This is a genomic window from Leucobacter sp. UCD-THU (assembly GCF_000349545.1).
Taxonomy (GTDB): domain Bacteria; phylum Actinomycetota; class Actinomycetes; order Actinomycetales; family Microbacteriaceae; genus Leucobacter; species Leucobacter muris.
In genome coordinates this window covers 268,865-317,853 of sequence record NZ_KB714604.1, presented here as the reverse complement: position 1 = coordinate 317,853, position 48,989 = coordinate 268,865, and the positions used below count along the sequence as shown (strand labels likewise).

Annotated in this window: 44 protein-coding genes, 1 tRNA gene and 1 pseudogene; 12 read left to right on the top strand and 34 right to left on the bottom strand. The window is 71.0% G+C overall.

Annotated elements, in window-relative coordinates:
- The 10 genes from H490_RS31815 to H490_RS28880 form a co-directional block, all read right to left on the bottom strand.
- A partial coding sequence (locus H490_RS31815; protein ID WP_305807419.1) for a DNA-formamidopyrimidine glycosylase family protein occupies positions 1-117 on the bottom strand: 117 nt, incomplete at its 3' end.
- A 6-nt stretch (positions 118-123) separates the two neighbouring features.
- Positions 124-810, bottom strand: a complete 687-nt coding sequence (gene rnc / locus H490_RS28920) for a ribonuclease III (protein WP_017885010.1) — start codon at positions 808-810, stop codon at positions 124-126.
- A gap of 61 nt (positions 811-871) precedes the next feature.
- On the bottom strand, positions 872-1,075 hold the full coding sequence (gene rpmF / locus H490_RS28915) for a 50S ribosomal protein L32 (protein WP_017885009.1): 204 nt from the start codon (positions 1,073-1,075) through the stop codon (positions 872-874).
- Positions 1,076-1,088: 13 nt separating this feature from the next.
- Positions 1,089-1,637 carry a YceD family protein gene (locus H490_RS28910; protein WP_031290237.1) on the bottom strand — a complete coding sequence of 183 codons (549 nt, stop codon included), beginning with the start codon at positions 1,635-1,637 and terminating at the stop codon, positions 1,089-1,091.
- Positions 1,637-2,131: a pantetheine-phosphate adenylyltransferase gene (gene coaD / locus H490_RS28905; protein WP_017885007.1), complete on the bottom strand. Its 495-nt coding sequence runs from the start codon at positions 2,129-2,131 to the stop codon at positions 1,637-1,639. Before coaD ends, H490_RS28910 begins: the two co-directional genes overlap by 1 nt.
- 62 nt (positions 2,132-2,193) lie before the next feature.
- Positions 2,194-2,922 carry a response regulator gene (locus H490_RS28900; RefSeq protein ID WP_017885006.1) on the bottom strand — a complete coding sequence of 243 codons (729 nt, stop codon included), beginning with the start codon at positions 2,920-2,922 and terminating at the stop codon, positions 2,194-2,196.
- A complete protein-coding gene (locus H490_RS28895; RefSeq protein WP_017885005.1) occupies positions 2,919-4,361 on the bottom strand; it encodes a sensor histidine kinase in 1,443 nt (480 codons plus the stop codon). The genes H490_RS28900 and H490_RS28895 overlap by 4 nt, the downstream gene beginning before the upstream one ends.
- A gap of 34 nt (positions 4,362-4,395) precedes the next feature.
- Positions 4,396-5,343 carry an ABC transporter permease subunit gene (locus H490_RS28890; RefSeq protein ID WP_017885004.1) on the bottom strand — a complete coding sequence of 316 codons (948 nt, stop codon included), beginning with the start codon at positions 5,341-5,343 and terminating at the stop codon, positions 4,396-4,398.
- Between the two features lie 118 nt (positions 5,344-5,461).
- Positions 5,462-6,376 carry an ABC transporter ATP-binding protein gene (locus H490_RS28885; protein WP_017885003.1) on the bottom strand — a complete coding sequence of 305 codons (915 nt, stop codon included), beginning with the start codon at positions 6,374-6,376 and terminating at the stop codon, positions 5,462-5,464.
- A gap of 260 nt (positions 6,377-6,636) precedes the next feature.
- Positions 6,637-8,832 carry an ATP-dependent DNA helicase RecG gene (locus tag H490_RS28880; RefSeq protein WP_017885002.1) on the bottom strand — a complete coding sequence of 732 codons (2,196 nt, stop codon included), beginning with the start codon at positions 8,830-8,832 and terminating at the stop codon, positions 6,637-6,639.
- Between the two features lie 62 nt (positions 8,833-8,894).
- On the opposite strand from H490_RS28880, the gene H490_RS28875 reads away from it, so the two are divergent.
- Positions 8,895-9,479, top strand: coding sequence for an RsmD family RNA methyltransferase (locus H490_RS28875; RefSeq protein ID WP_017885001.1), 585 nt, complete (start codon positions 8,895-8,897; stop codon positions 9,477-9,479).
- 100 nt (positions 9,480-9,579) lie between these two features.
- Here the strand turns inward: H490_RS28875 and H490_RS28870 are convergent, their stop codons facing one another.
- Positions 9,580-11,049 carry an NAD-dependent succinate-semialdehyde dehydrogenase gene (locus tag H490_RS28870; protein ID WP_017885000.1) on the bottom strand — a complete coding sequence of 490 codons (1,470 nt, stop codon included), beginning with the start codon at positions 11,047-11,049 and terminating at the stop codon, positions 9,580-9,582.
- 36 nt (positions 11,050-11,085) lie between these two features.
- Complete coding sequence (gene gabT / locus H490_RS28865) at positions 11,086-12,429, bottom strand: 4-aminobutyrate--2-oxoglutarate transaminase (RefSeq protein WP_017884999.1); 1,344 nt, start codon at positions 12,427-12,429, stop codon at positions 11,086-11,088.
- 170 nt (positions 12,430-12,599) lie between these two features.
- On the opposite strand from gabT, the gene H490_RS28860 reads away from it, so the two are divergent.
- Positions 12,600-14,192, top strand: coding sequence for a PucR family transcriptional regulator (locus H490_RS28860; protein WP_017884998.1), 1,593 nt, complete (start codon positions 12,600-12,602; stop codon positions 14,190-14,192).
- A gap of 45 nt (positions 14,193-14,237) precedes the next feature.
- Here the strand turns inward: H490_RS28860 and thiL are convergent, their stop codons facing one another.
- Complete coding sequence (thiL, locus tag H490_RS28855) at positions 14,238-15,257, bottom strand: thiamine-phosphate kinase (RefSeq protein WP_017884997.1); 1,020 nt, start codon at positions 15,255-15,257, stop codon at positions 14,238-14,240.
- A 43-nt stretch (positions 15,258-15,300) separates the two neighbouring features.
- Here thiL and H490_RS28850 point away from each other — a divergent pair, with 43 nt between their 5' ends.
- Positions 15,301-15,783 carry a DUF3515 family protein gene (locus H490_RS28850; protein WP_017884996.1) on the top strand — a complete coding sequence of 161 codons (483 nt, stop codon included), beginning with the start codon at positions 15,301-15,303 and terminating at the stop codon, positions 15,781-15,783.
- A gap of 142 nt (positions 15,784-15,925) precedes the next feature.
- Here H490_RS28850 and H490_RS28845 read toward each other — a convergent pair whose 3' ends face one another.
- The 7 genes from H490_RS28845 to H490_RS28815 form a co-directional block, all read right to left on the bottom strand.
- Positions 15,926-17,086 (bottom strand): D-alanine--D-alanine ligase family protein, encoded by a 1,161-nt coding sequence (locus tag H490_RS28845; RefSeq protein ID WP_017884995.1) that lies wholly within the window; start codon positions 17,084-17,086, stop codon positions 15,926-15,928.
- Complete coding sequence (locus tag H490_RS28840) at positions 17,083-18,207, bottom strand: NAD(P)H-dependent glycerol-3-phosphate dehydrogenase (RefSeq protein WP_017884994.1); 1,125 nt, start codon at positions 18,205-18,207, stop codon at positions 17,083-17,085. The genes H490_RS28845 and H490_RS28840 overlap by 4 nt, the downstream gene beginning before the upstream one ends.
- Complete coding sequence (locus H490_RS28835) at positions 18,204-18,980, bottom strand: lysophospholipid acyltransferase family protein (protein WP_031290231.1); 777 nt, start codon at positions 18,978-18,980, stop codon at positions 18,204-18,206. The genes H490_RS28840 and H490_RS28835 overlap by 4 nt, the downstream gene beginning before the upstream one ends.
- 66 nt (positions 18,981-19,046) lie before the next feature.
- Positions 19,047-20,375 (bottom strand): UDP-N-acetylglucosamine 1-carboxyvinyltransferase, encoded by a 1,329-nt coding sequence (murA, locus tag H490_RS28830; protein WP_031290229.1) that lies wholly within the window; start codon positions 20,373-20,375, stop codon positions 19,047-19,049.
- A 74-nt stretch (positions 20,376-20,449) separates the two neighbouring features.
- On the bottom strand, positions 20,450-21,052 hold the full coding sequence (gene leuD, locus H490_RS28825) for a 3-isopropylmalate dehydratase small subunit (RefSeq protein WP_017884991.1): 603 nt from the start codon (positions 21,050-21,052) through the stop codon (positions 20,450-20,452).
- A 2-nt stretch (positions 21,053-21,054) separates the two neighbouring features.
- Complete coding sequence (leuC, locus tag H490_RS28820) at positions 21,055-22,545, bottom strand: 3-isopropylmalate dehydratase large subunit (protein ID WP_017884990.1); 1,491 nt, start codon at positions 22,543-22,545, stop codon at positions 21,055-21,057.
- A 197-nt stretch (positions 22,546-22,742) separates the two neighbouring features.
- Positions 22,743-23,762, bottom strand: coding sequence for a TerC family protein (locus H490_RS28815; RefSeq protein WP_017884989.1), 1,020 nt, complete (start codon positions 23,760-23,762; stop codon positions 22,743-22,745).
- A 352-nt stretch (positions 23,763-24,114) separates the two neighbouring features.
- On the opposite strand from H490_RS28815, the gene H490_RS28810 reads away from it, so the two are divergent.
- Complete coding sequence (locus tag H490_RS28810) at positions 24,115-24,861, top strand: TIGR00645 family protein (protein ID WP_017884988.1); 747 nt, start codon at positions 24,115-24,117, stop codon at positions 24,859-24,861.
- 104 nt (positions 24,862-24,965) lie between these two features.
- Here the strand turns inward: H490_RS28810 and H490_RS28805 are convergent, their stop codons facing one another.
- Positions 24,966-26,558 carry an isocitrate lyase gene (locus H490_RS28805; RefSeq protein ID WP_017884987.1) on the bottom strand — a complete coding sequence of 531 codons (1,593 nt, stop codon included), beginning with the start codon at positions 26,556-26,558 and terminating at the stop codon, positions 24,966-24,968.
- Between the two features lie 220 nt (positions 26,559-26,778).
- Here H490_RS28805 and H490_RS28800 point away from each other — a divergent pair.
- Positions 26,779-26,860 (top strand) — tRNA-Leu (locus H490_RS28800).
- Between the two features lie 130 nt (positions 26,861-26,990).
- Here the strand turns inward: H490_RS28800 and H490_RS28795 are convergent.
- On the bottom strand, positions 26,991-27,938 hold the full coding sequence (locus H490_RS28795; RefSeq protein ID WP_017884986.1) for an EamA family transporter: 948 nt from the start codon (positions 27,936-27,938) through the stop codon (positions 26,991-26,993).
- Between the two features lie 195 nt (positions 27,939-28,133).
- On the opposite strand from H490_RS28795, the gene H490_RS28790 reads away from it, so the two are divergent.
- The 3 genes from H490_RS28790 to H490_RS28780 are packed head-to-tail and all read left to right on the top strand — an operon-like array spanning position 28,134 to position 30,325.
- The gene (locus tag H490_RS28790) at positions 28,134-29,075 is read left to right on the top strand and encodes a MerR family DNA-binding transcriptional regulator (protein WP_017884985.1); all 942 of its coding nucleotides are present in this window, start codon (positions 28,134-28,136) and stop codon (positions 29,073-29,075) included.
- Positions 29,076-29,084: 9 nt separating this feature from the next.
- Positions 29,085-29,429 carry an antibiotic biosynthesis monooxygenase family protein gene (locus H490_RS28785; RefSeq protein ID WP_017884984.1) on the top strand — a complete coding sequence of 115 codons (345 nt, stop codon included), beginning with the start codon at positions 29,085-29,087 and terminating at the stop codon, positions 29,427-29,429.
- Positions 29,426-30,325, top strand: coding sequence for a dihydrodipicolinate synthase family protein (locus H490_RS28780; protein WP_017884983.1), 900 nt, complete (start codon positions 29,426-29,428; stop codon positions 30,323-30,325). The genes H490_RS28785 and H490_RS28780 overlap by 4 nt, the downstream gene beginning before the upstream one ends.
- A 91-nt stretch (positions 30,326-30,416) precedes the next feature.
- Here H490_RS28780 and H490_RS28775 read toward each other — a convergent pair whose 3' ends face one another.
- From H490_RS28775 to H490_RS28755, 5 genes are all read right to left on the bottom strand, one after another.
- Complete coding sequence (locus H490_RS28775; protein WP_017884982.1) at positions 30,417-31,511, bottom strand: hypothetical protein; 1,095 nt, start codon at positions 31,509-31,511, stop codon at positions 30,417-30,419.
- A 71-nt stretch (positions 31,512-31,582) separates the two neighbouring features.
- On the bottom strand, positions 31,583-33,055 hold the full coding sequence (locus H490_RS28770) for a peptide MFS transporter (RefSeq protein WP_017884981.1): 1,473 nt from the start codon (positions 33,053-33,055) through the stop codon (positions 31,583-31,585).
- Between the two features lie 11 nt (positions 33,056-33,066).
- Positions 33,067-33,423: a cupin domain-containing protein gene (locus H490_RS28765; RefSeq protein ID WP_051066220.1), complete on the bottom strand. Its 357-nt coding sequence runs from the start codon at positions 33,421-33,423 to the stop codon at positions 33,067-33,069.
- A gap of 104 nt (positions 33,424-33,527) precedes the next feature.
- A complete protein-coding gene (locus H490_RS28760; RefSeq protein WP_031290227.1) occupies positions 33,528-34,934 on the bottom strand; it encodes an NAD(P)/FAD-dependent oxidoreductase in 1,407 nt (468 codons plus the stop codon).
- Positions 34,935-35,084: 150 nt separating this feature from the next.
- Entirely contained in the window at positions 35,085-36,506 is a 1,422-nt protein-coding gene (locus tag H490_RS28755) for a PucR family transcriptional regulator (protein WP_017884979.1), read from the bottom strand.
- Positions 36,507-36,716: 210 nt separating this feature from the next.
- On the opposite strand from H490_RS28755, the gene H490_RS28750 reads away from it, so the two are divergent.
- From H490_RS28750 to mgtE, 3 genes are all read left to right on the top strand, one after another.
- Entirely contained in the window at positions 36,717-37,139 is a 423-nt protein-coding gene (locus tag H490_RS28750) for a DUF1801 domain-containing protein (protein WP_017884978.1), read from the top strand.
- Between the two features lie 119 nt (positions 37,140-37,258).
- The gene (locus H490_RS28745) at positions 37,259-37,891 is read left to right on the top strand and encodes a LysE family translocator (RefSeq protein WP_017884977.1); all 633 of its coding nucleotides are present in this window, start codon (positions 37,259-37,261) and stop codon (positions 37,889-37,891) included.
- Positions 37,892-38,274: 383 nt separating this feature from the next.
- Positions 38,275-39,633 (top strand): magnesium transporter, encoded by a 1,359-nt coding sequence (mgtE, locus tag H490_RS28740; protein ID WP_017884976.1) that lies wholly within the window; start codon positions 38,275-38,277, stop codon positions 39,631-39,633.
- A gap of 51 nt (positions 39,634-39,684) precedes the next feature.
- Here mgtE and H490_RS28735 read toward each other — a convergent pair whose 3' ends face one another.
- From H490_RS28735 to rplS, 7 genes are all read right to left on the bottom strand, one after another.
- Complete coding sequence (locus tag H490_RS28735; protein ID WP_017884975.1) at positions 39,685-42,732, bottom strand: aminotransferase; 3,048 nt, start codon at positions 42,730-42,732, stop codon at positions 39,685-39,687.
- 21 nt (positions 42,733-42,753) lie between these two features.
- On the bottom strand, positions 42,754-43,395 hold the full coding sequence (locus tag H490_RS28730) for a non-canonical purine NTP pyrophosphatase (RefSeq protein ID WP_017884974.1): 642 nt from the start codon (positions 43,393-43,395) through the stop codon (positions 42,754-42,756).
- A gap of 2 nt (positions 43,396-43,397) precedes the next feature.
- Positions 43,398-44,138, bottom strand: coding sequence for a ribonuclease PH (gene rph / locus H490_RS28725; RefSeq protein WP_017884973.1), 741 nt, complete (start codon positions 44,136-44,138; stop codon positions 43,398-43,400).
- A gap of 104 nt (positions 44,139-44,242) precedes the next feature.
- Positions 44,243-45,082, bottom strand: a complete 840-nt coding sequence (murI, locus tag H490_RS28720) for a glutamate racemase (RefSeq protein WP_017884972.1) — start codon at positions 45,080-45,082, stop codon at positions 44,243-44,245.
- 56 nt (positions 45,083-45,138) lie between these two features.
- Positions 45,139-45,783 (bottom strand): ribonuclease HII, encoded by a 645-nt coding sequence (locus H490_RS28715; RefSeq protein WP_031290225.1) that lies wholly within the window; start codon positions 45,781-45,783, stop codon positions 45,139-45,141.
- A 146-nt stretch (positions 45,784-45,929) separates the two neighbouring features.
- A complete protein-coding gene (gene lepB, locus H490_RS28710) occupies positions 45,930-46,643 on the bottom strand; it encodes a signal peptidase I (RefSeq protein ID WP_017884970.1) in 714 nt (237 codons plus the stop codon).
- A gap of 119 nt (positions 46,644-46,762) precedes the next feature.
- Positions 46,763-47,110 (bottom strand): 50S ribosomal protein L19, encoded by a 348-nt coding sequence (gene rplS / locus H490_RS28705; RefSeq protein ID WP_017884969.1) that lies wholly within the window; start codon positions 47,108-47,110, stop codon positions 46,763-46,765.
- A gap of 288 nt (positions 47,111-47,398) precedes the next feature.
- Between rplS and H490_RS28700 the strand changes: the two are divergent.
- A pseudogene (locus tag H490_RS28700) lies at positions 47,399-48,989 on the top strand (RecQ family ATP-dependent DNA helicase); the annotation flags it as partial.

Genomic DNA, 48,989 nt, shown 5'->3' with positions numbered 1-48,989 from the left:
TTTTCGAAGCCGTTTTAGCGCGCGGGGGTCACGCACCTCGGCGGCGACGATCCGCGCACCCGTCACGGCGGGGGCGAGGCCGGCGCGCACCACCTCGACTTCGGGCAGTTCGGGCACGCCGCGCTACTTCCCGGCGCCGCGCTCGGCGCGACGGCGACGGGCCTCGAGCAGCTGCTCGACGGCGTCGCGCGCGGCGGCGAGCTCGGCCACCTTCTTGCTGGTGCCCTCGCCGACTCCGGTCGCACCGTCGAGCGTCACGCGCGAGGTGTATCGCCGATCGTGATCCGGGCCGGTGCCGGTGGTCTCGTAGGGCGGGTGCGGCAGGCCGCGCTGGGCGGCCTCCTTCTGCAGCGAGGTCTTCGGATCGACGGCCGCCGTGAACCGTTCGGGGTCGGCGAACAGCGGGGCCACGAGGTCGAGCACGAAACGGTTCGCCGTCTCGCCGTCGGTCGACAGGTAGACGGCGCCGATGATCGCCTCGACGGTGTCGGCGAGGATCGAGTCCTTGTCGCGCCCACCGGTCTGGCGCTCGCCCTTGCCGAGCCGCAGCGAGGCGCCGATGCCGAGACCGCGCGCCACCTCGGCGAGCGCCACGGTCGACACGAGCGCCGAGCGGCGCTTCGCGAGTTCGCCCTCGCTCAGCTCGGGGTAGTCGCGGTAGAGCTTGAGGGTGACGGCCTGACCCAGGATGGAGTCGCCGAGAAACTCAAGGCGTTCGTTGTGGGGCGCCCCGCCGTTCTCATACGCCCAGGAACGGTGCGTGAGGGCGAGCTCGAGCAGCTCGGGATCGACTCGCACCCCGAAGGGCATGAGAAAGCCGCCGGGCTCGCCCTGCGGCGTTCCCGACGGCTCTCGAGCGTTCGATGCCAACTTACGCGTCGGCGACCTTGCGGCCCTTGTACTCGAGGAAGAGGGCGTTGCCCTGCGAGTCCTCGACCACGCGAGCGCGGTGCGGGAGGCTGTACACGGTGCGGCCGTTCTCGACGGTCTTCACCAGCTTCGGGGCCTCGGCCTTCCACGCCGAACGGCGGTGACGGGTGTTCGAACGCGACATCTTGCGCTTGGGAACAGCCATGATGCTCTCTTTCCTAGTTGCCTTCAGGATCGGCGGACCGATCCACGTCTTTTTCCTCGGCCAGATACCCGGCCAGCGCAGCCCAGCGCGGATCAACCGCGTCGGACTCGGCTGCAGCCTCGGCCTCGCGCAACTCACCGGACTCGGGATCGAGCCCCGGGCAGTCCGGGCGACACACTGGCTGGAACGGCAGTGCAAGCACTACCGCGTCTCGGAGCGGGGGTTCAAGATCCACGTGATCACCGTGAACCCCATACTCGTCGGCCTCCGTAGGAGTATACGCGAAAAGCTCCTGAAACTCGACTTGAAACGGCGTGGCGAACTCTTTCAGGCAGCGCCCGCACTCCGCGTGCACGGTGGTGTTCACCTCGACGGTGGCGAGGATGCCCTCGTGCACCGACTCGAGCCGCAGGTCGAGGTCGAGGTTCTCGCCCTCGACCACCCAGGCGAGCCCCTCGCCCAGTCGTTCGGGCGCCGCGACGGTGCGCGTGCGCTCGCGCATCTCACCCGGACGATTGTAGATGTCGCGGATGTTCTCGTGGAACACTCGTGCGCCGCTCATCACGCGGGCCTCGTCTTCGCGAGGAAGCGGGCCACGGCCGGGGGCACGTACTGCGAGACGTCGCCGCCCATCGACGAGACCTGGCGCACCAGCGTGCTCGACACGTGCGCGTGGGCCGGGTCGGGCAGCAGGAACACGGTCTCGACGCCTGCGAGGCTGCGGTTCATGATGACCATGGGAGTCTCGTAGGCCACGTCGATCTGGGAGCGGATGCCCTTGACGAGCACCGAGGCCCCGACCTCCGTGCAGTAGTCGACCAGCAGGCCGACCGACCATGACGCCACGAGGATGTTCTTCGGCATCTGGGGGTCTTCGTCGAGCGCCTTCTGGATCAGGCCGACGCGCTCCGAGATCGGCAGCATCGCGTCTTTGCCGGGGTTGTGCACGACGAGGACGTGCACCTCGTCGAAGATGTCGGCAGCCCGACGGATCACGTCGAGGTGCCCGAGGGTGATCGGGTCGAACGACCCGGGTACGACGGCGATATTGCTCATGCCTTCAACCCTATCTGCCGCAGCTTGGAAGAGCGCTGCGTCGCCGCTGTCAGCGGAATCTCTCAGAGTCCGTGCTGCTTCGCGAAGATGACGGCGTGCACGCGGTCGCGCAGCTGCAGCTTCGCGAGCACGCGCCCGACGTGGGTCTTCACGGTCGACTCCGAGAGGAAGAGCTCGGCGCTGATCTCGGCGTTGTTGAGTCCCTCGGCGATGAGGCGCAGCACGTCGAGCTCGCGCTCGGTGAGCACCTCGAATACCGCGTGCGGGTCGGCCTCGGCGCCGGGAGCGCCGGCGGCGCGCGACACCTCGGGCGAAGCGGAGCTGGACGGCCCCTGAGCCGGATCCGCGAGTCGCAGCTGCTCGATGAGCCGGCGCGTGACGCTCGGCGCCATCGCGGCGTCGCCGCCGGCGACGCGGCGGATCGCATCGACGAGGTCGTCGGGGCGGGCGTCCTTGAGCAGGAAGCCGCTCGCGCCGGCCTGGATCGCTCCCGTCGCGTACTCGTCGAGGTCGAAGGTGGTGAGCACGAGCACGCGCGTCGCCGGGTGCTCGGCGACGATGCGACCGGTGGCCTCGATACCGTTCATGCCGGGCATGCGCACGTCCATGAGCACCACGTCGCACCCGCCGCCGCTCGCCTCCAGACTCGCGAGCTCGGCGAGCGCCGCCTCGCCGTCGGCGGCCTCGGCGACCACGTCGATGCCGGGCTCCCCCAGCAGCACGAGCCGGAAGCCCGTGCGGATCAGTTCCTGGTCGTCGACCAGCATCACCCGGATCTGTGCGTCGCTCATCGTCTCTCCTCGTCGGGTTCGGGATCTCGGTCGTCCGCGCCGCCCTCCTGCTGCGCGGCGGGATCGCCCGGCACGCGTTCGCGCGCCGCCGCGCTGACGGGCAGTTCGGCGTGCAGCAGCCAGCCCGCGCCCGGGCCCGCGACGGGCCCCGCCGAGATCTCGCCGCCGAACACCCGCGCGCGCTCGCGCAGGCCGGCGATGCCGCGCCCCGAACCGACGCCGGATACCGGCGCCGACGATCCGGGCTTCGCGCCGAAGTCGCGCACCTCGATCACGGTGCGGTCGGGCAGGCGCTCGATCCGCACCTCGGCCCGGGCGCCCGTGCCCGCGTAGCGCAGCACGTTCGTGAGCCCCTCCTGCACCACGCGGTACACGGCGAGATCCTGTCCGCGGTCGCCGGAGGCCTCGCCCGAGACCTCGAGGCGCACATCGACGCCCGCGTCGCGGAAGCCGCGCGCGAGCTCCGGCAGATCCTGCACACCCGGCTGCGGCACGAACTCGGCCTGCTCGCCCTGTTCGGTGAGCGCGCCGAGCAGGCGCCGCATCTCGGCGAGCGCCGTGCGCCCGGTCTCGGCACTGCGCGTCATGGCGTCGACCGCCGCGTCGGGGGCGGCCTGCGCGGCTCGCGCCGCACCCTCGGAGAGCGCGATCATGACCGACAGGGAGTGGGCGACGATGTCGTGCATCTCGCGGGCGATGCGCGAGCGCTCCTCGGCGACCGCGAGCTGCGCGAGCTGGTCGCGCTCCCGCGCGAGCTGATGCGCCCGGTCGATGATCGCCTGCAGATACCGGCGGCGGTTGCCGAGGTTGATGCCGAGCATCAGCACTGCGAGATACCAGATCGCGGTCATCACACTCACGACGATGAAGTCCGGGATCGACATCGCGGCCGCGTCACCGGCGCGCACGACCCCGCCCGGAGTGATCTCGCCAGTGGTGCTCCACGTCGAGCCCGAGAGCATCGAGACGAGGCTGCCGCCCACGCTCGCGACGACCACGATCGCGTAGCCGATCCATCCGGCGGCGACGCTGCGGTAGACCGGAACGGCGTAGATCATGAAGAGCAGTGCGACGCCCGACGCGAGCGCCTGGGCGCCGTGGTCGCCGAGCATGGCGACCGTCACCACGATGAGCCCCGCCAGCGGATAGCGGCGTCTGAAGAGCAGCGCGGCGCCGATCACCAGTACCCGCAGCACCGCCAGCGGCCACCACGGCCAGTGCAGGTAGCCGGGCAGCGCGAACCAGTCGGAGACGGCGAGGCCGTCGACCGGGGCCTGGGCGGCCACGAGGTCGATGAACACGCCGAGCAGGCAGCCGAGCACGTACCAGGTCACGATGAACACGTCGACCGCGAGCGGGTGCGCCGCCAGCGCCCGCCGGATCACTCCCGGCGGGCGCGGCAGCCGCACCTCGGCCGCGGTCGACAGTTCTGCGTTCACCCCTTCACCCTACTGACTCGCCCGACCGCGCGGATCAGCGCGCGTCGCGGCGCTTGAAGAGGATCGCGGCGGGCACGAGGGCGGCGACGGCCCAGGCGGTCATCGCCGCGAGCGCCGTCCAGTAGCCGGGCCCGGAGTCGACCGCGAGCGCCTCTCCGTCGACCGTGACGGCCTCGGGGAGCGCGCTGTCGGAGATGCCCGCTGCGAGCGTGCCGCCGAGGTCGGCGGGCAGATAGGCGGAGACGGTGGGCAGCCACTCCCAGCCGGTGAGCATGAGCACCTGCATCGCGATCGGCAGCACGAAGGTGAGGCCCGCGATCACCGCGATGCCGCCCGCGGTCGAGCGCAGCAGCGTCGCGATGCCGAAGGCGAGCAGGGTGATGAGCACGAGGTAGGCCACCGTTCCGAGTCCGCCCGAGATCACCGCGGTGGAGCCGAGCTGCTCGGCGGCCTGGGGCAGGAACGCGACGGCGAGCGCGAGGCCGCCGAGCACGAGCACGAGGGCGGTCGCGGCGGCGACGGCCGCGGTCACGATCGCCTTCGCGATCAGCACCGGGGTGCGACGCGGCACGGCGGTGAGCGTGGAGAGGATCATGCCGCTCGAATACTCGCTCGTGACGGCGAACACGCCCAGCACGCCGAAGACGAGGGCCAGGAACGGCGCGGTGAACGTCGACACGATCAGCAGGTAGGTCTGCAGGCCGGCGGGATCCGACGTCATCATGGCGTCGGCGCCGTCCATCTGGCCGCTCCACAGCAGGGCGATCATCGCGCTGAGCCCGAGGCCGACGAGCGCGGTGATGAGCAGGGTGAGGCGGATGCTGCGCAGCGACGACAGCTTGATGCGCTCGGAGCGCAGCACACCGCCGAAGGTGAGCCGCGGGGCGCCGCCCATGGCGGGCCGGCGTTCTGGAGCGGGCGCGGATCCGCCGGCCTGCTGGCCGGGCACCTGGCTCGCGTCGATGGTGATGGTGGAGGTCATGATCTGCTTCTTTCGCTGGAAGATGTGGTGCGTCTGGGGATCGGAGACGGCCCGTTCCCGAGGCCGCCGGAGGTGGCGGTCGTCCGGCTTCGCGCGGGCGATGCCTCCGCCGGCCGAGTCACGCGGACTGGTACTCGAGCTCGCCGCGGGTGAGCGCGAGGTAGGCGTCCTCGAGCGACGACGAGAGAGGGCTGAGCTCGTGCAGCTCGATGCCGTGCGCGGCGGCGGCGCGGCCGATCTCGGCCGCAGCGATCCCGCGCGCCGTGAAGCCCTGCTCCCCCTCCGGCTCGAGCTCCACGCCCGAGGCGTTCATGAGCAGCGCAGCGAGCCTCGCGGCGTCGGGGCTCTGCACCCGCACGCGTTCGCCCTGCGCGCTCTGGCCCCCGGCTACGAACTCGGCGATGGGGGCGTCGGCCACCACGCGTCCGCGCCCGAGCACGATCACGTGGTCGGCGGTCTGCGCCATCTCGCTCATCAGGTGGCTCGACAGCAGCACGGTGCGCCCCTCGCCCGCGAGGTGGCGCAGCAGCTGACGCACCCACAGCACGCCGTCGGGGTCGAGACCGTTCACGGGCTCGTCGAGGATGAGCGTCTGCGGGTCGCCGAGCAGCGCCGCCGCGATGCCGAGCCGCTGCCCCATGCCCAGCGAGAAGCCGCCGACGCGCTTGTTCGCGACCGCCCCGAGCCCGGTCTGCTCGAGCACCTCGTGCACGCGGCGATCCGGGATGCCGTGCGTCGCGGCGAGGGCGCGCAGGTGGCTGCGGGCGCTGCGGCCCGGATGCACGCCCTTCGCGTCGAGCAGCGCACCCACCTCGGCGAGCGGCGCCGGGGAGTCGGCGTAGCGCCTGCCGTTCACGGTGACGGTGCCCGCCGACGGGCGATCCAGCCCCGCCATGAGACGCATGCTCGTCGACTTGCCCGCACCGTTCGGGCCGAGGAATCCCGTCACCTGCCCCGGCCTGATCGAGAAGCTGACGTCGTCGACGGCGGTCTTCTTGCCGTACTGCTTGCTCAGGCCTCGTGCCTCGATCATGGTGCTCTCCTTCGCGTGGTGCCTGGGGTGATGCGCTCGTGGTGCATCGTTGCTTCCACGCTAGGACCGCGCGAGCGGCGACGGATCGGCCCCCGGTGCCTGGCGGATGGTACCTGGGTACCGCTTCGGGGCCGGCCGAGCGGCGGCGTCGCACGGCGCGGCCGCCGGATCCCCGATCGCGGGTGCGCGACGCGATCCGAGCACGCGCCCTCCGCGGCGCCGAGTCCACGCCGTGCTCGACGGGCGCGCGACCCCGGCAGCTACGACTTCGCGAGGTTGTCGAGCAGACCCGCCTCGTGCTCGCGGGCGATGAGCTCGGCAAGGCCCGGGGCGGTCTCGAGCTCGGGATCGTGCTCGAGCAGCGCCGCCGCCACCTCGCGGGCATGCGCGATCAGTTCGCCGTGCTCGGCGACGCGCAGCAGGCGCAGCGTCGACCGCCCACCCGACTGCGCCGTACCGAGGATGTCGCCCTCGCGACGCAGCTCGAGATCGACCTCGGCGAGCGCGAAACCGTCGGAGGTCGCCGCGACGGCCTCGATGCGCTCTCGCGCCACAGAACCCTGCTCGGCCGTGGTCATGACCAGGCAGAGACCCGGGTGCTCGCCGCGCCCCACCCGGCCGCGCAGCTGGTGCAGCTGCGAGATGCCGAAGCGGTCGGCGTCGCGCACGATCATGATCGTGGCGTTGGGCACGTTGACGCCCACCTCGATGACGGTCGTGGCGACGAGCACGCCGATGCGCCCATCGGCGAAGCCCCGCATCACGCGGTCCTTCTCGTCGGAGGCCATGCCGCCGTCGAGCCCCTCGATCTGCACGCCCGCGAACTCGGGGCGGCGGCGCAACTCGGCGACGGTGTCCTCGACGTTCGCGAGCGGCCGCGGCCGCTCCTCGGCGCCCGCCTCGTCGCCGTCGAGCTCGGGATCGACCTCGCCCGCCGAGATCGCCGGGCAGACGACGTACACCTGTCGGCCTCCCGCGAGGTCTTCCGCAGCGCGCGCCCACACGCGGGCCGCGCGGTTCGGCATCTCGAGTTCGGGCACGGTGAAGGTCTCGATGCCCTGCCGCCCCGGCGGCAGCTCTCGGATCGTGGTCACCTCGAGGTCGCCGAAGGCCGTGAGCGCGACCGTGCGCGGAATGGGGGTGGCGGTCATCGCGAGCACGTGCGGTGAAGCACCCTTGCGCCTCAGCGCCTCGCGCTGCTCGACGCCGAAGCGGTGCTGCTCGTCGACCACGATGAACCCGAGGTCGTAGAACGCGACCCCCTCGCTGATGAGGGCGTGCGTGCCGACCGCGATGCGGCAGGTGCCCGAGGCGAGCGAGAGCAGCGCCCGCTTGCGCTCGGCGGCCGGCATGCGGCCCGTCAGCAGCACGGGGTTCAGCTCGGCCGTGAGGTCGGGGCCGAGCGCCTCCGTGATCGAGCGGAAGTGCTGCGCCGCGAGCACCTCGGTGGGCGCGAGCAGCGCGCTCTGGCCGCCGCTGCCCGCGACCTGCAGCATGGCGCGCAGCGCCACGAGCGTCTTGCCCGAGCCGACCTCGCCCTGCAGCAGACGGTGCATCGGGTGCGGTTGAGCGAGCTCGGCCGAGATCGTGTCGCCCGCGAGGCGCTGGTCGCCGGTGAGGTCGAAGGGCAGGGCGGCGTCGAATCGGTCGAGCGGGCCCGGCTCGCCCGCCGCGCCGCTCGTGAGCGGCCTCGGGGTGCTGGATTCGAGCCCGGCGCGACGCCGGCGGTCGAGCAGCGCGAGTTGCAGCTCGAACGCCTCGCGGAAGCGCAGGCTCTGCTGCGCGCCGCGCCAGTCGGCATCGGTCTGCGGGCGGTGGATCAGCTCGAGCGCCCGCCCGTAGGCCATGACGCCCTCGGCATCGCGGATCTCGGCGGGCAGCGGGTCGGCCACCGGCCCGAGCGCGTCGAGGGCGAGTTCGACGGCCCGCTGGATGGTCCAGCTGGGCATCTGCGCGGTGGCCGGGTAGATCGGCACCGGCGTCTCGGCCCACGCCTTCGCCGCCGCCTCGTCGAGCTGCTCTGCGCCGGGGGCCTCGTCGCGGTTCTCGAACAGCTCGTACTCGGGGTGCTGCAGCTGCAGGTTGCCCCGGTACTCGCTGACCTTGCCCGCGAAGATGCCCCGTCGCCCCGCCACCAGCTCCCGGCTGCGCCACTGCTGGTTGAAGAAGGTGAGCGTGAGCGTTCCCGTGCCGTCGGTGATGCGGGCTTCGAGCAGGCTGCCGTTGCGGCGCTGCATGCGGCGCTCGCGCACGTCGAGCACCTGGGCGACCACCGTGATCTGCTCGCCCGTCGGCAGCCCGCGCAGCGGCGTCAGCTCGCCGCGCCGGGAGTAGCGGCGCGGGAAGTGGTGCAGCAGGTCGCCGACCGTGAGCATCTCGAAGGCCCGCTGCAGCGGCTTCGCCGTGCGCGCCCCCACGACACCGTCGAGGCGGGTGTCGAGCGTGGCCTGGGTCATGTCTCCAGCGTAGCGGCGACCCCCGACAGACGCTCGCGGCGGCGAGGCGGTACCCTCGTGTGATGACCAGAATCATCGCCGGAGCCGCCGGATCGCTGCGCCTCGACGTGCCCCGTTCCGGCACGCGGCCCACGAGCGATCGCGTGCGCGAGGCGATCTTCTCGGCGCTCGAGTCGTGGGGCCTCGTCGACGGCGCACGCGTGCTCGACCTCTACGCGGGATCGGGAGCGCTGGGCCTCGAGGCGGCGAGCCGCGGTGCGGCCGCCGTCACGCTCGTCGAGAAGCACCCCCAGGCGGCGCAGGTCGCGGGTCGCAACGCGCGAACGGTGCTCGGGGCGTTCACACGGTCCGGGTCGGCCCCCGCCGTCGAGGTCGTGCGGCAGTCGGTGCAGGCGTTCCTCGACTCGACCGGGGAGGATCCGTCCGCTCCGCGCTGGGATGTCGCGCTCATCGACCCGCCCTACGATCTCGGAGACGCCGAGCTCGCGGCGAACCTCGCCGCGCTCGTGCCGCTGCTCGCCGACGACGCCGCCGTGCTCGTGGAGCGCAGCACCCGCTCCCCCGAGCCGGAGTGGCCCGCGGGGCTGGCCCCGGTGCGAGAGAAGCGCTACGGCGAGACCGCGCTGTGGTGGGCAGAGCCCGCCTGAACCGCGATCCGCCGCCTGAACCGCGATCCGCCCTCTCCGGACACACCTCGGGCCCGGAACCTCAGAGGTTCCGGGCCCGAGTGCGGACTCCGAGCTCGAACTATGAGCGCGGGATCAGCGTGTACTTCGTCGACAGGAACTCGTGGATGCCGTCGAAGCCGCCCTCCCGGCCGATGCCCGACTGCTTCACGCCGCCGAACGGAGCCGCGGCGTTCGACACGAGGCCCGTGTTCAGGCCCATCATGCCGGTCTCGAGCTTCTCGATCATGCGGTGACCGCGAGCGAGGTTCTCGGTGAACACGTAGCTCACGAGGCCGTACTCGGTGTTGTTGGCGATCTCGACCGCCTCGTCCTCGGTGGAGAAGCGCACGATGCCGAGCACCGGGCCGAAGATCTCCTCGCGCATGATCGCGGCCTGCGGGCCGAGGTTGTCGATCACGGTCGGCTGGAAGAAGTTGCCGGGGCCGTCGATCGTCTCGCCACCGGTGACGATGGTGCCGCCGGTCTCGACGGCGTCGGCCACGAGGCGGGCCGTGTTGGCCACGGCCTTCTCCTCGACCAGCGCGCCGATGTCGTTGCCCTCGTCGGCGCCGCGGCCGATCTTCATCGCCGAGACCTTCTCGCCCACGCGGCGCGCGAACTCGTCGGCCACGCTCTCGTGCACGATGATGCGGTTCGCCGCGGTGCAGGCCTGGCCGATGTTGCGGAACTTCGCGAGCATGGCGCCCTCGACGGCCTTATCGAGATCCGCGTCCTCGAACACGACGAACGGCGCGTTGCCGCCGAGCTCCATCGAGGTGCGCAGCACGTTCTGAGCGGCGGCCTCGAGCAGTTTCACGCCCACCGGGGTGGAGCCCGTGAACGACAGCTTGCGGAGGCGGGGATCCGACAGCAGCGCCGACGACTGAGCGCTCGACTTCGAGGTCGGCACGACGTTCACCACGCCGGCGGGGAGGCCCGCCTCCTCGAGCAGCTGCACGAAGAAGATCGTGGTCAGCGGAGTCAGCGCGGCCGGTTTGATCACCGAGGTGCAGCCCGCGGCGAGTGCCGGAGCGATCTTGCGGGTCGCCATCGCGAGCGGGAAGTTCCACGGCGTGATGAAGTAGCACGGGCCGACGGGGATGTGCGAGACCACCATGTTGCCGGTGCCCTCGGGGTTCTGGCGGTAGTCTCCCTGCACGCGCACGGCCTCCTCCGAGAACCAGCGCAGGAACTCGCCGCCGTACACGACCTCGCCGCGGGCCTCGGCGATGGGCTTGCCCATCTCCATGGCCATGAGCAGCGCGAACTCCTCCTTGCGCTCCATCAGCAGATCGAACGCGCGGCGCAGGATGTTCGAGCGCACGCGGGTGGGGGTGTTGCCCCACTCCTCCTGCGCCTCGACGGCCGCGTCGAGCGCGCGCACCGCGTCCTCGACGGTCGCGTCGGCGATGGTCTTGATGACCTCGCCGGTGGCGGGGTCGGTCACGTCGAAGGTCGCGCCCGAGGTGGACGCCTCCCACTTGCCGCCGATGCCGAGACCGGACTCCACACGATCGAGCAGCTCCTGCTCGTTGGGCTTCAGTGCCATGATGTCTACTTTCTGTTCGTCAGTCTGCTGCGTCGGTCAGTTGGCGGCCAGCGCGTCGGCGACGACCTGCAGGCCCTCGCGCAGCAGCTCGTCCGAGATGGAGAGCGGCGGGAGGAAGCGGATCACGTTGCCGTAGGTGCCACAGGTGAGCAGGATGACGCCCTGGTCGCCGGCCTGCTTCGCGATCGCGCCGGTGAGGGCGGCGGCGGGCTTCTTCGAGCCCGACTCGACGAGCTCGACGGCCTGCATGGCGCCGCGTCCGCGGATGTCGCCGATGCGGTCGTCGTTCTTCTGCAGCTCGGCGAAGAACTCCTCGATGATCGCGCCGATCTCGCGGGCGCGCTGCGAGAGGTTCTCCTGCTCGTAGGTCTCGATGGTGGCGAGGGCCGCTGCGCAGGCGATGGGGCTGCCCGCGTAGGTGCCGCCGAGGCCGCCCGAGTGCGCCGAGTCCATGATCTCGGCGCGGCCGGTGACGGCCGACAGGGGCAGACCGCCGGCGATGCCCTTGGCGGTGGTAACCAGGTCGGGCACGACGCCCTCGTGGTTCGCGGCGAAGAGGTCGCCGGTGCGGGCGAAGCCGGTCTGCACCTCGTCGAGGATGAAGACGACGCCGTTGGCGGTCGCCCACTCCTGCAGGGCGGGGAGGAAGCCCTCGGCGGGGGCGATGAAGCCGCCCTCGCCCTGGATGGGCTCGATGATGATGGCGGCGAGGTTCGACGCGCCGACCTGCTTCTCGATCTGGGTGAGCGCGACCTCGGCGGCCTCGGCGCCGGTCAGGCCGTCGCGGAAGGGGTACGAGGTCGCAACGCGGTAGACCTCGGGGGCGAACGGGCCGAAGCCGTCCTTGTAGGGCATGTTCTTGGCGGTCATGCCCATGGTGAGGTTGGTGCGGCCGTGGTAGGCGTGGTCGAAGACGACGACGCCGTTCTTCTTGGTGTAGTGGCGGGCGATCTTGATCGCGTTCTCGACGGCCTCGGCGCCCGAGTTGAAGAGTGCGGAGCGCTTCTCGTGGTCGCCGGGGGTGAGCTCGTTGAGCTTCTCGGCGACCTGCACGTAGCCCTCGTAGGGGGTGACGGTGAAGCAGGTGTGGGTGAACTGCTGCACCTGCTCGGTGACGGCCTTCACCACGGCGGGGGCCGAGTTGCCGACGCCGGTCACGGCGATGCCGGAGCCGAGGTCGATGAGCGAGTTGCCGTCGACGTCGACCATGACGCCGCCACCGGCTGCGACGATCGACACGGGCAGGGCGGCACCGACGCCGGCCGCGACCGCGGCGCTCTTGCGCGCGATGATCTCCTGCGATTTCGGACCGGGGATGCTGGTGACGAGCTTGCGCTCCTGCGGGAGCGAGGGGCCGCCGATGATGCTGGCATCAGCCATGAGGTTCTCCTTGCCTGGGGGCTCACCGCGCTGCGCTCGGGTGAGCGCCTCGCGGGTTCGAATGTGATTCCGGATCAGCCTAGCCCCGTCCGCCTACCCGCTCCTGTGCCACAATGGACTAAATAGACTCGAACTTTCGCCACTTCGGCAGACACCATTCAGGGAGGGCCATGGCAGCCAGCTCCGCGCCGGATGAGCGGGCCGCGAGGGGCGGGACGCCCGCCACGCACTCCCCCGCCATCGAGCTCGGCGAGCTGCTGCGCCAGTACCAGCTCGGCCTCGTGCTGATCGCCGGGGCGAGCGCCGACGTGCTCGAGCGACCGGTGCAGTGGGTGCACGTCAGCGAGCTCGAGGATCCCGCCCCGTTCCTCACGCCCCGCACCGTGCTGCTCACCACCGGCGCCCGGTTCTCGGCGGTGCACGACCAGCAGGACGCCGACGCGTACGTGCAGCGGCTCGTCGGCGCCGGCGTCACCGCCCTCGGCGTCGCGGTCGGCCTGCACTGGGACCGTGTGCCGGCGCAGATCGTCTCGGCCTGCGACCGGCTCGGCCTGCCGCTCTTCCGCGTGCCCTACGATACGGCGTTCATCGAGATCGTGCAGACCGCGGCGCGGCTGCTCGAGGCCGGCGCGAGGGAGCGCGACGTCTGGGCGCTCGAATCGCAGCGCGCGGTGGCCTCGGCCTCGCTGCAGCGCGACGGGCTGGGGTCGGCCGTGCGCGAGGCCTCCGCCCGTCTCGGGCGATGGGTGTGCATCACCGACAGGTCGGGGCGCATCGTCGAATTCTCCCCGGGCTCCGCCCGCTCCGACGTCCAGGCCGAGTGGATCCGCCGCGAGACCCGCCGCCTTGTGGAGCGGGGCGTGAGCGCGGGCCGCATCGGCGGCGCGGGCGGCGGTGTGCAGATGCAGGCGCTCGGCCGACGCGGCCGGGTGCTCGGGGTGCTGGCGGTCGAAGATCGCGGCGCCCCCGACACCGCCGAGCGCACCCTCATCGGCCTGGTGGCCGCGCTCGCGACCGTGCAGCTCGAGCACCGCGGCGGCATCGACGAGGCGCAGTCGTCGCTGCGCGACGCGATCGTGCAGCTGCTGCTGGACGGCGACCTCGCCCTCGCGGAGAGGATCGCCGCGGGCGCGCTCACCCGGGTGCCGCGCGGATCCGTCGTGGCCGTGCGCTACCGCACGCCGGAGGGGGTCGATCCCGCGATCGTCGAGGATCTGCAGTCCTTCGACGCGGGCAGCCCCGGGCTCATCAGGGCGACCCTCGGCGATGCGCCGCTGATCATCGCCGAGACGCGGCACCTGCCCGCGATCCGCCGCCTGCTGCTCACGCGCCGCATCCTGTCGGGGGTCTCGGAACGCGGAACGCTGCCGCAGCTGGCCGAGTTGATCGACCAGGCCGACCGGGCGGTCGAGTACGCGGTCGCGAGCGGCGCGGAGGGGCCGGTCGACTACCTGCCCGCGCTGCACGACGGCGTACTGCACCTGCTGAGCGGAATGCCCGATGCGCGGCACCGCGCCGAGAGCCTGCTCGCTCCGCTGCGCCAGCACGACCGCAGGCACGACGACACCATCGAGCACAGCCTGCGCGTCTGGCTCGCCCACCACGGCCAGACGAGCCCGGCCGCGACCGAGCTCGGCGTGCACCGCCACACGCTCAAGGCCCGGGTGCAGACGGCCGCGCAACTGCTGCAGGCCGACCTCGACTCCCCCGACACGCGCGCCGATCTGTGGACGGCGCTGCGACTGGCGGAGAAGAGGGCCTGAACCCCCTCCTCCGCCGGGTCGCCGATCCTGCGGGCGTGTCGAGCATCAGGATCCGGGCGGGCGCACCGTGTACGGGTCCCAGCCGGCGGGGTCGAGCGCGCCGCCGTCGAGACGGATCCCGGGCGCGGCCGCGGATCCCGAATCGATATCCCGCACCGCGCCGATCGGCAGGAAGCCGTGCGGCAGCGCCGCCGACGCCGGGAACGTCGCGAGCAGCCCGTGATCCTCACCGCCCGTGAGCATCGCCCCGATCGGCACTGCAGCGCCGTGCTGCACTCCGAAGCCGCGCTCCAGCAGACGCTCGTCGAGGTCGACCGTCACCCCGCTCGCCCGCGCCAGGCGGTCGGCGTCGATCGACAGCGAGTCGGAGACGTCCATCATCGCGGTCGCTCCCGCGTCGGCCGCGGCCGCTCCGAGCGCGATGGGCGGCTCGGGGGCGAGCTGCGCGGCGACGGCCGCGGGGTAGGCCCGCCGCAGGGCGGGCAGCGACCGGGAGTGGGCGGTACCGTCGGGATCGGCGGCCTCGGCGAACAGCAGCGACAGCCCGAGCCCCGCGAGCCCGAGCTGCCCCGCGTACGCGACCCTGTCGCCCGGCCTCGCGCCCGAGCGGGTCACGGGCGGCCGCCCCTCGAGGTCGCCGAGCGCCGTCACCGAGGCGGTCACCACCGGCGCGCGCCCGAGGTCGCCGCCGATCACACCGCAGCCCGGCGCGAGCTGCCGGCAGGCGGCGTCGAGGCCGCGCGCGATCCGCTCGAGCAGATCGACCGGTGTCTCGTGCGGCACGGCGAGCGCCACGGTGAGCGCCGTGGGCCGCGCACCCATGGCCGCGACGTCGGAGAGGTTGGTGGCCGCGAGCTTCCACCCCAGTTCGAATCCGTCGTGCCAGGCCAGACGGAAGTCGGGCCCCTCGATCATCGTGTCGGTCGTCACGACCGCGTCGCCCTCGAAGCCGAGCACCGCGCAGTCGTCGCCCGGACCGAGCCGCGCGCTCGCGGAGGGGCTCAGGCGGGCGAGCACGCGGGCGAGCACCTCGCGCTCCCCCAGTTCCCCCACGGTCGCGTTCACACTCTCAAACTAGCGCACAGGCGGCACTCGCTAGGCTGGCAGCGTGACTTCGCACCGCACCCGCCTGCTCGCGCTCGCCACCGCGGCGCTCGCCTCTGCGACGCTGCTCACCGGCTGCGCCGGCGACGTGCCCATGGAGGCGGCCGAGAACGCCAACGACCCGGCCTGCGCCGACGTGATCGTGCGCCTGCCCGACACGGTCGCCGGCCTCGAGCGGCGCACCACCAACGCCCAGTCGACGGGCGCGTGGGGCGATCCGGCCGGCGTGCAGCTGCAGTGCGGCGTCGAGCCGAGCGGCCCCACCACCGACACCTGCGTGAACGTCGACGGGGTCGACTGGATCATGGACGACTCGCAGGCGCCGCTCTACCGCTTCGAGGCCTACGGGCGCTCGCCCGGCCTCGCCGTGTTCGTGAATTCCGAGTACGCGAGCGGTACCGCGGCGGTGCTCGACCTCGGCACCGTCGTCAGGGAGCTGCCGCAGACACGCGAGTGCGTCGGCCTCGTCGACACGCTCGATCTGTAGCGTCGACCCTCGTGTCCGGTGTCTCGGGTGACACCGGTGTCTCGGGTGGGACCGGTGCTTCGGATCGAGGCCCGGGATCGCGTCCGAGATACCGGTACCGTCCGAGAGATCGGAAGCACCCGCACCCGCGACGGACCGGGGATCAGTAGGCGGGCTTCTTCTCGATCGCCAGCTCGACCAGCTCGGTGATGAGGTCGGTGTATTCGAGCCCCGACTCCTGCCAGAGCCGCGGGTACATCGAGATCGGGGTGAAGCCGGGCAGCGTGTTGATCTCGTTGAGCACCGGCCCCTCGTCGGTGAGGAAGAAGTCGATGCGCGCGAGCCCGGCGCACTGCGTCACCTCGAAGGCGCGCACCGCGGCATCCCGAATCGCCTCGAACTCGAGCTCCGTGACCTGCGCCGGCAGCGCGAGCTCGACGCCCGCGGCCCCGAGATACTTCGCCTCGAAGTCGTAGAAGTCGCGCCCGGTGAACACGATCTCGCCGATCACCGAGCTGGTGCGCGGACGATCCTCGCCGCGACCCTCGAGCACTGCGATCTCCACCTCGCGCCCCGTCACGCCCGACTCGATGAGCACCGTGCGATCCTCTGCGAACGCCACCTCGAGCGCGGCGGGCAGCTCGGCGAGCTCGGCGACCCGGCTCACCCCCACCGACGAACCGGCCCGGGCCGGCTTCACGAACAGCGGGTAGGAGAGCCCCTCGTCGAGACGCTCCGAGAGGTACGGGTCGCGAGAGAGCTGCTCGCGCGTCACCGTGCGCCAGGGCGCCACCGGGATGCCGGCGTCGGCCAGCACGGTCTTGACCGCGTGCTTGTCCATGCAGAGCGCCGAGCCCAGGACGCCGCTGCCCACATAGGGCAGGTCGACCAGGTCGAGCATGCCCTGCACGGTGCCGTCTTCGCCGTACGGGCCGTGCAGCATGGGCAGCACCGCGTCGACGTGCCCCAGCGATCGCAGCGCGCCCGCCTGATCGACGACGGTGAGCGTGCGGGTCGCGGTGGAGGCCGGCCACAGCACGCGCGTGCCGTTGTCGCCGACCTCGGGCAGCGCGCCGGGCTCGAGCCGGTACCCCTCGAGGTCTTCCTCCCGCATGAGCACGGTGGCCCCCTGCTTCGTGATGCCCACCGGGATCACGTCGAACTTCGCGCGGTCGATCGCGCGCAGCACGCCCGCGGCGGTGACGCAGCTGATGCCGTGCTCGCTGGAGCGGCCGCCGAAGAGCAGCGCGACCGTGCGCTTCTCGCCCGCGCCGGGCGCGTCGGCGCGGCGCTCCGACGGGGAGGATGAGGATGCTGCGGTCACGCCTGGGTTCCCTTCAAACGGTTGAGCAGTCGCCGCCACGTGCCCTCGTGGGCTCCGTCGGGAATCGCCTGCTCGGGCTGCGGTACGTCGTCTTCGGTGGCGAGGTGCGGGCCGAGATCCTTCGGGGCCATGCGGCCGTCGAGCACCATCTGCACCTGCTCCACGATGGGCATGCGGATGCCCAGCTCGCGGGCGAGCTCGAGCACCGGGGGCACCGACGTGATGCCCTCGGCGACCTGCTGCATCTGCTCCCGCGTCTCCTCCTGCGTGTAGCCCTGCCCGATGAGGCGGCCGGCGGTGTTGTTGCGGGAGAGCGGCGACTGGCAGGTAGCGATGAGGTCGCCGAGGCCGGCGAGTCCCGAGAGGGTCGCGGGATCCGCGCCGTGCGCGACGGAGAACTGGGTCATCTCGGCGATGCCGCGCGTGATGATCGCGGCCTTCGTGTTCTCGCCGTAGCCCACGCCGTCGACGATGCCGATCGCCAGCGCGATGAGGTTCTTGAGCACGCCGCCGAGCTCGGTGCCGACGACGTCGGTGTTGACGTAGGTGCGGAAGTAGGGCGCGGAGGCGGCAGTCGCGATCTCCTGCGCGACGGTGAGATCGGCGCAGGATGCGACGCCGCCGGTCGGCTGCTCCTTCGCGATCTCGAGCGCGATATTGGGGCCCGAGATCACGCCGATGCGCGTCGGGTCGAGGTCGAGCGTGTCGGCCATCACCTGCGACATGCGCATGGTCGTGGTCTTCTCGACCCCCTTCACGAGGCTCACGAGCACGCTGCGCCGGTCGAGGTAGGGCTCGATGTCGAGCAGGTTCTGCCGCAGGGTCTGGCTCGGCACCGCGAGGAAGACGAGGCCCGCGCCGCGCAGCGCGACGCTGAGGTCGTCGGTCGCCTTCAGGCTCTTCGGCAGGTTGATGCCGGCGAGGTACTGGGTGTTGCGCTTCGCGACCTGGATCTCGTGCGCGACCTCGCGCCGACGCGCCCAGACGGTGACATCGCAGCCCGCGTCGCAGAGCACCTTCGCGAACGTGGTGCCCCAGCTGCCCGCTCCGATGACCGCGACCCTGCGGCCGCGGTTGCGCAGATTCCTACCGGTGACGATCGGGATCGGCCGCGTGCTCAAAAGCGGCCCGTCTCGTTCTGCTGGTGCTTGCTGGGGTCCCAGCGCTCGGCTGGCGGCTGCTCACCGCGCAACTCGGCGAGCAGCGCGGTGATCGCGTCCATGAGCAGGCTCGTGGCCTCGGTGACGACGCGCTGATCGACGGGACGGTTCTCGAAGCGGCTGAGGTCGAGCGGCTCGCCCACCGAGACCCGGATGGTCTTGCGCGGGAACGGATGGATGCGCTTCGCGTAGCGCGGCATCAGATCCTGGGTGCCCCAGTGGGCGACGGGGATCAGGGGAATACCCGACTCGAGAGCGAGGCGCACGGCGCCCGACTTGCCCCGCATGGGCCAGAGATCCGGATCGCGGGTGAGCGACCCCTCCGGGTACACGATCACCCCCGACTCGCGCTCGATGAGCTGGCCGGCGGCCCCCATCGGGTTGACTCCGTCGCGTGCGGGCCGGGTGGATCCCTGGCGCTCGACCGGGATCTGACCGGAGGCTCGCAGCACCCACCCCAGCACGGGCACGCGGAAGAGGCTCGCCTTCGCCATGAACCGGGGCAGCCGCCCGAGATGCCAGACGGCCGCGCCCATCGCGATGGGGTCGATCTCGCTGTAGTGGTTCGGCGCGAGGATGAAGGGGCCCGTCTTGGGCAGCTTCGACTGCGGCGCGAAGCGGTAGCGCACCATGACGGACCACACCGGCAGGATCATCCCGGCCAGGAACCAAAACACGGAGGGTCGACGCTTCTCCGCGGAGGGGCGGCTGCGGAGTTTTACCGTGTCAGTCATGGTCCCATTATCCCGCTCCCGCGCCCCCGGCACGGCATACCGTGCCGGGGAGGCGATATCGAGGGATCAGCTCTCGTAGACGAAGTCGGCGCCGAGCTGCCGCAGCTTCTCGATGAAGTTCTCGTAGCCGCGCGAGATGATGCCGATGTTCGTGACCTTCGAGCTTCCCTCGGCGGTGAGCGCCGCGATGAGGTGGCTGAAACCGCCCCGCAGGTCGGGCACCTCGATGTCGGCACCCGTGAGCGGGGTGGGCCCCGTGATCACGGCGGCCTGCTCGAATTCGCGGCGCATCACGCGGCGGGTGCTGTCGTGCAGCCCCTCCTTGTAGACCACGATGTCGGCGCCCATCTTGTTGAGGGCCTCGGTGAATCCGAAACGGTTCTCGTAGACCGTCTCGTGAATCGTCGACACGCCCTGGGCCTGGGTGAGGGCGACGACGAGAGGCTGCTGCCAGTCGGTCATGAAGCCGGGGTGCACGTCGGTCTCGATGGTCACCGGCTTGAGGTCGCCCCCGGGATGCCAGAAGCGGATGCCGTCAGAGTGCACGTCGAAGTCGCCGCCGACCTTGCGGAAGACGTTGAGGAAGGTCATCATCTCCTCCTGCTTCGCGCCTCCGACGAACACGTCGCCCTTCGTGGCGAGGGCGGCTGCGGCCCAGCTGGCGGCCTCGTTGCGGTCGAAGATCGCCGCGTGGTCGTAGCCCCGCAGCTCTTTCACGCCCTCGATGAAGATGACGCGGTTGGGCTCGACCGTGATGATCGCGCCCATCTTCTGCAGGATGCAGATGAGGTCGATGATCTCGGGCTCGATCGCCGCGTTGCGCAGCTCGGTCTGCCCCTCGGCGAGCACGCTCGTGAGCAGCACCTGCTCGGTGGCGCCGACCGACGGGTAGGGCAGCTCGATGTTGGCGCCTTTGAGCCCGTTGGGGGCCGTGAGGCTGATGCCGCTCGGCAGCTTCTCGACGACCGCACCGAACTTGCGCAGTGCGTCGAGGTGGAAGTCGATGGGCCGGTCGCCGATGCGGCACCCGCCGAGGTCGGGGATGAACGCCTCGCCGAGACGGTGCAGCAGCGGGCCGCAGAAGAGGATCGGGATGCGGGACGACCCCGCGTGCGCGTCGATGTCGGCCTGGTGGGCCACCTCGACGTTCGAGGGGTCCAGGCGCCACACGCCCGGCTCGTCGCCGCGGGTGATCAACACGCCGTGCAGGGCCAGCAGACCGGCGACGACGCGCACGTCGGAGATGTTCGGCACGTTGCGCAGCACGCTGGGCGACTTGCCGAGCAGCGCCGCCACCATCGCCTTGGTGGCGAGGTTCTTGGCGCCGCGCACCTCGATCCGCCCCTGCAGAGGCCGACCGCCGTTGATGAGGATCTCATCGGAGGTCAGCCCCACGCGGGCGCCGGCTTTCTGAGCGTCTTTCTTGAGCCCTTCGGCGGTCGTGTCGTCGTTCGGTGCGTCCTGCTCGCTCACGCGGCCTCCAGCGGGGTTGTGGTCGGCATCCAGGTCGGTCGCCGAGCCTCGAATTCAGTGATTGCCGACTCGTTGCGAAGGGTCAGCGAGATGTCGTCGAGCCCCTCCATCAGACGCCAGCGGGTGTAATCGTCGACCTGGAACGGCACGGTCAGGTCGCCGACCGAGACGGTGCGGTCTTCCAGGCTCACGGTCAGCTGCACTCCGGGCTCGGCGTCGATCGCCGCCCAGAGCTTCTCGACGTCGGCCTCTTCGACCTGGGCGGCGAGCAGACCCTGCTTCCCGGAGTTGCCTCGGAAGATGTCGGCGAAGCGCGGCGAGATGACCACCTTGAAGCCGAAGTCGCGCAGCGCCCAGACGGCGTGCTCCCGCGACGATCCGGTGCCGAAGTCGGGGCCGGCGACCAGGATCTCGGCGCCCTGGAAGACGGGCTGGTTGAGCACGAAGCCCTCATCTTGCCGCCAGTGGTAGAAGAGCGCGTCGTCGAAGCCGGTCTTGGTGACGCGCTTCAGGAAGACGGCGGGGATGATCTGGTCGGTGTCGACGTTGGAGCGCTTCAGCGGTGCGGCGATGCCCGACATCGTGATGAACTTGTCCATGGTTACGCTGCCTCAACCTTCTCGGCGGCGTGCGCCGCGCCGTCCGCGTCGTGCGTGATGCCGTTCTCGGCATCCTCCTTCAGATCCCAGGGGCTCGAGAGCGTGCCGCGGATCGCGGTCGCGGCGGCGACGAGCGGAGACACGAGGTGGGTGCGGCCACCCTTGCCCTGGCGGCCCTCGAAGTTGCGGTTCGAGGTCGAGGCGCAGCGCTCCCCCGGGGCCAGCTGATCGGGGTTCATGCCGAGGCACATCGAGCAGCCCGCGAAGCGCCACTCGCCGCCGAACTCCTCGACGATCTTGTCGAGGCCCTCGGCCTCGGCCTCGAGGCGCACACGGGCCGAGCCGGGCACCACCATGAGGCGCACCCCCTCGGCCTTCTTCTTGCCCTTGATGATGCTGGTGAAGGTGCGCAGGTCGTCGAGACGGCTGTTCGTGCAGGAGCCCATGAAGACCGCGTCGACCGCGATCTCCTTCATGGGCGTGCCGGCCTCGAGGTCCATGTACTCGAGCGCTCGCTCGGCGGCGGCGCGCTCGTTCGGATCCTCAATGTGGACGGGGTTCGGCACACGATCGCTCAGCAGCACGCCCTGGCCGGGGTTCGTGCCCCAGGTCACGAAGGGCTCGAGCTCGCCGGCATCGATGAACACCTCGCGGTCGAAGACGGCGCCGTCGTCGGTGGGCAGCGTCTTCCAGTACTCGACGGCGCGATCCCAGTCGTCGCCCTGCGGCGCGTGCGGACGACCCTTGACATAGTCGAAGGTGATCTCGTCGGGCGCGACCATGCCCGCGCGGGCACCGGCTTCGATCGACATGTTGCAGATCGTCATGCGGCCGTCCATCGAGAGGCTGCGGATCGCCGATCCGCGGTACTCGAGCACATAACCCTGCCCGCCGCCGGTGCCGATCTTCGCGATGACCGCGAGGATGATGTCCTTCGCGGTCACGCCGGGGCGCAGCTCGCCCTCGACGTTGATCGCCATGGTCTTGAACGGCTTGAGCGGCAGGGTCTGGGTCGCCATCACGTGCTCGACCTCGCTCGTGCCGATGCCGAACGCGAGAGCGCCGAAGGCGCCGTGGGTCGAGGTGTGGCTGTCGCCACAGACCACCGTGATGCCCGGCATCGTGAGGCCGAGCTGCGGACCGACGACGTGCACGATGCCCTGCTCTTTGTCGCCGAGCGGGTGGGCGCGCACGCCGAAGTCCTCGACGTTGTGGCGCAGCGTTTCGATCTGCAGCCGGCTCGTCGGATCCTCAATCTGACGGGTGATGTTGACCGTGGGGGTGTTGTGATCCTCGGTGGCGATCATGAGATCGACGCGGCGCAGGGGCCGGTTCGCCATGCGCAGGCCGTCGAAGGCCTGCGGACTGGTGACCTCGTGGATGAGGTGCAGGTCGATGTAGATGAGATCCGGCTCGCCGTTCTCGCCCTTCACGACCACGTGGTCGTCCCACAGCTTCTCGGCCAGAGTTCGGGGCTTGGTTGCTTCAGTCATACGTGCGCTTCTCTATTCCGTAACTTGCATGCGCCAACGCGCGCGATTGCTTTTCGGCCGTGCCGGACTCCGCGACGGGAGGGCCGAAATGCTACACCCCGTCGCGGCAAGGAAGAAGAAGCTGCCGACGACGCATAGCGAAGAGTCTACCACCGGGTGCCCGCGTTCCCTGGAAGCGGGCACCCGGTGCGACCGGTTCAGTCGCCGGGGTTCTCGTGAGCGCCGAGGTGCAGCCGCTCGCCGGTGCGCTTCGCCTCGCGGTTCATCTTCACGACGCTCGCAACCGTCGCGATCGCCATCGCCGTGACGATGAAGCCGAGCGACACCCACGTGTTGATCTCGGGCACCGGCACGTGCTCGCCGCCGTTGATGAAGGGCAGCTCGTTCTCGTGCAGGGCGTGGAAGATGAGCTTCACGCCGATGAAAGCGAGGATCGCTGCGATGCCGTACTTGAGGTACTCCAGGCGATCGAGCAGGCCGCCGAGCAGGAAGTACAGCTGGCGCAGGCCCATGAGCGCGAAGACGTTGGCGGTGAAGACGATGAAGGGGCTCTGCGTGATGCCGAAGATCGCGGGGATCGAGTCGAGCGCGAACAGCAGGTCGGTGGCGCCGAGCGAGATCAGCACGAGCAGGAAGGGCGTGAACATGCGCTTGCCGTCGACCGTGGTGCGCAGCTTGCCGCCGTCGTAGTGGTCGCTGAAGGGGAACATCCTCTTCGCGAGACGCACGGCGAGCCCGTCGCCCTGCTCGTCGTGCCCGCCGGGCTTGACCTGCTGCCACGCCGTCCAGATGAGCCAGGCTCCGAACAGGAAGAACACGGCGATGAAGCGCTCGATGATGGCCGCGCCGGCCAGGATGAACAGTCCGCGGAAGATCAGCGCGAGGATGATGCCGATCATGAGGGCCCGCTGCTGGTAGGCGTACGGCACCTTGAAGCTGCCGAGGATCAGCACGAACACGAAGAGGTTGTCAATCGAGAGGCTGTACTCCGTGAGCCAGCCCGCGAGGAACTCGGTGCCGTGCTGCACATCGCCCAGCAGGAACATGCAGCCGGCGAAGACGAGGGCGAGCAGCACGTAGAAGCCGACCCAGAGGCTGGCTTCGCGCATGCTCGGCACGTGCGGGCGCTTGATGATGAGGAGCAGGTCGATGACGAGGATCGCGACGAGCACGACCATCGATCCGATCTCGAACCAGAGCGGAAGAACAGGGGTCACGGCAACTCTTTCGGTGTGGCGCGGGTACGCGGAGTAACCGAAAGTCTCTCCCCGGCGAGGCTCCCCGCGAAGCGGCGGAACCCCACCGCGTCCGCACCGGCCGGGCCACGGAGCCCGGCGTACTGACGACACGGACGAAACGGAATACTCCCTCTCGAAGGCACCATCATACCCCGGCGGGGCCGAGCGCTCAGCGCTCGTCGGCGAGTCGCGGGGTCCGCCGAGAGATCGGCGCTCCCGGCTCGTTCCGATCGACGGGCGGGTGCGCGCAGCGCCCCGCACCGTCGCGTTCCCAGCGCGAGACGGGGTTCGCCTCGCTACGATGTGATCCTCCGCAGACGAAAGGACGCCCGTGACCGACCGTTCGACCCCTCCGATCGAGCGCAGCACCCAGCGGGGTCCCGGCCCCGCCTCCCGCACGCTCGCCGGATTCATCTTCGCGAGCCGCTGGCTGCAGGCCCCGCTCTACCTCGGCCTCATCATCGCCCAGGCGGTCTACGTCGTGCTCTTCTTCGTCGAGCTCTGGCACCTCATCGAGGGCGCCATCCTCGAGGGCCACATCAGCGAGACCGAGGTCATGCTCAGCGTGCTCGCGCTCATCGACATCGTGATGATCGCGAATCTGCTCATCATGGTGATCATCGGCGGCTACGAGACCTTCGTCTCGAAGATCCGCGTCGAGGGCCACCACGATGAGCCCGACTGGCTGTCGCACGTGAACGCCAACCTGCTCAAGGTGAAGCTCGCGATCTCAATCATCTCGATCTCGTCGATCCATCTGCTCAAGACCTTCATCGAGGTCGGCCGCATGGACGGCGGCCTCGTGCACAACGCGAACGGCACGGTGCTCTACTCGTGGGACGGCGTGCTGTGGGAGGTGGTGATCCACCTCGCGTTCATCGTCTCCGCTCTGGCGCTCGCCTGGATCGACAAGATGAGCCACCAGCACCCCGCCGCGCCGAAGAACGAGCAGCTCACGGCTGGGCGCCTGGAGGCGTCGCTGCGGGACCCCGCCCCGGCCCCCGCGGCCGACGGCTACGTGACCGTCCGGCTCCCCGCCGGCTCGCAGCTTCCCGAGGGCGCCCGCATCCTCGAGTGAACGCGGACCGCTGAAACGCGCGAACGGGGGCCCGACTTCGGTTTTCGAACTTGTTTTCGAATTAAATCGNCGACCAGCAGTAAAAACCCGTTCGAAAATTCGGATCAGAACTGGTTCATGGTGTTGTCCTTGCCGCCTGCCTTGAGGGCCGCGTCACCGGCGAAGTACTCCTTGTGGTTGTCGCCGATGTCGCTGCCGGCCATGTTCTGGTGCTTGACGGTGGCGATGCCCTGGCGGATCTCCTGGCGCTGCACGTCGCGCACGTAGGTGAGCATGCCCTCGTCGCCGAAGTACCCCTTCGCGAGATTGTCGGTGGACAGCGCAGCCGTGTGGTAGGTCGGCAGGGTGATGAGGTGGTGGAAGATGCCGGCGCGAGCCGATCCGTCGCGCTGGAAGGTGCGGATCTTCTCGTCGGCGAGGCGCGCGAGTTCGGTGCCGTCGTACTCGACGCTCATGAGGTTGTCGCGGTCGTAGGCCGCCACGTCCTCGCCCCGCTCGACGAGCAGGTCGTAGGCCTGCTGACGGAAGTTGAGGGTCCAGTTGAACGAGGGGCTGTTGTTGTAGACGAGCTTCGCGTTCGGCACGGCCTCGCGGATACGGTCGACCATGCCCGCGATCTGCTCGACGTGAGGCTTCTCGGTCTCGATCCACAGGAGGTCGGCGCCGTTCTGCAGGGAGGTGATGCAGTCGAGCACGCAGCGCTCCTCGCCGGTGCCGGAGCGGAACCGGTACAGGTTGCTGGCGAGGCGCTTCGGGCGCAGCAGCTTGCCGTCGCGCTTGATCACGACGTCGCCGTTGCCGAGCTCGTCCTCGGAGATCTCCTCGACGTCGAGGAACGAGTTGTACTGGTCGCCGAGATCGCCGGGAACGTTCGTCACCGCGAGCTTCTGGGTGAGGCCGGCGCCGAGCGAGTCGGTGCGGGCGACGATCACGCCGTTGTCGATCCCCAGCTCGAGGAACGCGTATCGCACGGCGTTGATCTTCGCGATGAAGTCCTCGTGCGGCACGGTGACCTTGCCGTCCTGGTGGCCGCACTGCTTCTCGTCCGACACCTGGTTCTCGATCTGGATGGCGCAGGCCCCGGCCTCGATCATCTTCTTCGCGAGCAGGTAGGTGGCCTCGGGGTTGCCGAAGCCGGCGTCGATGTCGGCGATGATCGGCACGACGTGCGTCTCGTAGTTGTCGATCTGCGACTGGATGAACTCGACGGCGGTCTCGTCGCCCGCCCGGCGGGCGTCGTCGAGCTGGGTGAAGAGCAGGTCGAGCTCGCGGGCGTCGGCCTGGCGCAGGAAGGTGTAGAGCTCCTCGATGAGCGCGGGCACCGCGGTCTTCTCGTGCATCGACTGATCGGGCAGCGGCCCGAACTCGGAGCGCAGGGCCGCGACCATCCAGCCCGAGAGGTAGAGGTAGCGCTTGTTGGTGGTCTCGAGGTGCTTCTTGATCGAGATCATCTTCTGCTGCCCGATGAAGCCGTGCCAGACGCCGAGCGACTGCGTGTAGACCGACGAGTCGGCGTCGTACTCGGCCATGTCGCGTCGCATGATGTCGGCGGTGTACTGCGCGATCTCGAGGCCCGTCTTGAATCGGTTCTGAGCCCGCATGCGGGCGACGTGCTCGGGGTTGATCGCATCCCAGCTCGGACCGTTCTGCTCCTTGAGCGCCTCGACGGCCTCCCTGTCGTTCTGGAACGCACTCATTCTGACTCCTTCGTATGATGGCGGCTAGCTCCGAAATGAACTACTTCTACTCTGGGGTACGCCAGACCCCCGCCACGCACGAATCCCGGGATGAAGATTCGCGGTATTTCTGCGCGGCGGAAATCTTGCTCGCCGGGCGGTCGGATCGCTCCGATCCGACCGCCCAGGGGCCGCCGCCACGAGCCGATAGGCTGTCAGCTGCCCCGCGGACCGGGGCCGCGCGCGAGTGGCGGAATTGGCAGACGCGCTGGATTTAGGTTCCAGTGTCCTCGGACGTGGGGGTTCAAGTCCCCCCTCGCGCACCTGAGACGGCCCCTGGGCCGGACGACGGCCCGGCGCTCGGAGCATCGGCGGCACCCGGGAGGAGGCGTCCGCCCCGCCCCGGGCTCGCCGTGATGGGCGGCTTCGGAGTGTTGCTCGCCGCCGCGCCGGTCACACTGCGGAGGCGGCGGGCCGGCGAGCCCGCAGGATCTCCCCCGTCTTCACCGCGACCACTCCGGCGATGATCAGCGCCGCGCCCGCCCACTGCGCGCCCGTGGGGACGACCGCGAGCAGCACGATGGTCCAGACGATGCCGAACAGCGCCTCCGAGTACCCGGTGAAGCTCGCGACCGTCGCTCCGAGCCTGCGGGAGGCGGCGACGCCGAGCACGTAGGAGAGCACCGTCGAGATGAGCACCATGCCCGCGACGACGACCGCGGGAGGCAGCTCGGCGCCCGCGATCGCCGCCGGGGCGCCGGTGACCGCGAACGGCAGCAGGCCCGTCGCGCTCACCACGACCAGCATCACCGCTCCGACCGCGAGGCCGAGCCCCACGAAGGGGATCGGCGGGATGCCGTGGTCGCTGCTCGCCCCCGTCGCGTAGTACGCGGCATTGCCGATCGCCGCGATGAGCGCGAAGACGATGCCCATCGGGTGGAGTGCTCCGCCCGCTCCGGCGCCCGATATCGCGACGAGGCCGAGCACGGCGACGGCGGCGCCGATCAGCGTCAGCGCGGCCGGCGCCACGCGCGTTCGGGCCCAGATCCAGAGCATCAGGATCACGGGCCCCATGAACTCGATGAGCAGCGCCAGACTCGGTGGGATGAACTGCACCGCCATGAAGAACGCGAGTTGACAGCCGGCGACCGCGAGCACGCCGAACAGCAGGATCGGCCGCCACGCGGCCCGCACCGTGCGCCACCGGCCCCGCAGAGCGAGCGCGGTGGGCACCGCGAGCACGAGGGCCGCGAGGGTGATCCTCGCGGTCGTCGCGGCTCCCGCCGACCACCCCGCTGCGAGGAGCGCGCTCGCGAAGCTGCCCGACAAGGCGAACGAGGCCGCGGAGCCGACCGCGAGCAGGAATCCGGTGACGGGAATCGCCCGCGTCGCAACCGGCATCGGCACCTCCGTGAATCGCCTGAACCCGTCATGAGACGGCACTGCCCGCCAGGATATCGCCGACCGCGACCGCTTCGGGCCACGGGAACGTGCCGACGGTCCCGCCGACGCCGAGTCGCGGCTCGGACGGCTCGCTCCCCTCCGATTTGACCCTGCCCCCGGGGGCAGGGTTTACGCTGACGGCAGAGGAGGAGCATGCGTATCGGAGAACTCGCGAAGCGCACCGGGGCATCGGTCAAGGCGATTCGCTACTACGAGAGCATCGGCCTGATCGAGCCCGCCCGTCTCGACAACGGGTACCGGGTGTTCGACGAGCACCACGCCCGCGCCGTGACCGAGATCCGTGAGCTCGCGGGCCTCGGCGTGTCTCCCCAGCGCGCGGCGCCCTTCCTCGAGTGCCTCGGTCTGGGGCACGAGCACGGCGACGACTGCGTGAGTTCGCTCGCGGTCTATCGCGACACGATCGCCGACCTCACCCGCATGATCGACGCGCTCGCAGCGCGGCGCGCCGCGCTGCGGCACCGCTTGGAGGCGGGCGCCGGACGGACCTTCACGAAGGAGCAGACGATGACCGACTACACGATCCTGCCCGAGGGGCTGCCGCGGCCCGAGGACGACGGGGCCGCCGATCACCTGCCCGGCATGAGCGTGCCGCGGCTCGAACTGCCGACGAGCGACGGCCGCACGCTGCGGTTCGCCGACCTCGGCCGCGGCCGCACCGTCGTCTACCTCTACCCGCTGACCGGCCGACCGGGCGTCGACCTGCCCGAGGGCTGGGACGCCATCCCCGGCGCCCGGGGCTGCTCGACAGAGGCCTGCGATTTCCGCGACCACTTCGGCGATCTGCTCGCGGCGGGCGCCGAACGGGTGTACGGCATGTCGAGCCAGGATCCCGCGTACCAGGCAGAGGTCGTCGACCGCCTGCGGCTGCCCTTCGCCATGATCTCGGACGAGGGGTTCGCGCTGGCCGACGCGCTGCGGCTGCCGACGTTCGCCGCCGCTGGTCACGACCGCCTGTACTCGCGCCTGACGCTGATCGTTCGCGACGGCCTGATCGAGCACGTCTTCTACCCGATCTTCCCGCCCGACGCGCACGCCCGGCAGGTGCTCGACTGGCTCGAGCGCACCCCCGCCTGAGAGGCCCGCATGTCGAAGACTCCGAAGTACAGTTCGACCTTCATCTTCGAGGTCGGCGCTCTCGATGACGAGTTCCACCGCATCGACACCGAGATCGCGCAGCGCGCCAGGCGCATCAAGGGCTTCCTCGGAGAGGAGGCCTGGCACAACGAGCGGACCGGCCTGCACGCCGAGGTCTACTACTGGTCGAGTTTGGAGGCGCTGCGCGAACTCATCGGCATGGACACCCATCGCGTCGCGAAGAGCCGATACGGCGAATGGCTCGGCGGCTACCGCGTCGTCATCGCCGAGGTGACGGCCGTCTACGGCGACGCGGTCCTCGGGCTCGAGCATCGGCCGGAGCCCGAGCGATGAGCCTGTTCTCCGGCCTCAGCGCCTTTCCCCTCACGCCACTGCTCGACGACGCCGTCGATGAGCGCGCATTCGCCGGCATCATCGAGCGCCTGGCCGACGCGGGGGTCGACTCGATCACCGCCCTCGGCTCCACCGGCTCCTACGCCTACCTCACCGTGGAGGAACGCGCACGGGTGGCCGCTCTCGCGGTCGAGCACGCGGGCGACGTGCCGGTGTTCGTCGGCGTCGGCGCGTTGCGCACCTCGCACGTGCTGGCGAACGTCGAGCACGCCGAGCAGGCCGGCGCACGTGGGCTGCTGCTCGCCCCCATGACCTATCAACCGCTGACGCACGACGACGTGTTCGAGCTGTTCCGCAGCGTCGCCGAGCGCACCGAGCTGCCCGTGATCGTATACGACAACCCGGGCACCACCCGCTTCGCCTTCACCGTCGAGCTCTACGCGCGCATCGCCGAGCTGCCGGGCGTCTCCGCCATCAAGATCCCGGGTGCACCCCGCGATCCCGTCGACGCCCGCCGCCACGTCGACACGATCCGAGCCGCGGTGCCCGAACGCGTCACCGTCGGGATATCCGGCGACGCCTTCGCGGCGGCAGGTCTGAACGCGGGATGCGATTCCTGGTACTCGGTCATCGGCGGCACGCTGCCGGAGCCGGCCGTCGCCATCACACGCGCCGCCCTCGGCGGCCGGCCTCATGAGGCGACCGCCGAGTCGCAGCGCCTCGCGCCGCTCTGGGCGCTGTTCGCCGAGTTCGGCGGCAGCGTGCGGGTCGTCGCGGCGATCGCCGAGCACCTCGGTCTCGCACGGGAGGGGTGCCTGCCGCTGCCGCTCCGCGGTCTCGCGCGAGAGCAGCGCGCTCGGGTCGTCGAGACCGTGACCGCGCTCGGTCTCGTCTGAACGCCCCGAGGCGCGGCGCCCGGGAGACGAGACGGTCACCCGAAGGCGCGGACCTGGCCCGCGGGCTCACCCCATTCCGACCGCGGCCGCCCTACCCCAGCTCGAACCCGGTGCGCGGGTGAGCGACCCCGTTGATCTGCAGCGCCACGCCGTACCGCCCCGGATAGTAGCGGCGCGTGGTGATCGCCCTGAACGAGTGCGAGGCCCGCACGACGGTGCGCTCCCCCGGACCGAGCGTGCGCTGCGCGATCTTGAAGACCTTCGAGCGCTCCTCGCCTCGAGCCCCCGGGAAGAACAGCGCGTAGTCGATCACGAGGCGCGCCGGATCCGCCCCCGTGTTCTCGACCTCCGCCTCGAAGGCGACGGCGCCGCCCGCCTCGACCCGCACGGGCGAGACCTCGAGCGGCGAGACCTCGACGAGCGCCGGCGGAAAGCCCAGCAGCTCGAGCGCACCGGCGTCGCCCCGCTTCACGAGCGTGCGCAGCGCATGGCGGGACACCCGCTCGAGATGATCGCCGCCCGCGTCCCGCCAGCCGCGCACGACCTCCACGGCGAACGCGGCATGCCCGCGGCTGTGGTCGTTGACGTGGTTCGCGACCGAACGGCGCACGTTCTCCTCGGCATCGTCGTGGAGGGCGTCGAGGATCACCCTCGTCGGCGACGGGTCGGCGACGAGGGCGGGGAGGCGCTCGGCCCACGGCAGCAGCGGGCGACTGCCCTCGGTCGCGAGCCGGCGCACCCTCCAGTCGGGGTCCGTCGTCCACGACGCCATGCGGTCGAGCCCGCGATCGAGGTCGTGCAGCAGCAGCGGGCGGATCGCGAACTCCGAGGTGAAGCGCTTCGTCAGCTGCCGCAGCACCTCGAGCGAGTCGTCGAACGCCGACTCGGTGCGCTCGGCGACCGCGCGCCGGGCGGAGGCGAGCCCGACCGGCCAGAGCGCCCACCCGTCGAAGCCGGGGTGCTCGATCGCCGCGCGCACCACGCGCGCGAGTTCGGCGTGATCGCCGGGCAGATCGAGCAGGATCCCGTCGGCGAGGCTCCTCGCACGTCGACTCAGCGTCAGCGCGCTCAGCCCGGCGGCCGCCTCGCGCGTGGCCTCGAAGCGACGGCCGGGCGCCGCGTCCTGCAGCGCGCCGAGCAGCGATCCGACGCTCTCGTCGCCGAGCAGCTCATCGGTCATCGACATCCGGGCCTCCGTTCCCCGCGCTCAGTATACGAAGGCGGGGAGCGGCGGCGGGAGGCGGCGCTCGGGCAGGATCAGCGCAGCCCCGCGGAGAGGGCTCGCTGCAGCGGGGTGCGGAACAGCCAGAGCGCGACACCGAGACCGAGGCCGATGGCCACGATCACGACGAAGTACGGCACGGGATCCATCACCTCGAACAGCTGGCCGAGCAGCCCCGAGATGGAAGAGCCGAGCGCCAGCGTCAGCGCGTTCAGGCCGATGAGCTGCAGTTTGAAGGCGGCCGGGCCGATCCGCGTCGCCAGAGACAGGCCGATCGGTCCGATGAAGACCTCGGACGAGCCGGCGACGATCATCACGACGATCACGAGCAGCAACGGGATCTGGACCCCCGGGGTCTCGGGGAAGAGGATGAGCGCCACCATCATCAGCACGTACGCGAGCCCCATCTGCACGAGCCCCAGGGCGAACTTCGCGGGTGCACCGGGCCCGTCGTTGCCGCTGCGACCCCAGAAGCGGGCGATCACCGGCGTGATGAGCACGGCCGAGAGCTGGCTGATCATCGTGATCCAGGGCACCGGCATGCTCCAGCCGCCGATCACGAGATCCACGCGCTCGGTGATGAGGAACGTGATCGCGGTGAACTGCTGGAACAGCAGACCGAAGTAGACGCCCGCGGCGAGGAAGAGCGGCAGGTACGCCGCGACGCGACGCTTCTCGTCCCGGCTCACGCTCTTCGCCGAGAGCATCATGATGAAGTACCAGGCCGCGGCCAGCAGGATGAGCACCGTGGCGACGGAGGCGAGCTGCTCGGCGCGCACCGAGCCCGTCGCGAGCAGCAGGCCGACGACCGTTCCGACCAGCGCGGCGCCGACCGCGATCCCGAGCGCCCTCGCACGGGCGATGGGTCGCGCGACCACGTTGGTGCGCTCCGGCAGCTTTCGCATCGAGACGACGTACTGCACCAGCGCGCCCGTCATGCCGATCGCGGCGAGCCCGAAGCCCCAGTGGAAGCCCCACTCGTTCTGCACGAAGCCCGTCGACATCGGGCCGAGCACCGCGCCCACGTTGATCGCGAGGTAGAAGTAGGCGAAGCCGACGTCGCGCTGCCCCTCATCCCGCCCGTCGACGACGATGCCGACGATGTTCGTGATGTTGGTCTTCAGCGCGCCGGTGCCGAGGATGATGAGCACGAGGCCGACCGCCACCCCGGTGATGCCGGGGATCACGGCCAGCACCAGGTGGCCCGCGGTGATGACGAGTCCGCCCCAGAACACCATCCATTTGGGGCTCATGACGCGCTCGCCGAGCCAGGCGCCGAGCAGCTGCGCGAGATAGACGGATCCGCCGTAGGCTCCCACGATTCCGGCCGCGGCCGCCTTGGGCAGCTCGAGTCCCCCGTCCTGCAGGTTGAAGTAGAGGTAGAGCGTCAGGATGCCGTTCAGCCCGTAGAAGGAGAATCGCTCCCAGAGCTCGGTGAAGGCGAGCCCCCAGATGGTGCAGGGAAGCTGGTTCACCGAGATCGTGCTCGTCGAGGTTTCACGAAGCATGGTGCGGCCTCCTAGTCGCGGATGATGGTGAAGGACTTGGTCAGGGTCGCGTCGATCTCCCAGCGTCCCCGCCACCCCTCGGGCAGAAGGGCCGTGGACCCCGACCGGAGCTCGGTCACGGCGCCGTGCTCGCTGACCAGTCGGCCGCTGCCGCCGATGATGTGCACGAACTCGACGTAGCCCGCGTGGTCGGTCGAGAACGCACCGGGAGTGACCCGCCAGAGACCCATCTGAGCCTTCGGCGTGTCGCGCAGCACGTGCGTCGACGTCTCGGGTGCGCCGCTCAGCACCTTCGCCTGCGGCACCGCGACGAAGGCGGGCCACTGGATCCGGTCGGAGTCGACGGCTTCGGTCTCTGCGAAACTCACGTGTGTTCCTCTGCTCTCTGAGAAGGGGGTGGGAAGGGATGGGGGCGCGCTGAAACGCCCTCGCGCGGCGCGGCGGAGGGGCGGGGCGCGACTCCGGGGGTTCGCTAGCGGCCGCTGACGAGGTTGGCCATGCGCGCGGTCCAGTGTGTGCGGGGCGCGTCGAGGGCATACTCGCGCTTGTCGGCGTATCCGTAGACGGCGTAGAGCGCGGTCGCTCCGATCCAGCGCACGGGCTCGATCTCCCAGTTGCGCGCCCGGCGGCCGATCCACGGCAGGCGCGCGAGCGCGGTGTCCTCGCCCAGGATCAGATCGCGCATGGTGCGCGCGGCGAGGTTCGTGCCCGAGAGGCCGTGGCCGACGTAGCCGCCGGCGGTCAGCACACCGGATGAGCGGTCGAAGTTGACCGAGGCACACCAGTCGCGCGGAACGCCGAGCACACCCGACCAGGACTGCTCCAGGCGCACGTCGGCGAGAGCCGGGAAGAGCTCGCCCAGCCGCTTCTTCAGCTGCAGCACGGCGGAGTCGGCGGTGCGCCCCTCGCGGTCGAAGCTCGATCGGAAGTTGTAGGGCACTCCCCTGCCGCCGATCGCGATGCGGCCGTCCTGCGTGCGATGCATGTAGGTGAAACTGTGCGCCACATCGCCCACGAGTTCCGCTCCGCGCCACCCGACCGCATCGAGCTGGGCGTCGGAGAGCCGCTCGGTGATGACCATGCTGCTGTTCATCGGCAGCAGCTTGCGGGCCTTGCCCTGCAGCGAGAGCGTGTACCCCTCGAGCGCTTCCACGACGAACTTCGCGCCGACGACGCCCCGGTCGGTGTGCACCCGATGCGGCTCCACGCTGATCGCGGTCGTGCCCTCGTAGATCGTGACCCCGAGCCCCTCGACGGTCGCCGCGAGCCCGCGCGTGTACTTGGCGGGGTGCACCCGGGCGCAGTGGGGGGTCCAGTAGCCGCCCTGGGCGCCCTCGATGCGCACGCGCTCGCCGAGCTCGGCGGGCGACAGCTCGAACACGTCGCCCTCGCCCCAGCCCTGCTGCCGCATCTCGGCGATGTGAGCGCGGGCGCGGGCGAGCTGGGCGGCGTTGGTGGCGGCGTGGACGAGGCCGTCGTGCACGAGATCCTCGGAGAAGCCCTCGGCCCGTGCGACTTCGATCGACTCGCGCACCGCGCCGAACATCTCCCGCTGTAGCGCGCGGGCGGCTTCGACGCCTCCGGACTTCGCATACCGGCGGAACTGACCCGCGGGCTCCGCGCTCATCCAGCCTCCGTTGCGGCCCGAGGCTCCGAATCCCGCGAACTCGCGCTCGATGATGACGATCTCGAGCTCGGGCCGCGCCTTCTTGAGGTAGTAGGCGGTCCAGAGCCCCGTGAGGCCGGCGCCGACGATCGCGACGTCGGCGGAGACGTCTCCCGGCAGGGCCGGCCTCGGCGTCGGCCGGCCGGTGCTGCGCATCCAGAACGAGACCTCTCCGTTGACGAACCCCGGGGCCGAGTAACTCTGCTGCGTCATGAAATCCATATCCTCGTTGAGACGGCGGAAGCTGATGCAGCGAGCCTACGCACCGAGAATGTCGATGAGCATCGTCACGGAGATCAAAAATGATTAATCATATGTACCCTGGTATGAATACCGGCAGACGGGTCCCCCGACTGCGGACGCTCACCCTTCCGCCGCGCGCACGCTCTCCCAGGCTTGGTAGGCCACCCAGAAGGCGGCGATGTCGGCGGATCGGGTCACGCTGAGGCCCGTCTCCTGCTCGATGCGGTTCAGGCGATAGGAGAGCGTCTGGCGGTGGATGCCGAGCTCGTCGGCTGCGCGCTGCCAGTGGCGATCGTGCCGCAGATAGGCGAAGAGGCTCTCCCTCAGCTTGCGCGCCCCGTCGGAGCCCTCGGCGAGCGGGCCGAGCACGCCCCCGATGATCTCCTCGGCCTCGCGATTCGATCGCGAGAGCACGGCGATCGTCGTGCCCTCGAACTCGGTCCACGCGCGGCCGCTGAACTGAGCGGCGGTCAGCACCCGCGCCGCCTCCTCGGCGGCGGACCGCACATCGCGATAATCGATGAACACCGAGGAGACGCCGAACCGTGCCTCGGAGGCCTCGGCAAGCTCGCGGATCTGCGCCACCTGCGACAGCGGGATCAGCGCGAGGTGGCTCGTGCGCCCCGCGCCGACCAGCACCGGCAGCTCTCGCAGAGCCACCCCGCGCGCGATCCGCTCCGCTGATTCGGCGAATGCCGCGACCTGGTACCCGCCGGCCAGCGAGTCGCCGAGTATCCTCTCGGCCTCGTCGGGCTGGGTTCCGGCGAGCAGGCCGGCCAGCGCCTGCGCCGATCGCTGTGCACGCGCATCGGCGGCCCCGAGCACCCGATCGATGGTCACCTCGAGCACCTTCATGAGGTGCACCAGGATGAAGCTCTCGACGGGCTCCCCCGGGTACTCGACGAGAATCAGCTCGGCGGCGTGCCGCCCTCGCAGCGGGTAGCTGCGCACCCGGCGCTCGCTCGCTCGCGCCCCCTGCTGCGCCCGCCCCGTCTCGAGCACCGTGATGCCGGTCGCACTGTCCACGACCCGCAGATCGGCCCGGAGCAGGGCGCCGAGCCCCGCCATGAGCCCCGCGAAGTCGTCGTCGGCGTTCGCCGCGACCTGGTAGAGCTTGCTCAGCTTGAGCACCTGCAAGATCTGCGATGAGGAGGTCGCGGCGGCCACGTGCCGCGACACGACCGCGTACGGGGTCTCGGTGGCGGCCAGCAGCAGGGGGAAATCACGGCGTTCGGCCTCCGTGAGCATCGCCTCGCTCACGGGAGGCGCGACGTCGTGGTCGCCGATCATCAGGCCCGCGAGCCCGGCATCGTCCAGGCGGCGGATGAACCCGCGCTGCTCATCCGGATTCGCGGGCACGCAGAGCCCCACCGTCATCAGCAGCTCGTGCGGCCCGAGCCACTGCTCCGGCGCCTGCATCTCGCAGCTGTGCGCCCACAGCACCTCCCGGCCGAGCCCGCCCCCGCCCGCGAGCACCTCGATGCCGAGGCTCGCGGTCGACACGAGGTCCTCGACCAGCATCACGGATCCCGACTCTGCCATGATCAGATCATCGCACAACAAACCCGACCGCTTCATCACTCAGTACAGTCGCGGCCGCCGCTCGCGAACCGCCCCCGGCGCCCCTGAGATCCGCGCCCGCCCCGTTCAGCCCGCCCCGCGCCCGCTCCGGGATCGCCGCGCCCCGACCCCCGCCGCGCAGTACGATGTGTGCACACCCTGCAGGGCCCCCATCAACCGCGAGGAGATCCCATGGCAGCGAAAGAGCCCGCGATGTCACCCTCGGACACGCCCGTCGCCGAGGTGCTCGACCGAGTCGCCGGCCCGCGCCGGGCCGAGGCCGATGAGCTGCTCGCCCTCCACCGGGAACTCAGCGGCGCCGAGCCCGTCGTCTGGGCCGGCCGCATCATCGGCTTCGGGGAGTACGAGTACCGGTACGAGAGCGGGCACGGCGGCCGCGCCCCCGAGCTCGCGTTCGCCACCGGATCGGCGAAGCACACGCTCTACCTCGTCGACGGCTTCTCGGAGCGCTGGCCCGACCTCATGGAGCGGCTCGGTGCATACCGCGCGAGCAAGGCCTGCCTCTACCTCACGCGGCTCGCGAAGGTCGACCGCGGGGCGCTGCGCGAGCTGCTCGAGCACTCCCTCGCCGAGACTCGCGCGCAGTCCGCCTGAGTCGTGCAGGCCGGGCCGGGCCCGCAGTCTCCTCTGGCCGCGTCTGAGAGGATGGGGGTCGTGCCCGCTGCCCCGCTCCGCCGCCCCGATACAGCCCCGAGCCGACCGGGGCCGCGCCGATGACCGCGGCCGGCTGGGGCGGGCTGCTCCTGGCCTGGTTCGCGGCGCTCGCACTGCCCGGGCCCGACATCTTCCTGCTGCTGCGCCTCGGGGTGCGGCAGCGACGCGCAGCCGTGCTCGCGGCGCTCGGCATCATGAGCGGCAACCTGCTCTGGATCGTCGTCTCGGTGCTGGGGCTCGCCGCGCTCTTCCAAGCGCTGCCCGGCCTGCTGCCGATCATGCAGAGCGCGGGCGCACTGGTGCTCGGCTTCCTCGGGGCGCAGAGCATGCGGAGCGGGATCGCGCAGCTGCGCGTTGCAGAGGCGGATCGGGGTGAGGGATCGGTGTCCCGGCCGTGGCTGCTGGGATTCACCACGAACCTCGCCAACCCGAAGGCCCTGATCTTCTTCACGGCGCTGCTGGCGCAGTTCCTGCCCGCGGGGGCGGGCTGGGACACCCGGATCGCGATCATCGCCGCGATGGTCGCCGTCGGTGTCGCCTGGTTCCTCTCGATCGCGATCGCGTCGTCGGCCGCCGCGTTCCGCGGCTGGTTCGGTCGCGCCGCCCCCTGGTTCGACATCGTGGCGGGGGCGCTCTTCGTGGTCATCGCCGCGGCGATCCTCGCGGAGGCGGTTCTCGCAGTCGTCCGCTGAACGGAGCGGCTCGGCGCGGGACGGCTCCGCGCCGCGGGCCGGGACGTCGGGAGGTGCTCGCACGGCGTACCGGCGCACGCCGACACGTCGACCGGGCTTGTCGCCGATCCGCGTTCCTGTTAGGGTCGCTGCGGATCGTGTCGCGCCCGCTGTGCCGGAGCTCGCGGTCCCCGACCCACGACCCGAAGCGAGGTGAGCCCATGCCCAGTGACAGTTGCAGTCACCAGCCGGGCCACGTGCTCGCCCCTTCGACCCGCTCCGACTAGTCGAGGCGGCGCTGCGGCCCGGCGCATCTCTCTGAGCGCCGCGTTCCGCACAGGTTTCGCGGTGCGCCGACCCGCGCCCGCGCCGTCCAGGCGTGCGCCTCCTGTGAAGGAGCTCACATGACCACCCAGAGCATTCCCGTCGTCGACGGGCTCATCGACACCATCGAGCAGCAGCTCGCCGCCCGTGACCTGCACGCGCTGACCGAGACCCTGGCCCCGCTCACGGCCGCCGACCTGGTTCCGCTCTTCGACCGCCTCAGCCTGCGGCGACGAGCGGTGGTGTTCCGATTGCTCGGCAAGCAGCGAGCGCTCGAGGTCTTCGAATCGCTCGACCCCGAGCTGCAGAGCGATCTGCTCGCAGGGCTGCACGATGCCGAGGTCGCGCGGCTCTTCGCCGAGCTCGATCCCGACGATCGCGCCTGGCTGCTCGAGGAGCTGCCCGCGTCGCTCGCGACTCGACTGCTGCGGGGCCTGCCCGAGACGGATCGGGTGCTCACTGCGGCCGTGCTCGGCTACCCCCAGGGCAGCGTCGGCCGGCGCATGACGCCCGAGTACGTATGGACCAGGATCGGGCTGACCGTCGACCAGTCGCTCGCCCGGGTGCGCGCCCGGCTCGACGACGCCGAGACGGTCTACACGATCCCCGTGCTGGACGACGTCAGACGAGTCGTCGGCGTCGTCAGCCTGCGAGACCTGCTCGGCGCCGATCCCCGCGCGAGCGTCGAGGAACTGATGCAGCAGGCGCACACCGCCGCGGCCGTCGAGCACGCGGAGAGCGCGGCTCGCCGGTGCGCCGATCTCGCGCTGCTCGCGATGCCGATCGTCGACAGCGAGCAGCGCCTCGTCGGCATGTTCACCATCGACGACGCCGTGCGCATCCTCGAGCGCGAGGAGAACGAGGACACGGCGAGGCAGGGCGGCACCGAGCCGCTGCGGCGCCCCTACCTGTCGACGCCCGTGCGCTCGATCGTGCGCTCCCGAGTGGTGTGGCTGCTCGTGCTCGCGATCGGGGCGACCCTCACGGTGCAGGTGCTGTCGGTGTTCGAGTCGACGCTCGAGCGGGTGACGGTCCTGGCGCTGTTCGTCCCGCTGCTCATCGGCACCGGCGGCAACACGGGCAACCAGGCCGCCACCACCGTCACTCGGGCACTCGCCCTCGGAGACGTGGGCCCGAGGGACCTGCTGCGGGTGCTCTCGCGCGAGCTGCGCACCGGGGCGATGCTCGGCCTGCTGCTCGGCGGGCTGGGCTTCGCGGTCGCCGGGCTCGTCTACTCGCCGCAGATCGGCGCGGTGATCGGGATCACGCTGCTCACCGTCTGCACGGTGGCCGCTGCCGTGGGCGGCTGCATGCCGCTGCTGGCACGGGCGGTGCGCGTCGACCCGGCGGTCTTCTCCAACCCGTTCATCTCGACGTTCGTCGACGCGACCGGTCTGATCGTCTACTTCATGATCGCGAAGACGATCCTGCAGTTGTGAGAGCGGTGCGGCCGGCGGGTTGCGACGCGACGCGAGCCGCCGGCCGCGGGATCACCAGCCGGTGCTCAGCACGCGATCGAGTTGGGCGACGACGAAGTCGGCGCTCTCCTCGGTGAGGCAGAGCGGGGGCTTCACCTTGAGCACGTTCGAGCGCTCCGAGGTGGTGAGCACGATCACCCCGAGCTCGCGCAGCCGTTCGCAGATCGCGGCGGCCTCCTCGGTGGCGGGCTCCATCGTCTCGCGGTCGCGCACCAGCTCGACGCCGAGGTAGAGCCCCTCGCCGTGCACGGGGCCGATGATGTCGTGCTGCTCGGCGAGAGCCCGGAAGCCGTCGGCGAGGCGCCGGCCGACGAAGTGCGCGTTCTGCTGCAGCCCCTCGCTCTGCATCGCGTCGAGCACTGCGAGCCCCACGCGGCAGCTGAGCGGGTTGCCGCCCGCCGACGAGAAGAACTGACCCTGCGTGGCGAGCGCATCGGCGATGCGCTTCGAGGTGATGACACCGCCGATCGGGAATCCGTTGCCCATGGGCTTCGCGATGGTGATGAGGTCGGGGGCGACTCCCGACTGTTCGAAGCCCCAGAAGCTCGACCCCATGCGACCGAACCCGACCTGCACCTCGTCTGCGATGCACAGACCGCCCGCGGCGCGAACCCGGTCGTAGACCTCGGCGAGGTAGCCGTCGGGCAGCAGCACGCCGCCCGCGTTGCCGAGCACCGATTCGCAGATGAAACCGGCGATGTGTCGCCCCGACGCCGCGAGGGCGCCGAGGTCGCCCCCGAGGTCGGCGGCGTAGCGGGCCCCGACGCTCGTGTCGCCCGCCTCGCCGCGGTAGGTGCCCCGGAACCGGTTGGGCACGTCGGCCACGTGGATCCAGTCGGGGCGGTTCTCGAGGGCGTACGGGTTGTCGTAGGCGCTCGTGGTGACGGCGTCTGAGGCCATGGTCCAGCCGTGGTACGCCTCGCGCAGCGCGACGACCGTCTTGCGGCCCGTGGCGGCCTGAGCGAGCCGAAGCGCGAGGTCGACCGCTTCGGAACCCGAGTTCACGAGCAGCACCGTGTCGAGATCCGAGCCTTCGGGGAGCAGGGCGAGGAGGCGCTCGCTGTACTCGGCCAGCTCGCGGTAGAGGAAGCGGGAGTTGGTGTTCAGGATGCGGATCTGCCGGTTCACCGCGTCGGCGACGCCCGGATGCCCGTGCCCGAGGCCGGTCACGTTGTTGACCATGTCGACGTAGGCTCGCCCCGTGGTGTCGACGAGGTGGTGGCGCCAGCCGCGCTCGATCTGCATGGGGCTCGCGTAGTAGCGCTCCTGCGCGCTCGCGAAGATCTGCTCGCGCCTCGTCTGCTCGTCGGCGGACTCGTCGCGCTGCACGAGCGAGTCGAGGCCGAGGATCGACGCCGGGTCGTGCGTGAAGCGCGCCCACGCCGGCACGCGCTCGGGGGCGACGAGTTGCGCTCGCCCCTGCTGCGGAACCTCGACCGAGAGGATGGGCGGCTCGGCTCCGTCGAGCGCGTCGCCGCGGCACACCGTCACCGTGAGAGGACGGGGATCCGAGGACGCCGCGAGGCGTGCGATCGGGTCTGCCGCACGAACGTCGGCGCCGACCTCCACCTGCGCCGGGACACCGTCGATCGAGAGGAACCAGCCGTTCTGCAGTTCGAGCAGCACGCCGCGCTCCGTCGCCGCCGCGACACTGCCCGAGAGGGGCGCGAGCACGTCGAGCGCGCCTCCGCCGCCCACCCACAGCTCGGTGCCGATGGGCCAGGTCTCGGCCGCGTCGACGGAGTCGATCGCCGTGCGCGTGAGCCGGTAGACGCCGTACGGCAGCACTGCGACTGCGGCGCCGTCGCGCAACGCGGCATCGACCAGACGACGCTCCGCGACGTCTCGTTCGAGCCACGTGCCGGCGTCGAGCGCCTCGCTCTCGACGCCCGGGTCGACCATGGCGACCCCGCCGGTGAGGCCCGCCAGCAGCGCGCCGAGCGGGCGCTGGCCGGGACCGCCCGGCCCGTCGACGCCCGCACGGCGAGGAATGCTCGGCGCGGCGACGAGGCGCAGCCCTTGCCCGTGGGGGACGCCCTGCATGCCGAGGCGCGCGAGCACCTGCTCGGTCGCCTCCGCGAGCGGCAGCGCGGTCGCGGCGTCGAAGATCGCCTGCTCCCCCGCGATGCGCTCGCGGGCATAGTCGTTGCCGCCGTCGATCTCGAGCTGGCGCCAGCCGCTCGCGACGAGCACGGCCGCGCGCAGCACGATCAGCGGCCAGACGGCGCGCGCCTCGGCGATGGAGAGCGGCGCGGCGCGGTGGAACGCCGCGATCGTGTCGAGCACCCGCAGGGGCCGCTCGGGGTCGTGGTGCAGCATCGAGCTCGCCGTGACGGCGAGCTCGGAGACGCGCCAGCCGTAGGCGAGATCGCCGAGGTCGAGCACCACGTGCGGGTGCAGGCGGCGATCATCGCCGCGACGACCCGTCACATTGTCGTCGGTGAGGTCGCCGTGGATCGCCTGCGTCGGCAGCGCCGCGCTCACGAGGTCGAGCTGCCGCTGCGCCGCTTCGGCCGCCGCGAGCACGCGCTGCCGCAGCTCCTCGTCGGCGATCGAGTGACCGAGCCCCGCGGTCTGCTCGTGCGCGACGCCCATGATCCACATGTGGTCGCGGGCGAGGCCCGGGTGGGATAGGCCCTCGAGCGCGTTCACCGAGGCCGCCGCGAGCGCGCCGAACTCCTCGAGCACCACGGGGGCGAGGTAGCCCGCGTCGACGAGCGGCTCGCCTTCCGCGAACTCGCTGCGCCGAACCGCGAAGCCGCGCCAGCGCTGCGTGAGGGAGCCGTCGAGGCCGGGCAGCACCGAGGCGACCGGCACGCCGGCGGCGCGGTACGCATCGAGCGCCGCATGCTGGGCGTCGCGCTCGGCGTCGCCGAAGACCGGGTTGTCGACGCGCAGCACGCTGCGACCGCCGTCGGCCTCGAGCAGCACGAAGTTGCGGTCCTGGTTGCTGCCGAGCTCGTGCGCCTCGGCCTCGATGCCGAAGCACTCGCGCGCGATGGCCGCCGCGTCGACCTCGGACACGTTCGGCCGCACGAGGCCGCCCTGGGGTTCGGTCATGTCGCGTTCTCCTCGTCGGGTTCAGCTCGGAAGGTGTTCGCCGCCCAGCTGGGAGCGGATCGAGGGGGCCAGCGCGGAGAACGCGCGGGTGCGGTGCGAGAGCAGGTCTTTCTCGGCCCCGGTCAGCTCGGCGGCCGAGCGCTGCTCGCCCTGCGGCTGGAAGACGGGATCGTAGCCGAAGCCGTGCTCTCCCGCCGGCTGCCGCAGCACGCGGCCGGGCCAGACGCCCAGCTCGCAGACCTCGCCCGCTCCGGGCCCGCCCGTGAGATCGGCGCCCTCACCGGGAGGCACGACGAGAGCGGCCGCGCACACGAAGCTCGCCGCCCGATGCTCGTCGGCGACGTCGGTGAGCTGCCACAGCAGCAGATCGACATTGGCGGTGTCGCTGCGCGACGGGCCGCCCCAGCGCGCCGAGAAGATGCCCGGGCAGCCGCCGAGCACGTCGACCGCGATGCCGGAGTCATCGGCGATGGCCGGCAGCCCGGTGTGGGCCGCGGCCGCGCGCGCCTTGATGAGGGCGTTCTCCTCGAAGCTGAGCCCGTTCTCGACCGGCTCGGGGCCGTTGTAGCCGACGAGCTCGATGCCGGGGATCAGCGGGCCGAGGATGCGCCGCAGCTCCTCGAGCTTGTGGGCGTTGTGGGAGGCGAGTACCAGCCGGGTCACGATTATCGCCCCTCGGCCAGCACCGAGCGCTGGATCTCGGCGAGCTCGGAGGCGCTCGTCAGCGCGAGATCGAGCAGCCCGTCGAGCTCGGCGCGGTTGAACGGCACGCCCTCGGCGGTGCCCTGCACCTCGACGAAGTCGCCGGATCCGGTCACCACGACGTTCATATCGGTCTCTGCACTCGAATCTTCGACGTAGGCCAGGTCGGTCATCGGCGTCGTGCCGACGATGCCGACCGACACCGCGGCGACGCTGTCGCGCAGCGGCTGGGCCTTGCGCGCGATATGGCCCTCGGACCGGGCCCACTCGATGGCGTCGGCCAGCGCCACGTAAGCGCCGGTGATCGACGCCGTGCGGGTGCCGCCGTCGGCCTGCAGCACGTCGCAGTCGATCACGATCGTGTTCTCGCCCAGCGCCTTCGTGTCGATCACGGCGCGCAGGCTGCGGCCGATCAGCCGCGAGATCTCGTGCGTGCGACCGCCGATCTTGCCGCGCACCGACTCGCGCTGCATGCGCTCGTTGGTGGAGCGCGGCAGCATCGAGTACTCGGCCGTGACCCAGCCGGTGCCCCGCCCAGCCAGCCAGCGCGGCACGCCGGGGGTGAACGAGGCGGTGCAGAGCACCCGCGTGCCGCCGAAGGAGATCAGCGCGCTGCCCTCGGCCTGCGAGCTCCAGCCCCGCTCGATCGTCACCGGGCGCAGCTGCTGCGGGGTGCGCCCATCGGCGCGGGTCTCATCACTCATGTTCTCTCTTTCGGTCGGGGGTCGGGTCGGGGGGCACCGCCTCGGTTCGGCTCTGCCAGCACGCTACCGGCAGCCGCCGACACTCATCGGGATCGGCGCGCGGGTCAGCCGGGCAGTGTGATCGCGCCGGTCTCGAGGCGGTCGACGGCGTCGATGCCGATCCCGAGCATGCGTCGCGCGAGGTCGACGAAGCCGCGGGTGTCATCGCCCGTCGCCTCGTAGCGCAGCATCGGATCGCCCGCGGCCGGCGGCCGCAGCAGCTCCTGCTCGGTCAGCACCCGGAACACCTCGTTCGCGGTCTCGATGTCGCTCGACACGAGCGCCACGTCGGGTCCGACGACGCGGGCCAGCGCCCCGCGCAGGAACGGGTAGTGGGTGCAGCCCAGCACGAGCGTGTCGATGCGCTGGGCGACGAGCGGGGCGAGGTACTGCTCGGCGATCGCGTGCACCTCGGGTCCGCTCGTGAGGCCGGCCTCGACGAGCTCGACAAAACGCGGGCAGGCGGCCGCGGTGAGCGCGATCTCGGGCCGCATGGAGAAGAGGTCGTCGTAGGCGCGCGACTGGATGGTGCCCTGCGTGCCGATCAGGCCGACCCGACCGTTGCGGGTGATCGCGGCGGCGCTGCGCACGGTCGGGCCGATGACCTCGACCACGGGCACGTCGTAGCGCTCGCGCGCGTCGCGCAGCACGGCCGCCGATGCGGTGTTGCAGGCGATCACCAGCATCTTCACGCCCTGCGCGACGAGGCCGTCGAGGATCTCGAGCGCGAAGCGGCGCACCTCGGCGATGGGGCGCGGCCCGTACGGCGTGCGCAGCGTGTCGCCCACGTAGATCATCGACTCGTGCGGCAGCTGATCCCGGATCGCCCGGGCCACCGTCAGGCCGCCGACTCCCGAGTCGAACACCCCGATCGGCGCATCGGGCGAAATATCGCGGTTGCTCACCGCACCAGCTTATCGTCCCGTCCCGACCCTCCGCCGAGCGCCCCGCAGCGGCTCGGCTACGCGCGGGGCCGTGTGATCCAGGTGTGCCGGTGCAGCTCGGTGAGGCCGCGGGCGGTGATCCCCTCGTAGTGCGCCCGGGATCCGTAGCCCTTGTTCGACGACCAGCCGTACTCGGGATGCGCCTCGTGCGCCTCGCGCATCAGCGCGTCGCGCTCGACCTTCGCGCGCACGGAGGCGGCTGCGACCGAGGCGCAGCTGCGATCCGCGCCCACCCGGGTGCGCACGCGCAGCGGCGAGCGGAGCGCGGGCGTGAGCCAGTCGTGCGATCCGTCGAGCAGGATCAGCGCCCGCTCCACCGCCACGCCCGCCGCGTGCAGCTCGAGCAGCGCACGCCGGCCCGCCTCGCCGAGCATCGCGCCGATGCCGTGCTCGTCGATCTCCTCGGCGCTCGCGAAGCCCACCGCGCCCGCGCCCCAGCCGCGCACGAGCGGCGCCATCGCCTCTCGCCGCTTCTCGCTCAGCAGCTTGGAGTCGCGCAGCCCCTCCGGGAACTCGCACGTGCCGCGGACCACGGCGTGCACGCCGACCGCGACCGGGCCCGCTACGGCGCCCCGCCCCACCTCGTCGACGCCGATCACGAGGTCGAAGCCCTCGTCGAAGCAGCCGAGTTCGACGTCGAGGGTGGGATCCTTCGGCGGCACCGCGGCTCGCGCCTGCGCCTGCGTCTCGGCCCGCCGAGGGGCGCCCGCGCCGACCTCAGCCTGCTGCGCGACGGCCCCACGCGAACCGGCGGGTACCACGAGAGCCCGATCGGGAGCGAGCGCCAGCGCGTCCGCGGAGTCCCGGCTCACTGCTCTCGCGCCTGCTCGACGCCGGTGAACGTGTGCTCGGGCGTGCCCAGCCAGGTGAAGCGGTTGAGCGGCCAGTTGAGCACGAACGCGCGGCCCACGATCTCGGTCTCGGGCACGAAGCCGCGGCCGGGCTGATCCTGGTTGTAGCGTGAATCCTTGCTCTGGTAGCGGTTGTCGCCCATCACCCAGACCGACCCCTCGGGCACGGTGACGTCGAAGTCGATCTTCGAGGCGCGGCCGCCCTCGCCGTCGGGGATCACGATGTAGGGCTCGTCGAGCGGCACGCCGTTCACGGTCACCCGGCCGTCGGCGTCGCAGCACTGCACCCGGTCGCCGCCGACCCCGATCACGCGCTTCACGACGTACTCGTTGCTCGTGTCGGCCGCGAGGCCCACGGCCTGCAGCACCTTCTCGAAGCCTTGGGGGGGCTCGGTGCCGCGCGGCAGCAGCCAGCCGCCCGGATCCTTGAAGACCACGATGTCGCCCCGGTTCACCGAGACCACGTCGGGCACCAGCTGGTTCACCAGGATGCGGTCGTCGACCTGGAGGGTCTGCTCCATCGACTCGGACGGGATGTAGAAGCTGCGCACGAGGAAGGTCTTCAGCAGGAACGAGACGAGGAACGCGACCACCAGGATCACGATCAGGTCGCGGATGAACCCGAGGATCCCGCTCCCGCGCCGCCGAGGCCTCCCAGCCGCTTCGTTCATCTCGCATTCCCTCTCCGGTGCCGCCGATCCGTCGGCCGCACCCGTCCATCCTGCCACCCGAGCCCTGGGAAAACAGAAACCCCCGCCGAAGCGGGGGTTTCTGCTCAGGAAGGCCCGACTCAGATGTCGCGCTTCTCCTTGATCTTGGCCTTCTTGCCGGTGAGGCCGCGCAGGTAGTAGAGCTTCGCACGGCGCACGTCGCCGCGAGTCACGACCTCGATCTTGTCGATCGCGGGCGAGTGCACGGGGAACTTGCGCTCCACGCCCACCTGGAAGCTGATCTTGCGCACCGTGAAGGTCTCACGCACACCCTCGCCGTGGCGAGCGATCACGACGCCCTGGAACACCTGGACACGCGAGCGGTTGCCCTCGACGATGTTGACGTGCACCTTGACGGTGTCGCCGGCGCGGAACTCGGGGATGTCGCTCTTGAGCGACGAGGCGTCGACGTGGTCGAGCTTCTGCATGATTGTCTCTCTCTGCGCCCGCCGCAAGTCGGAACGCGGAATGAAGGTGAAAGTACTGGGTGTTCGGCTCACGGCGTGTGCGGACCCTTACGGCAGTGCCGCACCGTGGCACAAGGAACTATTATGCCACATCGGCGGCGGAGGTCGAAGCCGTGTCTCGGCGTGCGCTCGGTGCGTGATCCGGCCTCGGCGAGACCGCCCCGCCCATTCTCCCCTCACCGGAGCCGGATCTCTGACCGAAGCCGTGCGGGACCGGTCGATGTCAGCGGTCTCTGCCATCATCGGGGCATGGAACCCCAGCACGAGACCCTGCGCACCGAGGCCCGCGAACTGCTGATCCAGCTCACCGGGCGGCCCGACGCCGACTTCCACGACGGGCAGTTCGAGGCGGTGCACGCGCTCGTGGCCGACCGCCGCAGGGCGCTCGTGGTGCAGCGCACCGGCTGGGGCAAGTCTGCGGTCTACTTCGTGGCGACCGCGCTGCTGCGCAGACGGGGCGCGGGGCCCACGCTGCTCGTCTCGCCGCTGCTCGCCCTGATGCGCGATCAGGTCGCCGCGGCCGAGCGGGCGGGCGTGCGCGCCGCGGCGATCAACTCCGCCACCGCAGACGAGTGGGATCGGATCGAGGCCCGGCTCGCGGCCGACGAGATCGACGTGCTGCTGGTCTCCCCCGAGCGCCTGAACAATCCGCGCTTCCGAGAGCAGCAGCTGCCGGGGCTGCTCGACCGCATGGGCCTGCTCGTGATCGACGAGGCCCACTGCATCTCCGACTGGGGGCACGACTTCCGGCCCGACTACCGCCGCATCGCCGCGCTCCTCGCCGGGCTCGACCGCGACGTGCCCGTGCTCGCCACCACGGCCACCGCCAACGCCCGCGTGGTCGACGACGTGGTCGACCAGCTGGGGCACGACGTGCTGACCCTGCGCGGCTCGCTGGCCCGCGACTCGCTGCGGCTCGGCTGCCTGTCGCTGCCGACTCCCCGCGAGCGACTGGCGTGGCTCGTCGCCCACCTGGGCGACCTGCCCGGCAGCGGCATCGTCTACGCGCTCACGGTCTCGGCCGCCGAAGACACCGCGCTGCTGCTGCGCGACGCCGGGTACGAGGTCGCCGCCTACACGGGGCGCACCGACCCCGAAGAGCGGGAACGGCTCGAGGCCGCGCTCAAGGCGAACGGGGTGAAGGCGCTCATCGCCACGAGCGCCCTCGGCATGGGCTTCGACAAACCCGATCTGGGCTTCGTCGTGCACCTCGGGGCGCCCTCGTCGCCCGTCGCCTACTACCAGCAGGTCGGCCGCGCGGGCCGCGGCGCGGCGAACGCCGACGTACTGCTGCTGCCGGGCTCCGAGGACGAGGCGATCTGGCGGTACTTCGCCACCGCGTCGATGCCCGACCCCGATCGGGCGGCGGCCGTGCTGGCCGCCCTCGGGGCGCCCGGCTCAGCTCCCCTGTCGACGCCAGCGCTCGAGGCGCGCGTCGACATCCGGCGCAGCCCGCTCGAGCTGCTGCTCAAGGTGCTCGACGTCGACGGCGCGGTGAGCCGGGTCTCAGGCGGGTGGGTCTCCACGGGCGCGCCATGGAGCTACGACGCCGAGCGCTACGCGCGCATCGCCTCGGCGAGAATCGCCGAGCAGCGCTCGATGCTCGAGTACGAACGCGGCGAGCGGTGCCGCATGGAGATGCTGCAGCACGATCTCGACGACCCGAGCGCGGCGCCCTGCGGTCGCTGCGACGTCTGCGCGGGGGCCTGGTATCCCTCGGAGGTGCCGGCGCAGGCGGCCGAGCGGGCCTCGGGCCAGCTGGAACGCGTGGGCGTGCCGATCGAGCCGCGCGGCATGTGGCCGACCGGCGCGGATTTTCGAATACATTTTGGACGCTTTT

Coding starts and splice junctions, on each gene's coding strand:
- rnc (WP_017885010.1), bottom strand. CDS start 810: ATGCCCTTCGGGGTGCGAGTCGATCCCGAGCTGCTCGAGCTCGCCCTC.
- rpmF (WP_017885009.1), bottom strand. CDS start 1,075: ATGGCTGTTCCCAAGCGCAAGATGTCGCGTTCGAACACCCGTCACCGC.
- H490_RS28910 (WP_031290237.1), bottom strand. CDS start 1,637: ATGAGCGGCGCACGAGTGTTCCACGAGAACATCCGCGACATCTACAAT.
- coaD (WP_017885007.1), bottom strand. CDS start 2,131: ATGAGCAATATCGCCGTCGTACCCGGGTCGTTCGACCCGATCACCCTC.
- H490_RS28900 (WP_017885006.1), bottom strand. CDS start 2,922: ATGAGCGACGCACAGATCCGGGTGATGCTGGTCGACGACCAGGAACTG.
- H490_RS28890 (WP_017885004.1), bottom strand. CDS start 5,343: ATGACCTCCACCATCACCATCGACGCGAGCCAGGTGCCCGGCCAGCAG.
- H490_RS28885 (WP_017885003.1), bottom strand. CDS start 6,376: ATGATCGAGGCACGAGGCCTGAGCAAGCAGTACGGCAAGAAGACCGCC.
- H490_RS28880 (WP_017885002.1), bottom strand. CDS start 8,832: ATGACCCAGGCCACGCTCGACACCCGCCTCGACGGTGTCGTGGGGGCG.
- H490_RS28875 (WP_017885001.1), top strand. CDS start 8,895: ATGACCAGAATCATCGCCGGAGCCGCCGGATCGCTGCGCCTCGACGTG.
- H490_RS28870 (WP_017885000.1), bottom strand. CDS start 11,049: ATGGCACTGAAGCCCAACGAGCAGGAGCTGCTCGATCGTGTGGAGTCC.
- gabT (WP_017884999.1), bottom strand. CDS start 12,429: ATGGCTGATGCCAGCATCATCGGCGGCCCCTCGCTCCCGCAGGAGCGC.
- H490_RS28860 (WP_017884998.1), top strand. CDS start 12,600: ATGGCAGCCAGCTCCGCGCCGGATGAGCGGGCCGCGAGGGGCGGGACG.
- H490_RS28835 (WP_031290231.1), bottom strand. CDS start 18,980: ATGACTGACACGGTAAAACTCCGCAGCCGCCCCTCCGCGGAGAAGCGT.
- leuD (WP_017884991.1), bottom strand. CDS start 21,052: ATGGACAAGTTCATCACGATGTCGGGCATCGCCGCACCGCTGAAGCGC.
- leuC (WP_017884990.1), bottom strand. CDS start 22,545: ATGACTGAAGCAACCAAGCCCCGAACTCTGGCCGAGAAGCTGTGGGAC.
- H490_RS28805 (WP_017884987.1), bottom strand. CDS start 26,558: ATGAGTGCGTTCCAGAACGACAGGGAGGCCGTCGAGGCGCTCAAGGAG.
- H490_RS28795 (WP_017884986.1), bottom strand. CDS start 27,938: ATGCCGGTTGCGACGCGGGCGATTCCCGTCACCGGATTCCTGCTCGCG.
- H490_RS28790 (WP_017884985.1), top strand. CDS start 28,134: ATGCGTATCGGAGAACTCGCGAAGCGCACCGGGGCATCGGTCAAGGCG.
- H490_RS28785 (WP_017884984.1), top strand. CDS start 29,085: ATGTCGAAGACTCCGAAGTACAGTTCGACCTTCATCTTCGAGGTCGGC.
- H490_RS28780 (WP_017884983.1), top strand. CDS start 29,426: ATGAGCCTGTTCTCCGGCCTCAGCGCCTTTCCCCTCACGCCACTGCTC.
- H490_RS28775 (WP_017884982.1), bottom strand. CDS start 31,511: ATGTCGATGACCGATGAGCTGCTCGGCGACGAGAGCGTCGGATCGCTG.
- H490_RS28770 (WP_017884981.1), bottom strand. CDS start 33,055: ATGCTTCGTGAAACCTCGACGAGCACGATCTCGGTGAACCAGCTTCCC.
- H490_RS28760 (WP_031290227.1), bottom strand. CDS start 34,934: ATGACGCAGCAGAGTTACTCGGCCCCGGGGTTCGTCAACGGAGAGGTC.
- H490_RS28755 (WP_017884979.1), bottom strand. CDS start 36,506: ATGGCAGAGTCGGGATCCGTGATGCTGGTCGAGGACCTCGTGTCGACC.
- H490_RS28750 (WP_017884978.1), top strand. CDS start 36,717: ATGGCAGCGAAAGAGCCCGCGATGTCACCCTCGGACACGCCCGTCGCC.
- H490_RS28745 (WP_017884977.1), top strand. CDS start 37,259: ATGACCGCGGCCGGCTGGGGCGGGCTGCTCCTGGCCTGGTTCGCGGCG.
- mgtE (WP_017884976.1), top strand. CDS start 38,275: ATGACCACCCAGAGCATTCCCGTCGTCGACGGGCTCATCGACACCATC.
- H490_RS28735 (WP_017884975.1), bottom strand. CDS start 42,732: ATGACCGAACCCCAGGGCGGCCTCGTGCGGCCGAACGTGTCCGAGGTC.
- rph (WP_017884973.1), bottom strand. CDS start 44,138: ATGAGTGATGAGACCCGCGCCGATGGGCGCACCCCGCAGCAGCTGCGC.
- lepB (WP_017884970.1), bottom strand. CDS start 46,643: ATGAACGAAGCGGCTGGGAGGCCTCGGCGGCGCGGGAGCGGGATCCTC.
- rplS (WP_017884969.1), bottom strand. CDS start 47,110: ATGCAGAAGCTCGACCACGTCGACGCCTCGTCGCTCAAGAGCGACATC.